The organism is Rheinheimera riviphila (assembly GCF_004005945.1).
GTDB classification, from domain to species: Bacteria; Pseudomonadota; Gammaproteobacteria; order Enterobacterales; family Alteromonadaceae; genus Pararheinheimera; species Pararheinheimera riviphila.
In genome coordinates, this window is the sequence record NZ_SACS01000002.1 from 115,343 (window position 1) to 173,013 (window position 57,671).

Genomic DNA, 57,671 nt, shown 5'->3' on the forward strand with positions numbered 1-57,671 from the left:
AGGGAAGTTTCAGGAAGCCATTGTCATCTTCGACCAAGCGCTCAACATCGCGCCAAGTAATACCGGCGCAGCATTAAACCTTATTCAATCATTGTTGCAGGTTCTTGAATCACAACAAAAAAATAAGTCGATAGCCATTTATCAACGCTGCCGGCAAACCTTTAAACTGATTGAACACGCCCATTTGCCTGAACGGCACCAGCAGCGTTACGTTGAACTACAAAATCAATATCAACAGTACCGGCAAGAACTGAAACAAAATAGTTAAGCTTTCGTCGCAGCCAACAACTGATTAATCTCGCCAAATAAAGTACTGGCACCAATCCGCATCAGTTCCGGTTTCGCCAGTTGACCGGTGATTTGCTCATACAGAGCAACAAGTTCCAGCGCTTGCGCCACAGTCCGCACGCCGCCAGAGGCTTTGAAACCAACCGGACGCCCTGCTGCCGCAATCACGGTCAGCATATTTCTGGCCGCTTCGTTGGTGATACCAATCGGCACTTTACCCGTAGACGACTTCACAAAATCGGCGCCAGACTCAATCACCAGTTCGGTCGCCTTAATAATTTGTTGTGGTGTGCTCAGTTCACCGGATTCAATAATGACTTTTAAACAGCTTGCACCACTGGCCTGGCGAACCTGCGCTAAAAACTGTTTCACTTGCTCCGAATGGCCAGCCAGTAGTTGCCGGTACGGCAGTACACAATCAATTTCATCGGCACCCAACGCTAGCGCGGATTGTATTTCACTGACAACCACATCGACAGCCGCATCACCAGCTGGAAAATTCACCACGGTCGCTAGTTTTGCTGGCCACGCTTGTTGGCTGATAAACAATTGGGTTTGTACTAAAAATTGCGGATACACGCAAAAAGCGGCTGGGCTGTGCGGCGCACTGGCTTGTTGCTGCAGCCACAAGTCCATCGCAGCAGCATGGTCATCGTCGGTTAAACGGGTCAGATCCAACAGTTTAATCAGCTGCTGTAATTTAAGTTGATTGGTCATTATCCTGGTCCTGTCGAAGTTCCGGCTCCCCCCGCATCGCCAACGGTATCGCCATTGGCCGGGATGTCCGGTTTATCAATTATTTTGTGGCTGGATTAAACCAGAAATTGGCCAGAAAATTAAGAGCCATGCTGCGATTAATCAGAGGCAGTTTGAGTTGCATACCCGTCATCCTTGAAGATTCGGGGTTGTTGCCTTCGCTCGCTCGCCCCAGTCACATAGGACAACTATGTTCCGGGCCGGGCTGGCGCTCCAGTCTCACGAGCTTGTCGCCTACCCGAATCTTCAATGATTTTGGGTATATCGGCTGCAGACGGTCTTATTCGCTCAGCACCAATAAGTGCTGATGCTGTAAAAACCAACTCCGCGCTGCTTTTGCTTGTGGATAAAAGCTGGTCAGCAATTGCCAAAATGCGGGGGAATGGTCCATATGCCGCCGATGCGCCAGTTCGTGTACCACCACGTAATCGGCAATCCAGGACGGTGCCAGCATCAGCCGCCAGTTAAAACTCACCACACCAGACACACTGCAGGTGCCCCATTTTTGTTTCCAGCTCTTAATTTCAACCGCCGTCACACTGACCGCCATCTGCTGCTGCCAAAAGGCGACGCGCTCGTTAAACCAGCTCTGCGCCTGCTGCTGATACCAAGTTTGCAGCAGTTGCACTGTCTTGGCTTGACGGTTTTCGGCTTTCACCCGTTTCGACAATTGCACCCACAGCTGCATGCCTTCGCGGCACACCGCATTGTGGCTATCCGGCACAATTTTTAACTGCAGTTGTTCATCCAGCAGTGGCAATTGTTGTAGCGCCAGATAATCAGGAACTGCAGCGACAGTCGCCTGTCGCTGCAAATGACTTTTAATCCATTGTTGTTTTAACGCTACAAATTGATCAATTTGCAGTTTATCAACATAGTCTGGCGCCAGCACCGCTAGTTGCCCCTGCCGAATTTGCAGCGACACACTCCGCCGACGACTGGAGCGTTTTAGCTGATAATGGATGGCACTGAACTGACAAATTTCCAACGGCAACTCACACTCACTGAGGTTTGGCGATAGGCGGCAGCTTAACTGAGCGGCGGGGCTTTGGGCAAGCCAGCGCTTCGCAAGGCGGAATAGTTAGTGCTATCATCGTGACATCCGGCAATCGCCACTTTCCACACGATTAGCACTTCTGGCAGGTTTAGTTCAACTATGAAAATCATCTCTTTTAACATTAATGGCTTGCGTGCCAGACCTCATCAACTGCAGGCGTTGGTCGAACAACATCAACCCGACTTTCTTGGATTGCAGGAAATCAAAGTCCATGACGACGAATTCCCGATGGCTGACGTGAAACCGCTGGGTTATCAGGTGTACCATTTTGGTCAAAAAGGCCATTACGGCGTGGCCATTTTAAGTAAAACACCGGCCGATTCGATGCTCTACGGTTTCCCAACCGATGCCGAAGATGCACAGCGCCGGATGTTAATCGGTCGCTGGACCCTGGCCGATGGTCGTAAATTTACCTTGCTGAACGGTTATTTCCCGCAAGGCGAAAGCCGTGACCACGAAATTAAATTTCCGGCAAAATTAAAGTTTTACGCCGACTTAATGACTTATCTTGAACAAAATCATCAGCCTGATGAACTGATCGCGGTGATTGGCGATATCAATATTTCGCCGTTAGATGTCGATATCGGCATTGGTGAACCCAACCGTAAACGTTGGTTAAAAGAAGGCAAATGTTCATTTTTACCGGAAGAGCGTGACATTCTGCAGCGGTTAAAAGATTGGGGTCTGATTGACACCTTCCGCGCTTTGCATCCGGATCGCACCGAGCGTTACAGCTGGTTTGATTATCGGTCTAAAGGTTTTGATGATAACCGCGGTCTGCGCATCGATGTGGTGATGGCTACCCAGCCTTTGGCCGAGTTGTGTATCGCTTCGGATGTTGATTACGAGCTGCGGGCGATGGAACGTCCGTCGGACCATGCGCCGGTTTGGTCTGAGTTTAAACTCTGAACATCCATACCTTAACTACAAAAATGGCCACATTTCGTGGCCATTTTTTATTAAAAACTGTGCTGAATGAGCGAGAGCGTGTTATCCATGAATCGGCCTAGCTATTGGTTACAGCCACTGCCGGATAAAAGTCTTATCCAATTGATTTACAGCCACATTCAGTACACCCGCTAAATCCTGATAACAAGGTTTGTTCGCGGCAACCGGCAGCGCCACACCGTTTTGTTTCAGCTTATCGCTGATCTCCAGATACCAGCGCAAAATAGCCGGTGGCAATGGCGACGCAGCCCGCGCACCTAACCAGTACCAGCCTTGCAACGGCAGTGATAACAGGAAAAACGCCGATGCCAGCGCTTGCGCCAGATAATTCTGCCCCAGCCATTGCAACTGCACCACCACTGACAAAATACTCAGTGCCGGCAACACCTGTTGGCCGAATCGGGTCATCCGAATCACTTTATTCTCTGGAAATACCGCATTGAGTTCATTCACTAATGGCCAGACTTTACTGTATTGCACCCCTTGTTGCAGGGTCGTCATTAAACTACTTTGCATTTTGAACCCCTCAGGCTGCCTGCAGCGACCACACCCTTTTACCATAGCATAGTTCTGATCCGGGCTCACGGCGCCTGTATCGTCCCAATCGTCAGTCAAGGCTCGCCTGCACAAAAACTGACCAGTCACTTTTTCATTCTAGCGGGGTATATCCGGTTATTTTGGCTATTTCCGTACCGGGAAACAACATTGTCAGCTGCGGAACAGATCCAATTTGGCATTTTTTAAGCTCTTCACCCAACATTTAGAAAAACAGGAAGTAACAAAAAATATGCCATTCCATATTTTCATTATATTTCATGAAGATAACAACTATAAACAGAGAAATACACAAAGTTACCCACAGAATCTGTGGACAACTTTTTTCAGATAAACTGCAGCTTCCAGCTAAATGCCGGTAATTTTGATAGCTACAAATAGCAACTTCATGACAATTTAATGTCGAAACCGATAAAATTCTATGTCACGGTTAAACTGCTTTTTCAGGAACACCGTTGCGCACTGTGCTGGCACGCTGTAACTCAGAAAATTTCTATGGAAAAAAACCAATTTTCTCCACCCAACAACGAAATAATTGGGTACTATCAAAGCACTGCATCATTAGCGACCCGCCGGAGATATATTGGTATGCCCGCCCCCTTTGGCAATTTGCATCTGGTCAACAGTCTGCCAGCACAGCAAGGGATATCTGTCCCTAGTCCGCTGAGCGGTTTGGTTTTTCCATTGCAACAGGCCAACGATGCGCTGGTCGCCGCAGGGCTCTGTGGTGAAGGCGTGCTGATCCAGCTCCAGAGTAACCGGTTGCTGGCACCTTTTGATGGGACCTGTCAGCGGCTGGATCAGGCCGGACAACATATTATTTTGCGCCAACACAATGGTTTGCGCTTGGATATCCACTTTCCACCGCAATGCATGGATCATCACGGCAAAGGTTTTGACTGGCAAATTCAGGAACAAGCCAAAATCAATAAAGGACAATGTCTGCTGCAATTTGATTTGGCGCTGTTCTCTAACTGGCTGGACGCCCCTTATTGCGTGATGACCCTGCCGCAACACACTAAATTTAACCGGATCTGGAGTCGCCCTTGTTACCATCAGGCGCTCGTCGACCCGCTGTTTTTAATCGAACTCAAAACTACCGAACCTGGTTAACCATCCTTCTGAAAAGTCACTGCTTATGATTAAAATTTACGGTATAAAAAACTGCGATACGATGAAAAAAGCCCGGCTGTTCTTAACTGAGCATCAGCTGGCACACCAGTTTGTTGACTATCGCGTCGATGGTCTGGACGCGGCATTGATAAACCATTTTTGCCAGCAGCTCGACTGGCAATTACTGCTAAACACCCGTGGCACCACCTTTCGCGCCTTGCCGGAGGATGCAAAAGCCAATCTTGATCAAGAAAAAGCCATCGCGCTGATGTTGGCGCAGCCTGCCATCATCAAAAGGCCGGTGCTGGACATCGACGGTCAGCTTCATCTTGGTTTTAGCCAGGATCAATATCAGCAGTTATTCAAGAGTCCCGTATGAGTCAGTTTACCACCAGCCACAATACCCATTCTGCCGCCACAAACACCGAATTTAGCCCGGTGGTTGCGTTGACGCAGCAACTTATTCGCCGCGCCTCGGTCACTCCAGCCGATGAAGGCTGCCAGCAACTGATGGCCGACCGGCTAGCCGCACTCGGTTTTCACATCGAATCGATGTTTTTCGAAGATACGTTAAATCTGTGGGCGCGCCGTGGTCAGGGTAAACCGTTGTTTTGCTTTGCCGGCCATACCGATGTGGTACCGACCGGTCCGGTTGAGCAATGGCATACCCCACCCTTTGAGCCGGCCATTATCGACGGCATGATGTATGGTCGCGGCACCGCCGATATGAAAGGCTCACTCGCCGCGATGATTATCGCCACCGAACGCTTTTTGGCGAAAAAACCCGAACTGACCGGTGATATCGCGTTTTTAATTACCTCTGATGAAGAAGGGCCATTTATTAATGGCACCAAAAGAGTGATTGAAGTACTGGAAGCGCGGCAGGAAAAAATCCGCTGGTGCCTGGTCGGCGAGCCATCCAGCACTGCCGAAGTCGGTGATGTGATTAAAAATGGCCGCCGTGGTTCGTTAACCGGTTATTTGACGGTCAAAGGCGTGCAAGGTCATGTGGCTTATCCACATTTGGTGGTCAACCCTATTCATAACGCCGCACCTGCTTTGGCTGCGCTGAGTCAGCAAGTGTGGGATCAGGGCAATGAATTTTTCCCGGCCACCAGCTTTCAGATTTCCAACATCCATGCCGGCACCGGCGCCACCAATGTGGTTCCAGGCGAGCTGACCTTAACCTTTAATTTCCGCTACAGCACCGAAGTGACGGCCGAGCAGTTACAACAACGGGTGCTGGCGATTTTGGATCAACATCAGCTGCAGTATCAGCTCGACTGGGTCCTGAACGGTCTGCCGTTTTTAACCGACAGTGGCTCGTTAGTGGCGGCGGCAGTGAAAGCGGTTGAGCAAAGTCGTGGTTTTACCCCATCGCTGGAAACCACCGGCGGCACCTCGGATGGTCGTTTTATCGCGCCAACCGGCGCTCAGGTACTGGAACTTGGCCCTTGTAATGGCACCATTCATAAGATTAATGAATGCGTGAAAGTGGCTGATTTAGAGCTGTTAACCGACATGTACGAGACCATTCTGGAACAGATGCTGACCTGATGGACCATTCCTTGCTGCTCACCGGCCGCGAGCCGCCAGATCTGGTTGAAATAGGTTCTTTGCAACTGGAGCGCCAAACCGCTGCCGCCTTTAAGCAAATGCAATATGCCGCAGCGCAGGACGGTTTTGATCTACAGCTGGTATCGGGTTATCGCAGTTTTGAACGGCAGGCGGCGATTTGGCGCGCCAAACTCAGTGGCATGCGGCCGGTATTTGATGCGCGGCAGCAAAAAATTGACCTGAACAGCTTGCAGGGTTTTGCCAAGCTGGAAGCGGTATTGCTGTATTCAGCCTTGCCTGGCGCCAGCCGTCATCATTGGGGCACCGATTTTGATTTGTTTGATGCTGCGGCGGTTGACCGCGACTATCAGATACAGTTGCTGGAACATGAGTATCAAGCTGGTGGCCCATTCGCGCCGATGTGCGAATGGCTCAAGGTGCATGCCATTGAATTTGGGTTCTTTTTGCCTTATCGCCAGTACCTCGGTGGCGTGGCGGCTGAACCCTGGCATTTAAGCTATTTGCCGTTGTCCGGGCCCTATTTGCAGCGTTTTACGCTCTCGATGCTGCAACAAGCTATCGACAATGCCGATTTACCCGAACAAAGCTTGATCGTGGCGCAGTTACCGGTCATCTTTGAGCGATATGTCACCACCATTTGTGATGCCCCTGCATGAGCCTGACTTTTATTCTGATTTTACTACTGGTGATTGGCATCGTGTTTGCCAATATCGCGTTACTGCGGCATGGCAGTAAACCGATGCCGCTGAAGGACAAAAAACCGCTGACACCAGACACAACTGCTGCGCCAGGCAAAACCCAGGCCGCCACCACCAGTGCGGTGCCATTAACGACCACCCCCTCAACGGAAGCCAATAAAAACACTGCTGAACAGTCAAAACCAGATACTCATACCGGCAGTAATGTCAGCAGTAATGGCGGCAGTGACAACGGCTCCGCTGGTGACTAATCAGAGAGCCCAACGAGCCGAGTGCTGAAAGGCTGATTTTGCAGAGCTAGTTTTCAGAGCTAGTTTTGCAAAATGTGTTTAATTAGCTCTCGTCACTATTGCGGTCAAAGCTGGAATAACCCCGGATAAACTTTTGTAGCTGGTCGCGTAGGTTTGGCGGTGTGCCTTTAATCACCAGAATGTCACGCTCAGCATCATATTGCACCCGATCACCTAATAACTTCTGTTCAAAGCTCAGACTCAGTCCGGCGCCAGCACCAGAGAATTTCACCAGCGTCTTTAACTCTTTCACATCCACCGGGAACTGCTCAGCCACCGGCATTGCACGCTCAGCGCAATAACGGGCAAAGGCGTTGTCGTCAGAGCTATCGACTGTCGCTGAAAGCTCGCTTAGCATCACATCCTGGCCTTGTTTGGCGCGCTCTTCGCAGTATTGATAGACTTGTTTGCGCACATCATGTTTTTCGGCCGCATCGTACTGACCTTCCGCCAGATATTCTTCGACCGAAGCCAACACCATTTTACTGCTGGCTTTGGGGTCAACCCCTTCTTCGCAGCCTAAAAAATCCAGGAAAAAGTCGGCGACTTTGCGCCCGGCACGGCCGCGGATAAAGCTGATGTATTTGCCTTGTTCACTGGCCATCTGATATTCGGTCAGGTCGATACGGGCCGCTAACTGCATCCTTGCGATATCCAGATGTTTGGCGCTGGTCAGTTGTAAATCTGAGGACACTGAAAAGTGTTCTTTACTGCCGAGCAGTGCAATCAGCAAATATTCGTTGGCCAGATAGCGGTAATGACACAACATAAAATAACCGGTTTCCGGGATCTGATGTTTAGTCAGCTCGACCACCAACTGACCGGTGGCGAGCTCGGCCAGACTGACAAAATTCAAATCCTGCGCTTGCCAGTTGGCGATAGCATCACAGAAATCCGGGCTCTTTGCGGGACTAAACGCGGCATAACCTTTGGCCGGTTTGCCATTGTAAGCAAGGTGCAATTGTTCAATCAGTTCGGCGACCTGTGCGCTAACTGGCACCAGCTCCTGTCGAAAATGGGCGGTTAATTGAGCAGATTCATTGGCTTCGATAAAGTTAATCGCCAGCAGATGCACGTCGACAGACATAAGTTTTCCTGTTTAAATGGATTTCTGTTAATATTCTACCTGTTTCATTCAGTTAATTTCAGAGTAATTCATGCCGATCCAATCCAAGTATTCCAACCAGCAAATCGAAACCCTCGTCAACATTCTGTTGGAAACTTTACGGCAGCAAAATGCCACTACAGAGTTAAGTTTGATGTGTCTGGGCAATACCATCAGCCATATCATCAAAACCAATGTCCCGGCTGCACAACAAGCAGAAGTCACCAAACACTTCAGTCAGGCGTTACAAGACGCTGTCAGCAGCAAGGCCCACTAAAACCTTATGGTGCTCGAGCAAAACCTGTCACTCGTCAATAAAATTGACCGGTTATTACGCTGGGGCCACTGGTTTACCTTCTTTAATGTGTTATTGGCATTGCTGGTTACTGGCAGCTATTTTCTGGCTGATCCGCTGCCAGCATCTGCCGTCGGCTGGAGTTATCTGCTGCTGAATTGGCTCGGCCACACCGCATTTTTGTGTTTCCTGTTTTTTATCATCACCATTTTCCCGGTCAGTCTGATTTTTCCTTATCAACGCCATGTCCGCGGTATAGCTGCGATTCTGGCGACTTGTGGTCTGGTCGCACTGATTTTTGACGCCTACGTCTATCACAGCCTGGGTTATCACGCCGGTAGTGCTTCTTACGAACAAACTTTGGATTTATTACGCCAGCAGGTGGTGACCAATTTGCGCAATTTTGTGCTGATCACCTCCGCAGTTGCCGTATTGCTGGTGACCATTCAACTGGTGATCAGTAATTATTGCTGGAAAAAGATTGCGCGCCTTAGTCACTCCGGGGTTGGCAAACCGGCGATGGTGTTGCTGCTAAGCTGCTTTATGTGCAGTCATTTATTGCATATCTGGGGTGACGCCAGCCAACATGACGACATCATCCGCCAGGATAATGTGTTACCACTAACGTATCCGGCCACCGCACGCACCATGCTGGTCAGATACAAATTGCTGGATCCGGCACAGTTATCGCAGCCCTTGTCCGAACAACGCAGCCCTGACTGGCTGCAGGCGAAATCAACCAAAGCCGCCAGCATTGAATTACAGTGCCCGGCGGCCGCGAACAGCCAGGCGGTCCATTTGTGGGTCGTAACCACAGCAGACGGCTCACTGGCGGCGCAACTGCCCAATGATGGCTGGCGGCGCTTGCCACAACATATGGCGCCGGTGTCACCGCAAAGTGCCATGCTGAATTTGTTATACGCCGATGTTGCCGCGCTTGATCTGCAGCTTCCGCCGGTCTGGCTCAGCCAGTTACCGGCCAGCTATTTTGGCATCAGTGCCTCTACCAGCTGGCAGCAACAACTGCCTTGGTTAACACAGCAGCCAGAAAACCGTTTGGCTGCAGTGCAACTACATTTACTCGACGATGCCAGTGCACTGCGTACCGCCTTACTGGCGTTGCCCGAAGCGCATCATCTGGTGGTGCAGCTAAACGCCGCTGCCGGCCAGTTTGCGTTGGGGCAAACTGCACTCTGGTATCGCTGGCCGGAATTGCACCAACAACGGATCAATGATGTGACCCAACATCTGGATCTACTGCCAACGATTCTGGCCGGTGCCGGTTGTATCAACCAACAACCCTGGATTGGCGATAATCTGCTGCGCCCGGTGACCCAAGCCAAACTAAATTTACTGAATAATCAGCTGTATAGCTTCCGTAAAGACAAGATGCTGGTGGTGAATGAAGATGGCAGTTATAGCGTTTGGTCGGCCGGAACTTTAGTCCGCCTGGAACAACGGCTGGATTTGCCAATGCTGACCGATGCGTTAAAACGCCTACCAGATGCTGACGAATAAAAGTCGCCTGCCTACTGCACTGTTTTATTCGGCTTTATTTTTAACCCCCGCCTGCCCTGCAATTCCAATTCAGCTAAATGAAATAAATTAGTAAAAACAATCGCTGGCGCGTTTTGCTCAAATTTCTCCAGATAAGCAATACTGGCCTGTGCAATCAACTGCGCCGCTAACCGGTCGTACTGACTATCGCCATCGTAAGATAAAGGTTCATCCAAATCGGCCAGCCCCACCTCCTGCTGCCGTCGCATAAACCAATTCATCAGAAACTCATACTGTTTAACGTCCAGGAAATCCCGACAATCCATACTCATTTATCATGCCCTTTTACTGCAGACTATTTACTTAGCATACGGCATCTAGTGCCGTTTGGAGCAATCAAACACATCACTTCCGATAATTTTCAGCGCCCGCTGTTGTTTCGCTTTTTTCGATGAGCATCGCCGTTTTATTCCGTTATATTTTTCAAATGAGAATAACTACTATTTACTGCATCAACCACGCAGGAGTATTCACCATGTTAAAAACCATCAGCTTCGCCATCATGCACTTCTGTGTTGCCTTTACTGTCGCCTACCTGTTGACCGGCGATTGGGTGGTCGGCGGCCTGTTAGCAGTCGTCGAACCGGCGGTGAATACAGTGGCTTATTTTTTCCATGAGAAATTCTGACAGCGCCGAAGTCTTCGTTGTGGATTAAGTTCCACACTTTCAGTAACGGTCTAAAGTTGCGGGACAAATCCCGCCACAGCACAGAGCAATATCACCGGTTGCAAAAAACAGTTACACTAGCGCCCTTTTCGCAGCATGCGCGCCAGTTCCGGCGCTCTTAGCAGGACTCCAAGGCGGCTATGGCCCTTAAAGCAACCATCTACAAAGCAGAACTCGCAATCGCCGATATGACCCGGCATTATTATCAGACCCACAGCCTGACGCTGGCGCAGCATCCATCGGAAACACTGGAGCGGATGATGCTACGGCTGGTGGCGTTTGCCTTATGTGCCGACGAACGGCTGCTATTTGGCAAAGGTATTTCTGAAGACAGCGAACCCGATCTGTGGCAACACAGCCTCGCTGGCGAGATTGAACTCTGGGTGGAACTGGGTTTGCCGGAAGACAAACTGATCCGCCGTGCCAGCCACCGCGCCAAACAGGGCATGATCCTGGCTTATGGCGGCACCGTGGTCGATAAATGGTGGGCCAATCAGCAAAAAGTCGCCAAAGAATTGGATAATCTGACCGTGGTCGCAATTAAGGCTGACGAATCACAAGCTTTAACTAAACTCTGTCAGCGCACCATGCAGTTACAATGCACCATCCAGGAAGGCCAAATGTGGTTTGCTGACAATGAACAGTCTGTTGTTATCAATCCTGTGTTATTAAAAGTCGCAACTAACCCACTATTTACGCTGGAGTAATTATGTTTTTAGGCCAATTAAATACCTTAGTTGTGAAGAAAAAAGTCGAATTTGGCGTCTATCTGGATGGTCTGCACTGGGGCGATATTTTACTGCCGCGCCGTTATGTACCACTCGATGCCGAAGTGGGCAGTTCTGTTAGTGTATTTTTGTACCTGGATTCCGAAGATCAGCTGATCGCGACCACCGAAAAACCATTGGTGATGGTCGGTCAAGTGGCGCAGCTTAAAGTCGTTGCTTCGACCAAAGTCGGCGCTTTCTTAAACTGGGGTCTGAAAAAAGACTTACTGGTACCCTTTTCCGAACAGCATTTACCGATGCAGCTGGATTATAGTTACTTAGTGTATTGTTATGTCGACCGCAGCAACCGCATTGTCGCGTCCAGTAAACTGGACAAATTTATTGGTAAAACCACCCCGTCTTACCAACCGGGTGATGAAGTGCACATTATGGTCACCGAGCCAACTGAACTGGGCTATAAAGCCGTGGTTGATCACCAGCATTGGGGCGTTTTGTATAAAGATCAGGTGTTTAAGCCACTACGCCGTGGTTACACCACCAAAGCCTTTATCAATAAAGTCCGTGCCGATGGTAAAATTGATTTGTTGTTGGAAAAACCTGGTTATCAGAAAACACTATCGATTGCCGATCAAATTCTGCAAAAACTGACCGCCGCCAACGGCGAATTGCCGTTGTCAGATAAAAGTGAACCCGAAGCCATTTACGCCGCTTTTGGCGTCAGCAAAAAAGTGTTTAAACAAGCCATTGGTGGCTTGATGAAAGATGGCAAAATCAGCATTGAACCGCAAAAAATTGTGCTCAAACAAAGCTGAGAGCAACGCTGTTGCTAAAGTAACTAAAGCCCCAATTGTGGGGCTTTTTGTTTTTCTCCGACAGGTAAATTGGGCTTACTTTAGCCACTCGACCGCTTCCCGCGCTGGCATCGGTTTGGCAAACCAATAACCCTGCCCGGCGTCACACCCCAATTCCGTTAACAACTTACGCTGTAAACTGGTTTCGATGCCTTCGGCGATCACCTTTAAATGGAGAGTTTTAGCCAGGGTAATAATGGTGTTCACCACCGGGTTTTCCTGGATCCTAGGCCGGATCCCGGCAATAAAAGTACGGTCAATTTTCAGCACATCCAATTGAAATTCATGCAGATAACTTAAACTGGAATAACCGGTGCCAAAATCATCCAGTAGCACTTTTACCCCGGCATCGCGTAAATTATTGATACTGATTTTCGCCTGACCGATTTTATCAATTAACGCCCGTTCAGTGATCTCTATCGCCAGATAACTGGCCGGTACCCCGAGCGTTCTCAGCAGTTCCAGCACTTTGTCGGCAAAATCAATTTCCGAAAAACTCCGACCGGAAATATTCACACTGACATAAAATTCGGTGGCGTAATCGAAACGCCAACGTTGAATTTGTTCAACTGCGGTTCGCACCACGTACAAATCAATCTGACTCATCAAACCCAGCTCTTCCGCCAGCGGAATGAAATCGTTGGGTGCAATAAAACCACGGGATGGGTGTTGCCAGCGGATCAACGCCTCAAAACCCGCGGTGTTTTCGGTGGCCAAATCGATAATAGGTTGATAATGCAAGATAAATTGCTGTTGTTGCAACGCAGTTTTTACTTCTTGTTCCAGCTGATAGTTTTTAGTGGTTTCTAAATCCATTTCGGTGCAAAACAACCGCCAGATGCCACGGCCATCTTGTTTCGCCTGATACATGGCGATATCGGCCTGCCGGATCAGTTCATCGGTATCAATATCTTCGGTCAGGCAATCGGCAAACGCGATACCGATACTGGTCGAAGTTTGCAGCCGATGTTGTTTTAGCTGCAACGGAATTTGTAATTTTTCAGCGATACGGTCGGCAACTTCGGTAATATCCGCCAGCGTTTTCACATCTTCCAGTAGCACCGCAAATTCATCGCCCCCCAATCGCGCCAGCGTATCGTTTTGCCGCAGACAGCTTTTCAGTGCATTACCCACGGCAATCAAAAACTCGTCCCCGACCTGATGACCCAAGGTATCATTGACCATTTTAAAGCGGTCGAGATCCAGGTACATCACCGCAACCACTTTATCCGGAAAACGTTTGCGGCGTTTAAAAGCATGGTTCACCCTATCGATAAACAAAATGCGGTTTGGCAGATTGGTCAGCGCATCGTGTAACGCCTGATGCAACAAGCGTTGCTGTACAAATACCCGCTCCAGCGCACTGGAAATATGGTGCGAGACGAAGGTCAGCAGCTCGAGATCTTTTTGATCATAAGCCACGCTGGCTTCATAACTTTGTACCACCACCACGCCCCGCACTGCATCGCCGGAGCGAAACGGCACCCCGAGCCAACTTTCCGGTGGCGAGCCATAAGCGGTAATTTCTTTAGTACGATCAAACTCTTCCAGCAACAATCGATCTGCCAGCAACGGTTTATCACTGCGAAAGACATAACCGGTCAGACTGTTGGATAAAATTTCTTTCGGGTAAATGGTTTCCGGACTGATGTGTTCAGTGGTGTCGGCAAAGTAGGGAAAATGCAGGATTTCTTCTTGATCGTCATACAAAGCAATGTAGAAATTCGGCGCATAAATCAGCGAGTTCACATTGTGGTGGATTTGCTGATAAAAGGCATGAAAATTGGTAGCGTCGTAACTCAGCGAAGCGATGTTAAACAAGGCTTTTTGTACCAGCTCGGCATATTCCAGTTTTTTAATCGATTGTTCCAGCTGCGCTAAATCTTGCAGTTTGCGCAAGCGGCTGCTGAGAATTGAGGCGACATGCTGCAGAATTTGCTGATGATGTTCATCAAAAAACCGAGCTTCCCATTGTTCACAATCGATCACTGCCAGCAACTGACCTTGATCCAGCACCGGCACCGCCAGTTCAGATAACCGCTCCGATACATCCAGCAGATAATGTGGCGAATGCCGGGTATCCGCAACCAATACCGGCGCTTTGGTACTGGCGCATAAGCCAACAATACCCTGACCGTATTTCAGCTGACCAATGCCCTGATGCTCCGGCACATCACGCGAACCCACAGCCGCAACACGTTGTAGCGTCTGTTGCTGCTCGTTACAGCTAAAAATCGCACAATCTTCAAAACCGAGCGCTGCAGCAATTTGCTGCGCGACAAAACGATAGATTTCCGCTTCAGTCATCAATTCGTTTAGTTGCAAAGCCAGTTTATTGATCAGATGTAAGATGGTGGTTTCACGTTGTAGCGCCAGATTTTGTTGCAGTAACACCAGACGTTGTTGTGACAACTGCAGATTATCGGCCTGCAGTTGTTGTACCTTTTCAGCCTCGGTTGCAGTTGGCGCTGAATTACCGTCCTGGATGCTGGTCATTGAAGCGGAATATCCGTTAACTTTTATAAAGTTATAACACAGTTCCGCCGCAATGGTAAACCGCCTCCCCTGCATCATTGAAGCTGCAGGGTTGTTGCCTTCGCTCTCTCGCCCCAGTCACATAGGACAACTATGCTCCTGGGGTCTCGCTCACTTGTCGCCTACCTGCAACGTCAATGATTTTGGGGATACCCTTCATCACTGAAGCTGCACGGTTGTTGCCAGGCCGTGGTGACCTTGCTCTCTCGCAATTCTGCCGCCTTAGTGATTTTGGGTAGAGACCCGGGCGCGATTGCCAGGTTTGGTCAGCACTATATGGACGGCGCTGGTGGCGCGCTCTAAAAATCCACCTTCACAATAACAAAGGTAGAAGTGCCAGAGCCGTACAAAGCGGTCGTCATAACCCAGTTGATGCACCGCATCGCGCGCCGCCATAAAGTTACTGCACCAGTCGGCCAGCGTTTTGGCGTAGTCAAAACCGATGTCCTGCACTTGGCGGATCACCAGATCGGTATGATTGGCAACCGCACTTGCCATGCGAACCATTGAAGGTAAACAGCCACCAGGGAAGATGAACTTTTTAATAAAATCGACTTCTTTGCGGTAAAACTCATAACGTTGATCGGCAATGGTAATGGCTTGTAATACCATCAAACCATCGTCTTTCAGCAGGCTGGCACACTTTTTAAAATAACCATCCAGGTATTCGTGACCCACCGCTTCAATCATCTCAATTGACACCAGTTTGTCGTACTGCCCGGTGAGTTCCCGGTAATCCTGGAACAATAAAGTAATTTTATGTTGCAGGCCGGCGGCGGCAATTTGCTCCGCGGCGTAGTCATGTTGTTCTTTTGAAATGGTGGTGGTGGTGACACGGCAGCCATAATTGCGCGCGGCGAAAATCGCCATGCTGCCCCAACCAGTACCAATTTCCACTAAATGGTCTTGCTCGGTCAGCTGTAACTTCTCGCAGATTTGCTTAAGTTTATACTGCTGCGCTTCAGCCAACGTGCTTTCTGGCGTCGGATAAACAGCACTGGAATACATCATGCTTTGATCCAGAAACAGCTGATACATGCTGTTGCCTAAATCATAATGCGCCGAAATATTTTTCTTCGATTGTGAAACTGTGTTGCGATTACGCCAGTTCAATAACTTCAGTGCCGGTTTGCTTAAACGCGCCAGACCAGATTCTAATGCATCCAACAAAGCGGCGTTACGGGCAAATATTTGCACCAGCCCGGTCAGATTGTCACAGCGCCAATGGCCATCGATATACGACTCACCAGCGCCGACTGACCCACCGAGCACCAGCTTCTGATAAAAAGCTGGATCAACCACCGTCAGTTGGACACGAAGTGCTGCTTTGCTATCGCCAAGTAGTTGTTTATCGTGATCTTCTACCAGTTCAATACAACCTTGCTGCAACTTCCCCAGATAATCCAGCATCAATTTGCGGCAAATTTTGTCGAGCGTTCCCAAATTCGCAAGTACCGATGGTTGCGCTAGTGAAAATGTCATAAAGCAGGATCCTCAGGCTTTTTGTGGCCATACAGTGGCAGTCCTTTGACCAGCAACTTCACCGCATGCCAATAAATACGAAACACCACTTGTACGCAGGGCCATGGCGTGTGGATCAACAGCTGTTTTAACGCGGACGCGGTCAAAGATTGACGTTCAAGCTTCAACCAGGCGCTAAATATCTTCTGCTGTTGCCGCCAGTTGGTGATGCTGAGTTGCAGTTCAGCGCCAGGCTGGCCAACATGCCACTGATACAGCATATCCAGCGGATTAAAAGGCGATACATGAAAGTTTTTTGGGTGGGTATATTCACTGACGGCGCTTTCCGACGCAGTGGCAACCGCCGTCACCGGCACCAGATAATAATGCCGCTCATTCCACGGCGTGTTGCTGACCTCCGCCAATAAAGATTGCAACTTTCCTTGTGCAAAGCAGTAATAAAGCGTCAGCGGGCTAAAATAGAGTCCCCAATTTGCCAGCGGCGACAACATAAACACCTGATCAACATCACTGATGCTAGCGCCGAGGCTGGCAACTTTATCCAATACCGCCTGCTGCAGATCAGCATCGCCGGCCAAATAATCGCGGCGCCGGTAACTAAAGGCACCGAACTTTTCATGTGTTAATAAAGGTCCATACTGGTCGAGACTATCGAGCTGCGATAAATCCAACCAGAAAAAACTGACGTTGTAGCCAAAACCATGGGACTTAGGCAAATACCGTTGATGCCCGACGTCACCTTGATACCAGGCATGTCCGGCTTGCATCAGAACTGTACCCCAAGCATCGCGGCGACATCGACGGCGCTTCTGACACCATCTTCATGAAAACCGTTGTACCAGTAAGCACCACAATAGAAGCTGCGATTCACCCCATTAATTTCGCCGCGCCGTTGTTGCGACAGCATCGTCTGATGGTTATAGACCGGATGGGCGTAGTGAAAAGTGCGCAGGATTTTTGTCGGATCCAGGTTCTGGCTGTCGTTCAGTGTCACCACAAAAGTCGGCGCGTCAGTTTCAGCAATCAGGCCCTGCAGAATATTCATATTGTAACTTAAGGTCGCCCGCTCGGTGCTACTGGCTCCTAATTGATAATTCCAGGCCGCCCATGCCGCTTTGCGCTTAGGTAAAATCTGGCTATCGGTATGCAGCACCACTTCGTTCATTTGATAGCCAATACCGCCTAACACTTGCTGCTCTGCCGGACTGGCATCGGCCAGCATCGATAGCGCCTGATCGCTGTGACAGGCAAAAATTACCTGGTCAAACAATTCGACGCTGCCGTCAGACAAGGTGATTTCAACATGGTCGGCAAAACGACGCACCGATTGCACCGGGCTCCTCAGCCGAATACCATCGTCGCCACAGTGTTCCAGCATTTTTTGCACATAACTGCGGGAACCACCTTGAATCACCGACCATTGTGGCCGATCGGTGATATTCAGCAAACCATGGTTTTTGAAAAATTGCAGGAAAAACCGCAGTGGGAAAGCCGGCATTTCCGCCAAACCCGCCGACCAAATGGCCGCGCCCATTGGCAATAAATAGTTGTCGCGAAGTTCGATGCCAAAGCGGTAACGACTTAAAAAGTCATCGATGGCTAAATCAAGATCTGGATGATCTGCCTCGAGTAGCTCTTTAGCCACCCGGTTAAACCGAACTATGTCTCTGAGCATCCGCCAAAACGATGGCCTGAATAGATTGCGTTTTTGGGCAAACAAGCTCCACAAGGTATTGCCATTATACTCCAGGTTCTGACTGGGCTTTTTCACCGAAAAGCTCATTTCGGTGTGCTGTGACGCCACACCAAGCTGCGCCAGGAACCGGTTGAACAGCGGGTAAGTCCAGTTATTAAAGACAATAAAACCAGTATCAATCGCATACTGTTGGCCTTCGACCGTCACATCCACCGTGGCAGTATGCCCGCCGAGATAATCATTCGCTTCAAACAAAGTGACCTGATGTTGTTGCCGCAACAAATACCAGCTGATCATGCCGGAGATCCCACCACCTACTACTGCAATCCGCATCGTTATTCCTTCGCCATCTGTTGTTTTACTTTGCCATCTGTTGTTTAACTTTGGATGTTAACCAGCCAATCACCGGTATGTGCTGGTAGACCATTTGGGTCAAATCGTAATAATCGCGATGCGCGATGATCAGGCCATCTTCGTGCCAGCGTAGTTCACTACAACCGTCGACCAGAATTTCGTTGCCATCGGCAATTGCCGGATGACGAATGCGCATTTGCCAGCTGACAAAACCGGTTTGCCCATTAGCTGCCATCTGCAGCGCTTGAAAATGACTCTGCGTTAGCCTGGCATAAGCATGCGCAAAATAATCATGGAGTGCCGGTAGGCCTTGAATGCGATGTACCGGATCGCTGAATAAGATATCCGGGTGATAAACCTGCTTCAGACTTCCGAGATTATTGGCATTTAAGCTGTTGTAAAAACATACAAAATCTTCAATACGGTTGATGCCTGGAACCTGCGCATATCCAACGACGGCGTTATTGGTCATCCGGTACTCCTGTGCCTGGTTTCTTTACTGCGTTAAACATCTCTAATGTGCGTAATCTGGCCTTGGCATGGTCGACCACCGGTTTGGCGTATTGCACGGACATCGGTAATGGATGGGGCCAGTGGATATGTTTATTGCCGATAGCGGCGAGTTCCGGCAAAAATTTGCGGATAAAATCACCATTAGGATCAAACCGTTCGCTTTGAGTCACCGGGTTAAAAATCCGGAAATACGGCGCAGCATCAGTACCGGTTGACGCCGCCCACTGCCAGCCACCATTATTCGCGGCAAAGTCGCCATCAATCAGCTTTGCCATAAAATAGGCTTCACCCCAACGCCAGTCGATTTGCAAATCTTTGACCAGAAAGCTTGCGACTATCATCCGCAGCCGGTTGTGCATCCAGCCGGTCTGATTCAGCTGGCGCATCGCCGCATCAACGATCGGATAGCCTGTTTCTCCATCACACCAGCGTTGAAACCATTGCGGGTTATTGCCCCACACCAGCGCTGCAGTATCTTTTTGAAAAGGCTGATGTTTAATCAGCTCTGGATAAGCCACCAGAATATGTTTGTAAAACTCGCGCCAAATCAGTTCACTGAGCCAGACCGCAGCACCTGATTGCTCGTGCCAGAAACTGTCTCCAGCTTCCAGCTGCAATCTGGCCATCGCTTGTTGCGCGGAAATCACCCCAATCGCCAGATAGGCCGATAAACCTGAGGTGCCGGGACGCGCCGGAAAATCCCGAGCCAGTTGATAATCCTGCACCCGCTCGCGGCAAAAACTCCGTAACATATTCAGCACTTCAGCTTCTGCCACCGGATAAGCCTTAGAGCTGTCATCACCGGCGTGCATCGCCTGCAACCCTTGGGGCAACTGCAGCTGAAATCCGCTTTGAAGTTTTGGTTTGGCAATACACTGCACACCCAATTCACGGAATTTACCGAGCCAGGTTTTCTTAAATGGAGTAAAAATCTTATACACATCACCGGTTTTACTGAGCACAGTACCTGGCGCAAACCGGCATTGATTGTCGATAAAGTGACAATCGACGCCAACGTCAGCTAAAGCACGGACCACCGCTTGATCACGGTGTTGTTCGCGCAATTCATATTCACGTTGCGCGAACAACGAAACAGCCCCCAGCTTACAGACTTGACCAAGCTGCTGTGCACAGTGGCGATAGTCGCTGCCTTCAATCAATAGCAACGGAATACCAAATTCGGCCAGTTCCTGCTGCATCTGCTGCAGACGCCGCCGCAGAAAATCTTGTTTGATCGGCGCCATTTGATGCAGATCCCAGGTATGTGGGGTTGCGATGTAAATCGCAACCACCGGCAAACCGGTTTGCTGCGCTTGATAAATCGCGGCGTTGTCAAAACAACGTAAATCGTTGCGTAGCCACGCCATTGCAAAAGGTAAAACAGATGGAGCCAAAGTCATGCCCGAAGCCCTAATTCAACTGGATAAGGTAATAAATAACGCTGCGCCGCCACGTACTGATGTGGGTGCAGACTTAAATGATGTTTCAGTAGTGTCAAAGGTGCCATCAACGGCGCATGTCCCAGCCGGTATTGATGGATTAAACTCAACAGTTCCTGTTTTGCCGTCGAACTTAACAGCTTTTTGAAAAAACCCTGTAAGTGCATCAACACATTGGCGTGTTGCTTGCGAGTTGCCGGCTGCTTTAGTGCCCGCATAAAGTCCAATAAATAACGTTCAGCTAAATCATCAGCTGCAAATAGTTTGGCATGGGCGACTAACCGCCCCAGCTCACGATAAGCCGTTGGATGATGCGCCATAATTAAAAACTTAAACTGGCTATGAAACTCCACCAGCTTGCCCACCGAAAAACCGCTGGCGATGAGCTGATGCCAGGCGCTTAACGCATACACCCGGGTGATAAAATTTTCTTTTAATTCAGCATCCAACAAACGACCATCTTCTTCGACGGGTAACCAAGGGTATTTTTGCATCAGCCGCTGGGTAAATAAGCCAGTGCCTACTTTACCCAGCAACTCGCCTTTCTCATTGACGAGTCGTACCCGCTCCATGCCGCAGCTGGGCGATTTGGCACAAACAATATAACCAGATAACTGCGCCAGCACCGGCAGCTTTTGATCGGTGAATTGATGCATTTTTTCCGTAAAATCAATGCTGCTGTCTTTACTATTGACTAAGCGAATGTCGCCACTATCGGTCTTTAGCAAGCGGATAGCTGGCCTTGGGATCGGCATGCCAATCGCCTGCTCCGGGCAAATCGGCAGGTAGCGGACAAAAGATGCCAGTACTGCACTGCAAAAAGGAGAATTTTTATGGCCGCCGTCATAACGGACTTTTTCGCCGAGCACACAAGCACTGATCCCAATATGGATTGTCATAGGGTTTACTAATTACGGTCGTGGATACAATGCTTTACAGTCTAACGGTTCAATTGGATCAGCAATGGATTAAATTTTTGCATGAAACTGGCAAAATATCGTAGAAGAAAAAGTGACATTGAACATTGAGTTTCTTTGTAGCTAGCAGGGCATCAGTAAATCACTTACAGCCTAAAAAACAAAAAAGGAGCGCCCCTGCAAGAAGGGAACTCCTTTTTATCACCAGTAACCAATGTTGATTACTAAGAATTATTTTTTCGCGGTACCGACTTCAACCCGGCTTTTTAACTTCTGGCCAGGCCGGAAAGTCACCACGCAGCGGGCTGAGATTGGAATATCTTCGCCAGTTTTTGGATTCCGACCCGGGCGCTGATTTTTGACGCGAAGGTCAAAATTACCAAAACCGGACAGTTTCACCTGGTCGCCAGCTTCCAAAGCCACTCGGATCTCTTCAAAAAAAGCTTCGACAATCATCTTCGCATCGCGTTTGCTGATGCCAAATTTGGTAAATAAACGTTCTGCTAAATCGGCTTTGGTAAGCGCCATTCTCAATCCCTCAACGTTGCGTTGAACTCTTCACCAAGCGTCTGAACTACTGAAGAAATGACTTGTTGGATGTCTTTATCTTCCAGCGTACGCGCCTTGTCCTGCAAGGTCAGTGCTATTGCCAGCGACTTCATTCCGTCAGCAATACCCTGTCCTGTATACACATCAAACAACTTTAGGTCAACTAGTTGATTTCCGCCAACTTTTCTAATAGTAGCAAGGATATCTGAAAAACGCACATCAGATTTCACAACAATTGCAAGATCACGGCGATTTGCCGGGTATTTTGAGACTTCCTGAGCTAAAACAATGTGTTTTGCGCCAAAGGCTGCCAGCTCAATTTCGAATAAATAAGCTTTTCCTTTAATACCCAGCTTACGCTCGGCTTCCGGATGCAGCGCACCGATAAAACCAACCGGCTGACCATTACGGGTAATGGCTGCTGTTTGGCCCGGATGTAAGGCGCTGTGCTCCCCTTTGGCAAAACCAAATTCACCGCTGGCAGAGGTCATAGCAATTAAAGCTTCGACGTCGCCTTTCACGTCGTAAAAGTCGACGTTGCGCTCAGCAATACTCCAATGTTCATTGGCAAAACTACCAATAATCACCCCGCCCAATACCGGCACTTGACGCACACCACCTTCAGCAGCTGCATCTGGAATAAACTTCAAACCATACTCAAACAAGCGGATGCGGGTTTGTTGACGGTTTTGGTTGTACTGTACGGCTTGCATCAAACCAGGCCACAGATTTAACCGCATCGCCGACATATCGGCCGAAATTGGGTTTGGCAGCACTAAAGCTTCTACCGCCGGGAACAACACTTGCTGCACTTTTGGGTCAACAAAGCTATAAGTAATCGCTTCCTGATAACCACGGCCCACCAGCACATCACGCAGGCTGTTGACCGAAATCTCGGCTTCAGCGTGGTCACGCATTTTTAAGCTAGCAACCGGTGCCACATTTGGAATATTGTTGTAACCATAAACCCGCGCCACTTCTTCAATCAGATCTTCCGAGATGCTGATATCAAAACGGTAAGTCGGTACGCTGACCTGCCAGCTGTCGTTTGCTGCAGTGACGGCAAAACCCAGGCGCTGGAAAATTTCGGTCACCGTTTCTGTGGCAATAAAAATACCCAGAATGCGGTCCAGCTTGGTACGCGTCAGGTTGATTTGGGCTGGTTTTGGCAGGTGTTCTGCTGATTTTGCTTCAACCACCGGGCCCGCTGCGCCACCCACAATCTCCAGCAGCAACTGGGTTGCCCGCTCTATCGCTTTGTGCTGCAGCTCTGGATCAACACCACGCTCGTAGCGGTGCGATGCATCAGTATGCAAACCATATTGACGGGCAATACCGGCCATTTCCACTTTGGAGAAAAAGGCACTTTCCAGGAAAATATCGGTGGTGTCTTTGGTCACACCGCTGTGCAAGCCGCCAAATACACCGGCCATCGCCAGCGCTTTGTGTTCATCCGCAATCAGCAAGGTGTTGCTTTGCAGTTTGACTTCTGACTCGTCCAGCAGCACCAACGTCTCGCCATCTTTGGCCTGACGTACCACAATACCACCTTCAATTTTATTCAAATCAAAGGCATGCATTGGATGACCTAATTCCAGCAACACAAAGTTGGTGACATCAACCACTGGGTCAATCGAACGAATGCCGCTGCGACGCAGCTTTTCCACCATCCACAGCGGCGTCACAGCACCGGTGTTAATGTTTTTAATGATCCGGCCCAAATACTTTGGACACTGTTTTGGTGCTTGCAACGTGATGGTTAACTGGTCGTTGATGCTGGCGGCAACTGGCTCGATAGCCGGAACCGTCACATCCAGTTGATTCAATACGCCTACTTCACGGGCCAGGCCAATCAAACCTAAACAGTCGGCGCGGTTTGGCGTTAAATCGACTTCAATCGCCTTGTCATCCAACTGCAAAAATACACGAATATCAACGCCCAAAGGTGCATCTTGTGGCAGTTCAATAATGCCTTCTGAACTTTCGGCCATGCCAAGTTCAGATAATGAACACAGCATGCCGTTTGATGGCTGGCCACGAAGCTTCGCTGCTTTAATTTTAAAATCGCCCGGCAGTACCGCGCCTACAGTCGCAACAGCAACTTTTAAGCCCTGGCGGCAGTTGGCAGCGCCACAGACGATGTCGAGCAACTCGCCCGTGCCAATATCAATTTTGGTCACTTGTAACTTGTCGGCTTCCGGATGACGGCCACATTCCACCACATGGCCAATGACCACACCGCTAAATTCGCCGGCAATGGCTTCAATACCGTCAACTTCTAAACCGGCCATCGAAATCTGTTCGGCCAGATCGTTGGTTGATAATTGCGGATTCACCCACTCACGTAACCAGGATTCACTGAATTTCATTTTTTCACTCCCCGCTTATTTAAATTGCTTCAAGAAACGCAGGTCGTTCTCGAAAAATGATCGTAAATCAGTCACGCCGTAACGCAGCATCGTCAGACGCTCAACGCCCATGCCAAAAGCAAAACCGCTGTACACTTCCGGATCAATACCGACTGAGCGTAAGACGTTCGGATGCACCATGCCGCAACCTAAAACTTCCAGCCACTTGCCGTTTTTGCCCATCACGTCCACTTCAGCTGAAGGCTCGGTAAATGGGAAAAACGACGGCCGGAAGCGGATCTGCAGATCTTCTTCAAAATAGTTATTCAGGAAATCGTGCAGAATGCCTTTCAGTTCAGTGAAGCTGACGTTTTTATCCACCATCAAACCTTCCACCTGGTGGAACATCGGCGTGTGCGTTTGATCGTAGTCATTACGGTAGACGCGACCTGGCGAAATGATCCGCAGCGGTGGTTGTTCGGTTTCCATCGTCCGGATCTGCACGCCGGAGGTTTGGGTACGCAGCATCAGCTTTGGATTAAAGTAGAACGTATCGTGATCGGCACGGGCCGGGTGATGCTCCGGAATATTCAGCGCATCAAAGTTGTGGAAATCATCTTCGATTTCCGGGCCGTGTTTAGTTTCAAAACCCAGTTCACCAAAAAAGCTTTCGATGCGACGGATGGTGCGGGTCACCGGGTGCAGGCCACCGGCGTCCAGCGTGCGGCCTGGTAAAGAAATATCAATCTGCTCAGAGGCCAGTTTTTGCAATAACACGGCTTGTTGCATGGTATCGCGGCGGGCGTTTAATGCATCCTGAACTTGTTGTTTTAATTCGTTAATTTGCTGACCAGCGACTTTACGGGTTTCAGCGTCCATCGCGCCAAGCGACTTTAACAGTTCAGTAATGCTACCTTTTTTACCGAAGTACTCGACGCGCACATCTTCCAGCGCTGGTACATCGGCCGCTGCAGCAACGGCAGCTAAGGCGTTTTCTAAAATGGCAGATAGGTTCATTGTTGTCCTCAGACCGGCCTAAAATGGATGACTTGATTCAACCGGCAATAATACACCAGAACGGTCTGCGGATCGCTGTTTATGCTGAGGTTTTTTCGGGGAATTTACGAAGTATATACCCAAAATCATTGAAGATTCGGGTAGGCGGCAACTGAACGAATCCCCAGGAGCTTAGCTGTTCTAAGTGACTGGGGTGAGTGAAAGCGGCCAACAACCCCGAATCTTCAAGGATGATGGGTATAAAGGCGTCAGCTGCCGCTTTGCGCCAGTACGTCTTTGACAAAAGGGATGGTCAGCTTACGCTGATGCACGATCGAGGCTTTGTCGAGTTTATCGAGGATCGCCACGAGCGCACGAATTTCGCGTTGCTGGCGATTGAGTAAAAACCGTGCCACTTCATCCGGTAATTCTATACCGCGCAGCCGGGCTTTTTGTTGCAGTAATTTTTGTTTGTCGTCATCGCTTAACAGCCGCAGCTGAAAAATGGTGCAGGCTTGTAAACGTGAGACTAAATCCGGCAGGGTAATACCAAGTTGCAGCGGCGCTTCGTCGGCGACAATCATAAGCCGTTTGCCCTGCTCTACCATCCGGTTATACAAATCAAACAGCGCCACCTGCCAATGGCTGTCACCGGCAATGGCCTGAATGTTATCGAGGCAAACCAGATCTAGCTGCTCCAAGCCATCGAATAAACGTGGGCTGTATTGGCGAAAATCATCCAGCGCCAGTAGCTGACTAGTTAAGCCTTGCTCTTGCGCCTGCACACAAGCTGCGTACAACAAATGGGATTTGCCGCTGCCGCTGGCACCAAACAAATACAGCGGCAGCTGCGGTTTACCAGGCGCCAGAAACTGTTCAATAAACTGCACCGCCGGGCTCTCTTTCGCACCGTAAAAGCTTTGCAGTGTTTCGTCATCCGGCAGAGTGACCGCCAGTGTGTATTGAGTTGGCTGCATCAGGGGCGGACAAACCTAAAATGGGTATGGCCAGCCGGGATCTGAACTTCAACCGGCACCGGTAGCTGCAATGCAGTTTGCGACGGATCCGTCGCCGTATCCGCTGTATTTGTTGCCTCAGAGCTAACTGTTGTTTCAGAGCCAACTGTTGTTTCAGAGCTAAGTGCAGCTTCAAGGGCTTGCTCAGCAGCGCTCAGCGCAGGCTCAGCCAGCTGGCCATCAGCGGCGGTCGTTTCTGCTGCTATCGTTTGCGGCGTTGTTAAATCTGTAACAATCACCGGTTGCAATTTCTTTTCAAGCGCCAACGCCTGATAAAAATCCACTTCGCTTGCGGCAAAGGTTAACCGAATGGTGGCGGTGCCGGGCTTAAACTCAACCAGCTGTTGCTGGCGTACTGTCAGCATCGAGCTAAAAACTTTCTGGACCTCAACTAAATCGGTTAAACCTGCGATCCCATCCAACGTCAACTGCACCGAACCATCGGCCACAGCACTTGCCTGAACGTTCACTGCATATTTAGCTGCTTGTGCTGCGGCCAATTGTTGGCTGAATTGTAATAACAAGGCGCTCGCATCGGCACCACTGAATTCCTGCTGTTGTAATGCAGCGTCGACCATCGTCTGGATCGTTAACCGGTATTGCAACTGACCGGTCATGTCCACTTGTTGCTCCAGCAAGAGATTAAACACCTGTGTCGCCTGATAACGTGGTGATGCCTGAGTTAATCCCGTCCAATCTCCAGACCATAAAGCCGTGGCATTCACCAACGCCAGCTCCGCTTCGTCATATTTTGGATACAGATAACTCAGGCCATACCTTTTCGCCTGCGCCGCCAGCGCATTTCGCAGTGGATGCTCGGCCAGCAAAACCAGCTGAGGTTGGTCTAAGGTTTTTTCGGTCAGCCAAATCAATACATCCGGACGGCGACTGCCCCAAATCGGGATCTGCAGTTGCTGCAACATGCTGCTAATTTTTTGCTGATCCAGACTGACTTGCAGCAGATTACGGCCATCACGCTGCACCATCTGGTACTGTTTGATGTAATCGCTACTGCTGCGAATGGCTGTTTTCACCGCCTGGTGGGTCAGAATTTGCTCCGAGCCAGTTAACTTCACCAGCACCGCTGATACCGCAGCTTGTTGCCACTGGCTCTGGCTTTGATTGGCATCCACTTCGGCCTGAAACAGATCGGTTAATTCTGCGCTGAAACTGTAACAAGACAGACTCAGTAAAAAACTAAAGCTCAGTGTTTTGCAAAGTAACGACCACAATCGGCGCATCGACAGTTTCCCTTAGCAAGCCAGAGTGGATAACAAAGAAGTTCCCAGACTGAGCAATTTAATACAAATGGCCACGACTATCATCAACCGGGTTGAAGGTTAGTGCCAGCCGCAGCAAGAAGTTATTTTACCTGATCAGAACAACAAAATGACCAGAATAATCCGTACTCTGGCAATTTTGCCGGATAGTCACTTTTTGGATCAGCGGGTACCTGATGTTCAGACAACGTGGTGCGCAGTCACAAAAATCCAGCTTCATCCAAAAAACAAGGCGCAACTCATTGAAGAATTGCGCCTTTGTAATGAACTCTGAAGTGATTCAACCGGGAAAAACCGGCTTACAGCTCCAGTTTAGCCTGACGGATCGCCGCCACAAAGACGTCGTAAATTGCATAAACAGTTGCCTGATCCAGCGCTTTGCCGTCTTTATCACGCCATTTAATGGCAGTGCCTTTGTCAGTTTTGCTCAGATGTAACTGATATTCGCCTTCAGCAATCGGCAGTACCGGTTGCTCTTCGCCACCCCAGATTGAACCCCAGAAACCAGCATCCGGTTTGGTGAAGTTGACGTAATAAACATAATCGGTACGGTTTAAGTCAGTCACCGTCAACGAAACCTGCTCGAACAACAATTCCAGCTGATTCCAGGTCACATCGATGGATTGCGTAGTTAACAACACGGCTTCATCTTTTTCATTGACGGCGCGGGTTAACAATACATCGGGCAGACTGGCTTTGGCCGCTCTGATTTTTTCCATCTCGACGGTCGCCAGATGATCAATCATCCGATTTAAAAAATGTACTTCTTCACGGCGCTGCGCAATCGCAGTAATCGGCTGTTCGGCTTGTGAATACTGATGTTGCAACATGGCAACCCGCAGTGCGGCAGTACGGCCATGAATTTTTGGTTCCAGTAACACCTGAAACTTACTCTGCTGCGTCAGTTCCTGCGATTCCCACAACCACCAACCCGTTTCTTCAAACTGACTGATCCAGTCGGTCTGCCAGTTGCTCTCACCAGCCGCGGTAACGACAATATTGTTCTGGGTGAAAAATTCATTCAAATTAGTGGTCAGGTACGGCATTAAATCGCCGGTGAACTCATTACGCTCAAAAAACACCCGCACTTCTTTGTCATCTTCTTCTACCCGGGCATTGGTTGAAACCGCCAGCACCTGCATCGGCGCTTTTAATTCAACCGCATCACCACGGGCACCCGCAGCAACGGCTGCCGGAATATCAAATTGACCAGGCTTTCTCGGCGCAATGAGCCCTTTTGGGATCGTCAGTTCGTTGATTTTTTTAATTTCTGTTGCGGTTGTTGGCTCTGGAGTTGTCCACAAAGAACAACCAGATAACAACAAAGTGGCCAATACTGAGCCGGAAATCCAATAATGCACCTAAAAACTCCTAAAGATTAATTTTGGCTTGTTGCAGCGCTTGTTCGATTACAACCTGATGGATTGGTTCCAGCCGGGTTAAAGGTAAACGGGCAAAATCTGACTGAATAAATCCCATCCGGCGTAATGCCCACTTGGTTGGAATTGGATTGCTTTCAATAAATAAGTCACGATGCAGCGCTTGTAACTGACTGTCAACGGTCACGGCGACCTCGCGGTTGCCGGCTAAAGCCGCCTGAATCATCGCAGTCATGCCTTGTGGGGCCACATTGGTTGTCACCGAAATAACACCGTGCCCACCTTTTAACACAAATTCTGCAGCAGTGGCATCATCACCGCTGAGTAAACTAAAACCTTTTTCACAGCACTGCTGTAGTTCAGCAAGTCGGGTCATTGAACCCGTGGCTTCTTTAATGCCAACGATGTTGTTGACGGCACTGAGTTCACCAACAGTCGCGGCCAGCAAATCAACGCCGGTGCGGCCAGGCACGTTATACAGTAAGACCGGTTTGGCAGCAGCGGCAGCGACCGCTTTAAAATGCGCAATCATGCCTTTTTGCGTTGGCTTGTTGTAATAAGGCGTGACCGTTAAAAAACCGTCGATGGCAAATTGGTTGAGTTGCAGGGTTTTTTCAACGGCTTCAGCGGTTGAATTGGAACCGTTACCGGCGAGCACCTGACAGCGCCCGGCCACTTGTTCAATCACCGCGGCCAACACTTCCAGCTGTTCCGAAAATGGAATGGTTGCTGCTTCACCAGTCGTACCCATAATGATCAGGCCGTCAGTGCCATGCGCTATCTGATACTCCACTAATTGCTTTAAACCGGCATAGTCCACCAGACCACTGTCGGTCATTGGGGTAATCAGGGCAACATAACTTCCTCTGAACATAACAACTGCTCCGTAATTTTCAGGCTGCCTATGGTAATGACGCGGCCTGACAAACACAAGCAACAGCGACAGCAGCTGATGAATTTTCAACGAACTATGGTAAACTCGGCGGCCTTTTTACAGCATTTTGGCATAAGGTTGTTCCCAAAGATGGCTCAACAATTGGTGGTTACGGCAATTGGTACCGATCGCACCGGTATCGTCAGTCAGCTGGCGCGTCTGGTCAGTGATTGCAACTGCAACATTGTTGATAGCCGCATGGCGATTTTTGGCAACGAATTTACCTTTATTATGTTGTTATCCGGCGATGCCGCCGCCATCAGCAAAATTGAATATTTATTGCCAAGTTCGGGTCTGGCGCTTGATCTGCTGACGATGACCAAACGTACCTCTGCCCACAAACCACAGCCGTTATCTAAACCTTATCAGCTGTCTTATACCGGCCCTGACAAAGTTGGCACTTTGGGGGCGATGTCCAGTTTGCTGGCGGATCATCAGGTGTATATTGGATCCTTGCGCTCAGAAACGGTAGTGAAAGATGGTATGCCATTGACCAATACCGTGATGACGGTGCAGTTGCCAGCCCAGGTTCAGCCACAACAGCTGCAGGCGCTGATTGACCGGCAGCTGGCTGACATGGCGCTGACCGGTAGCTTTGAACCCCAAGGTTAATGAACAACAGCGGTGTTTGAAGCCGCTGAACAAATTGTGAGTGAGTATTTAAACCGTCTTCAATATCATCCCGCTGGACCATCCAGCCACCCAAGGAGCTACCATGCACATGTTAACTGCAGGCGATACCGCCCCAAATTTTTCGCTGCTCAATCAAGACAATCAAACGGTAGTGCTCAGCGAATTGCTGAAAACCCAACAAGTGCTGGTGTATTTTTACCCAAAAGCCATGACCCCCGGCTGCACGGTGCAAGCCTGTGCCTTGCGTGATAGTCAGGCTGAACTCGCAGAAAAAGGCGTCACCGTGGTTGGCATCAGCACCGATCCGGTGAAAAGTCTGAACAAATTTGCGCTGCGCGATCAGCTGAATTTCACCTTATTGTCTGATCCAGAGCATCAAATTGCTGCGGCTTTTGGCGTCTGGGGCGAGAAAAAATTTATGGGTAAAGTGTATGATGGCATCCATCGCACCAGCTTTTTAATTGGCAGTGATGGCTTGATTAAGCAGGTTTATCAGGACTTTAAAACCAGCAACCACCATCAAGTCGTGCTAAAGTCACTGCCATAAACCGCCAGCAAGCGACGGTCTGTTTCGACTGGCGGCATCATCAGGAGCGTCGACCATGAAATTATATTATGCGCCAGCGGCTTGTTCCCTGGCTTCTCACATCGCCTTGCTTGAGGCTGGTCTGAAATTTACCGCGTTAAAAGTTGATTTACGCCGCAAAACCCTGGCCGATGGCAGTGATTACCGGCTGGTTAATGCGCAGGGTTATGTGCCCGCCCTGCAACTGAAAAATGGCGAAGTACTGACCGAAGGCCCCGCTATTTTGCAATATATTGCCGATCAGGCACCGGCCAGTAATCTGGCGCCAGCCAATGGCAGTTTTGCCCGCTATAAACTACAAAGCTGGCTGAATTTTATCGCGACTGAGCTGCATAAAAACTTTACCCCGTTATTTGATCCCACTGCCGCTGAAGCCACCAAAAGTGCCGCACAGCAAAAATTAGTGCAGCGTTTAACCCAGCTTGATCAGCAGCTCGCCGCATTGCAGTATCTGGTCGGCGACTATTTCACCATCGCCGATGCCTATCTGTTTACTGTGGCTGGCTGGGCCAAATTGGTGAAATTTGACCTGACCCCTTATCCGAATTTATTAAGTTATGTCGCGCGCTGCAATCAACGTCCTGCGGTGCAAGCCGCCCTGGCCGCTGAAGGCCTGTTACCTAAAGGAGCCTAACCTGATGACCCGATTTTTGTTATCACCAATGCTGATCGCCCTGGCATTGCCATTTGCTGTCGCTGCTGAACCAGCATTATTACAAACTGAAAAACACGCCCTGAACATTGAAACCGTCGCCAGAGGTTTGTCACATCCATGGGGACTGGCATTTTTACCGGATGGCCGGTTGTTGGTGACCGAACGGGATGGTCAGTTGCGGTATGTCACTGCGGGTAAATTAAGCGCGCCGATCAGCGGTCTGCCGCCGATTGCGGTGGGTGGTCAGGGCGGTTTACTTGACGTGCTGCTCGATAAAGATTTTGCTACTAACCAGAAGATTTATCTGAGCTATGCCGAGCCAGGTGCCGACAAAGCCAGCGCTGACACCAATAGCACCGCCGTATTGCAGGCGACACTTGCCGGCGACAGCATAAAAGACACCAAAGTACTGTTTAGCCAGCAGCCCAAAATTAACAGCAAATACCACTTTGGTGGCCGGTTGGTGCAACAGGCTGACGGTAACTTATTTGTGACTTTAGGCGATCGCGGTAGCCGGCGTGAAGACGTGCAGCCGTTATCAACGCACATTGGTAAAGTGGTCCGGATCACCAATACCGGCGCAGCAGCGGCCGGCAATCCTTTTGCCGCCAAAGCCGACGCCAAGCCTGAGTTATGGTCGTTTGGCCATCGCAATATTCAGGGCGCGACCCTGGATAATAGTGGCCGTCTCTGGACCCATGAACATGGCCCACAAGGCGGTGATGAAATCAATATCACCAAAGCCGGTCTGAACTACGGCTGGCCACTCATTACCTATGGCGAAGAATACGGTGGTGGTGTGATTGGTAAAACGGCGGCCGCTGGCCTCGAACAACCGCTGCATTATTGGGTGCCTTCGATTGCGCCAAGTGGCATGGAATTTTATCAAGGCGCGTTGTTCAGCGGCTGGAAACAGAGTTTATTAGTAGGCTCGCTGAAATTTGGCCAGTTGGTGCGGCTGGAAATCAAAGACGATAAAGTCAGTCACGAAGAGCGGATCCGGATCGGCAGCCGCATTCGTGATGTCAAAGTGCATCCGGATGGCAGTGTTTATCTACTGACCGACGAAGATAACGGCGCGATTTTACGCATCACCCCGATGAAATAACCTTGGATCAGCCGGCGTCACTGCCGGCTGAGTACTGTCATGTCTGCTAAGTTTTCCTTCGTTTTTAAATCACTGCTGAGTGTCACTGCGGCTGTTGCCTGTAGCCCTGTTTTTGCAGCTGGCTCAGACGCCGCAGCTGCCTCCGAACATGCTGCGAATATAGCTAAGAGCAAAGCTGAGATTGGCAATGCCGTTGAGACTAATATCGAGCGACTGGTCGTGACGGCCACCCAACAGCCTAAGCCATGGCTCAGTAGCAGCGCCGCCATTAACAGCCGCGATTTAACCGACGAAGCCCCGGCGCTGGATATCGCGTCTTTACTCCAGGGATTACCTGGCGTGCAGGCCGACCAACGCGCCAATTTTGCCCAGGATAGCCGGATCAGCCTGCGTGGTTTTGGCAGTCGCAGTAGTTTTGGCGTGCGTGGCATTGAAGTGTTACTGGATGGCCAGCCCTGGTCGACGGCCGATGGTCAAAGCCAGCCTGGCAGCATGCTGCTGGATCAACTGGGTTCGGTTGAAGTGTTGCGTGGCCCGTTTGCTGCATTGTATGGCAACTCCGCCGGCGGTGTGTTGGCGTTGCGAAGTAAACCGATAGCGCCGCCGTCGGTCAGCCTGACGCAGGTTTCAGGCAATCAGCTGCAACAACAGCAACTGCAAGCCAGCAGCGGTCAGACTGAACTTTCACTAAAGCAGCTCAAACATGACGGTTTCCGGCCTCACAACAGCGCAGAAAAACGTCAGGCCAGCCTGCGGCAAACGCACCTGTTCGCCGATTATCTGCAACTGAATTGGCGTTATGATTGGTCGGACGATCCACTGCTGCAAGACCCACTCGGGCTGACTTTTGCCGAATGGCAGCAAAACCCCAGCCAAACTGCGGCAGTCGCCACGCTGTTCAACAGCCAGAAAAATAGTGCACAGCGCCAACTGAGCATGCAGCTCGAGCCGTTGTCAGGCGACTGGCAACTCGGCGTCTGGCACGGGCAACGTGATATTCAGCAACTCCTGGCGTTTAGTGGTGATGCCATCAGTTCAGCCGGCGGTGTCGTCAATCTGAACCGACATTTTTTTGGCCTCAAAGGTCAGCGCCAATTTGAACTTGGCCGCTGGTGGCTGCAATATTCAGCGCAGTTTGAACAACATACCGATCAGCGTCAGGGTTATGTCAATCAACGGGGCAGTATTGGTGATTTGCGCCGCGATGAAAGTGGTCAGGTGCAAAGCAGCGAGCTTGGTGTTCGCAGTGAATATTTATCGGCTGATCGGTGGCGATTCAGTGCCGGGGTAAGATTGAGTCAGCTGAAGTTTGCCGTGACTGACTATTTTATCCGGCCGGGTAATCCGGACGATAGCGGCGAGAAATCCGATCAACATCCGTCATTCGCGCTTGGCGTCAGCTATCCGCTATTACCGGATTTGAGTTGGAGCCTGAATATGGGTCAGGGTTTTGAAACGCCAACGCTGACCGAAATGGCTTATCAAAGTAACGGTGGTGGCTTAAATCTGGCACTAAAAGCAGCGCGCAATCAGCAAATTGAAACCGGTGTTAAATATCAGACCGAAGCGACTCTAGCATCTTTGGATTTGTTTTATATCAAGAGCCGTGACGAACTGGTGGTGGATCAGTCCGTTGGCGGACGTACCAGCTATCGTAATGCGGCTAGCAGCAGCCGCCACGGTCTGGAACTTTTCTGGCAACAACAGTGGTCCGCACACTGGCAACATCGATTCAGCAGCACCCTACTCGATAGCAGTTTTGAAGTGCCAAACAATACCCACCGCTTGCTGCCTGGTGTCGCGCGGGTGCAACATGACTGGCTGCTGGAATATCGGCCATGGCAGGACGACCGCTGGTTACTACGTACGCAACTGAACTATCGTGGCAAACTCTGGGTCGATGATGCCAATAGTTTAAGTGCGCCTGCGGTGACTTTGCTGCAACTGGACAGCCGCTGGCAATTTGACTTGCAACACAGCCAGTGGCAATTTTGGTTAGGTCTGGAAAACGCGCTGGATAAAACCTATGCCGGCGCCGTGGTGGTGAATCAGGCCAATGGCCGTAGTTTTGAACCCGGCATACCGCGGCAATGGGTGGCTGGTATGCAACTGACTATCACACTGGATTAAGCACTGGATTAAGCACTTAGTTGGCGCTTAGTTGAGCATTGCACTGAGTACTCAACTTGGGTAGCACAAATCTGAACCTCCAAGATTTAATTAACTGTTTTATATCGGTATTTACTATTTTTTGGCGGTCCTGAAAATGTTAAGGATAACTTTTCTCATCAACAGCGGAATTGGTTATAATCGGCTAAGAGACCGTGTCGAGTGAAAAGGTAGCAGCGCCATGAGTGGACCAGGAAATCGCAGTAAACTGCCCGAGAATCCAACCTTAAAAGACATCAACTGGTACAAAAAACAAATCAACTGGGGCGAATTACCACCTTTTTATCATATGGTGGCGCAGTCACTGGGTGAGTCCGAAGGTCTGCTCACTCATGGTTTTGACAACGCCATCAAACGCATTATTGATAAACGGAACTGGAACCTGCAGTTGCTCAAAGGTTATGTCGACAATGCCAATATTATTCACTGTGAACACAAACCGCGGATTGCCCTCTATCAGGTTTTTACTGACCGTGGATTTGAACTTCATGCGCTGCCGTATGCCAAAGACACTGAAATCGATCAGTATGTGAAAGGCAACCGGTTGATGGAGTTTAAACTCTGGGATCCGATGTCCATGCGAATGGTGTTACGGATCAATCAGTTGCATAAATTTATCAGCTTTTATTTTGAACACGGCGACGATGCCGATTTTGCATTAATTTTGTATTCGCACAAGCTGGTCAATGCGGCGATTGAGTTTTTGCAAAAACATGTTCAGGTAATGAAGGTCGATGGTGTATCCATTCGTCAGTTTTTCGACCAACAGGAAAAGATCCTTGGTCAGGCGGATGCCGATGAACTTCAGCTTTCGGCGTTAAAAGCCGGGATAACAGAGTCAAAAAATAGATGAAGTTATGTGTAGTATGGGTCTGTAGTATTGGATTAAGTTTGTTGCTGTGTTGCCCTGCCGATGCAGCTACCCCGCTGCCCGATCTTGGCGGCAATGCGTTTGCCACCTTAACTCCGGAGAAAGAAAAACAAATTGGTGACGTGATGATGCGGCAAACCCGCGCCAGTTTGCCGATGGTGAATGATCCGTTGCTCGACGAATACCTGAACAATCTTGGCAACGGCATGGTCGCCAAAGCGGAAGGCGTGCGTTTTCCATTTCAGTTTTACTGGGTCAATGATAAAAATATCAATGCTTTTGCCACCCTGGGTGGCCATATAGTTTCGAATACCGGTACTTTGGCGGTCGCTGACAGTGAAAGTGAATTTGCTTCGGTGATGTCACACGAAATTGTCCACGTCACGCAGCGCCATATTGCCCGCTCGGTGGAAGCCCGTTCGCAATCGGCACCACTGACGTTAGCGTCATTATTGGGCTCGATTATTCTGGCGACAGTCAACCCCGAAGCCGGGATGGCCGGTATTATGGCGAGCCAGGGCATGGCGCAACAATCGGCGATTAACTTTACCCGCAGCAATGAACAGGAAGCCGACCGGATTGGGATCCAATTATTGGCCAATGCCGGGTTTGACCCTTATGCGATGCCGGAGTTTTTTAATAAACTCAGTGAAAGAACCAGATTCAGCAATACCCAACTGGCTTTTTTATACACGCACCCGTTATCACAAGCACGGATCAGCGATTCCCGGGTGCGGGCACAACAATTTCAACAACGGTTTGTGCCGGACAGCACCGATTTCCCGTTAATTCAGGCGCGGATCTGGGCGCGTTATCAGCTGGACAATGAAGGTGCAATTGCCCATTTCCAGAAAAAAATGGCAAGTCCTGGCGGTAATACCAAAGCCAATCATTATGGACTGGCGTTGGCGTTGTACGATAAAAAAGATTATGCCGCAGCCGAACAATTGCTGAGTAAACTGCGCAGTGAAGATGACAAAAATCTGTTTTATCTTGATGCGATGACCGATGTGTATATCAGTACCAATCGGGTCGACAAAGCGCTGGAAATGCTGGAACAACAATATTTATTGCGGCCGAATAATCAAATCATCACCCTCAATTACGCCAATGCGGCGATGCAGGGAAAATCCTACCGGCTGGCACTGCACTTGCTGCGCAATCTGTTGTATTACAAAAACGACAATTTTTTAGCCTACGAAATGTTAGTGGATGCCTACAAAGGTCTGAATGATATGGCGCGTTATTATGAAGCGCGCTCCGATTTGTATTATCAGCTGGCCAATTATCCAAAAGCGATTGATGACATTAACGTGGCATTGAATCAGTTGACCCAGGATGACCAACTGGAAAGCCGGCGCCTGGAAGCGAAGAAAAAACAACTGCAGACCGAATTTAGCAGACTTAAAAAACTTAACTGAGGACAAGGCCAATGTTGACGATCTATCACAACAATCGCTGCTCAAAAAGCCGCGAAGTTCTGGCGTTACTCGAGCAGCTCGGCAAACCTTTTCAGGTGGTTCATTACCTGAATGAGCCACTGAATGAATCCGCACTGCGCCAGCTGTTGGCGCGACTGCAATTAAGTCCGCGTCAGTTACTGCGGGATAAAGAAGACGAATATCATACACTTGGCCTTTCTGATCTCAGCCTGTCGGATGACTTAATTATTCAGGCGATGCTGGAGCAACCAAAATTGATGGAACGCCCAGTGGTGGTGATGGGAAATAAAGCGGTCATTGCCCGTCCGGCAAACCGGTTGTTGGAACTATTTTGAGAGATGCTGTGTTGAAAGAAGATCTGTTGCGCGAAGCTGTTCTAAAAAATAACACTGTGCTTATTTTGTATTTTTCCCGCCACGGATCCGTGGCTGCGCTCGCAGAAAAAATTGCTGTTGGCGTGGTGGCCGCTGGCGCAACTGCGATGATCCGCACTGTACCTAACTTGAACCCTGACTTTAACAGTGACTATCCAGCGCTGCATCCACTGATCGAAAAAGATGAACTGATCCAGGCCGATGCACTGGCGTTAGGCAGTCCAGTCCGGTTTGGCCTGATGGCCGCCGAAATGAAAGCATTCTGGGACAATACCAGCGATCTCTGGCTCAAAGGTCAGTTGATTGATAAACCAGCCGGTGTGTTTACCTCGTCCAGTTCGATGCATGGCGGGAATGAAGCCACGCTGTTGGGGATGATGTTGCCGCTGTTGCATCACGGCATGGTATTGCTGGGGATCCCCTACGAAGAACCCGCTTTGCATCAGACACAAACCGGTGGCACCCCTTATGGCCCGACACATGTCAGCGGCAGCATTGCCACGACCCTGCTGTCGGCGCACGAACAACAACTGGCGATTTCCTTTGGAAAACGTCTCGCAACGATTGCCGGAAAGTTATCATGAGTTTGTTAATTGCAGCAGAAGTGCCAATGGCACCAAAAACCCGTCGTTTTTTATTACTGGGCCAGCTTGGCTTTGGTTTGTTATTTCTGCTAATGCCGTTGTCGGTGTTGTGGCTGAACCCACCAAAGCTCGGCAGCCAATGGGTGTTGTTAGCGCTGTTGTGGGGGCCGTTATGGTTTCCGCTGGTCGGCATCATTCGTGGCAAAGCTTATACCTTCGCCTGGGCCAATTTTATTGTGATGATTTATTTTGTGCACAGTCTGACCAATCTGTGGGTTAGCAGCAATATTGCGCTACTGCTCGCCCTGATTGAACTGCTGGCCAGTTGCCTGATGTTTGCCGGCTGTACTTATTACGCCAAATTCCGTGGTCAGGAACTGGGATTGAAAATTCCAAAGTTAAAAGACGATCCGGTGCGGCAATCCTGATCCGCCGCTAGTTGGCTGCTGGTGTTTCAGCAGTCGCTGCAGGCATCGTTGGCTGATACTGCTGTAATAACTGCTGGATATAACCGCTTTGTTGCAGTTGCTCAAACGACTGCAACAGCGCGGGTCGCAGCGGCGAGTCGAGACTAATGGCACAAAAAATTGCCGGCGGTTTTGTCCATAGCGGGTCAAAACTTAACGCTACCTCAAATTTGCGTTTGGACATCACATATCCCAACGATAAATCCACCGCCATCACTGCATCCAGCCGCCCTTGTGCTAGCCGGGTCAGGTTGCTTTCCAGCGAGTGCGCGTCATCACGGATCAGCAGGCGTTCGGCAAATGCTTGTTCGAGCTCGGGATAAACAAAACCCCGAATGGTGCCGATCCTTTGGTGATACATATCGCTTAACTGCGCTACAGGTTTACTGTCACTGCGCCGGACCACTAGCTGCGATGAATGAAATAACGGCCCAACCCAAGCCAAATCCTGCGGTCGGCTCACCCAATCCGGACTTAAAAAACAACCGACATCGGCCTGATTACTGATCAGCCAGCCTTCAACCCTGGCTCTTGGCACATCTAAATACAGCACCGGCATTTGATTCAGTTGACCGATTTTATCAATCAGACTTTTGCTGATCCCGCCCATCAGTTTGCCTTCAGGGGAAAACATGGCATAAGGCACCGGGTTGGTTTCACTGACCACAGCACGCAAAACCGGCGCCGTCGCAGCAGCTGTCGCGCTTGTTTGCGCCGATGCACCGGTCATCAAACACAGGCATGCCAGCACCAGCAACACGGGAAAACTTTGCTGTTGTTCCCGATAAAGACAAGGATAAACCTGCGGAAAAATACCGTTTACTGATGTCACATTTACCCGATCCCTGCACTTCTCGTGGATCAATTCTGTCATCCGCAGCGGCCTATAACATTCAAAGTTGACAACAACAGCGCTCAGCATCGAATGAACGTTGTGCCTTAACCATAGCAAAGTTTTTACCTGCAGTCGCAATACATCATGCACAAAGCCTCAGCTCAGGAACTATAGCAATCCAATGTCGGCTTACTCGCGTATAACGGCAGAGTTTGCTGATGATGCGAGGGGGAATTTTGACAGAAGTAGCGTTATTTCCATTAAGTCAGGTAGTACTGCCAGGTGGGCGGATGAAACTACGGGTGTTTGAACCGCGTTATATCCGACTGGTGCGGGAAGCTTGTGCGGGTGGTCGGCCTTTTGTCAGTGCGCTGCTAAATCCTTATGTCGCACAAACACATCCGGATCGGATTTTTCCGCTGGCGACTTTGGTCCAGATCACTGACTTTACCCAGTTAGATGACGGGCTGCTTGGCATCACCATTGAGGGGTTGCAAAGAGTTGAACTGGCTGACCGCTGGCAGGAAACTGATGGCTTGCATGTCGCCAACGGTATTGTGTTGCCCGACTGGCAGGAAACGCCGTTTTTACCGTCCCATCAACAGCTCACCCAGGAACTCAAAACGGTGTTTGCGCAAAACCCGCAACTGGAAAGCATGTACCCCAAGCCGCATTGGCAAGATGCAACCTGGCTGGCGCAGCGCTGGATTGAAATTCTGACCATGCCGCCGCCACTAAAATATCAGCTAATGGCAGCAGACAATGCCACACCAGCGCTGGATGCACTCTGTAGCTGGTTACAACAGCAGGACAGCGAATGAATTTTCTGTCCTTGCTAATTAATCCCAAGATATTTATGAACTTGCACGCTTAACCGCCAGTTGTGTGCCATACAGGCTTCGATTGCTAGCTGAGTGGCTTTGGCTTTTTGACTGATCGGCTGCAGGTAAATCAGCTTGTTTTGACAATCCAGCCCAATCAGTAACTGTTCCAGCTCCTGCACATGTTTCTCCATCGCCACCGGATGTTTAATTTCGTTGGCGCGTTCCAGGCAGCTACGCAGCACTTCGTAACCGCCTTTCATATTGACCTTCGGCGACACAGTGACCCAGGTCTGCAGCGGCGCTAAAATTTCAAAAGTACCGGAAGTTTCGATTTGCGTGCTAAAACCCTGTTGATGCAACAGCTCACACAACGGGTTTAAATCATACATGCAAGGCTCGCCACCGGTGATCACCACATGTTTAGCGCGATAAGCACGCTGCTGAAACAGCGCCAGAATGGCCTGGGCATCGGCTTGGGCCCAGTGATCCGAATCGGCTTTTTTTTGCGTGGTATCGCCGAGTTGGATCAGTAAATCGGGCTGGATGTCCCAGGTGTGTTTAGTATCACACCAGGAACAACCGACCGGACAGCCCTGTAAACGCAGGAAGATTGCCGGCGTGCCGGTGTAGTTGCCTTCACCCTGAATGGTTTCAAATATTTCGTTAACTTTATACACGCTGAGTTGATTTCCTTTAGATGCGGCTAATTTTAAAGTACAATGCGCGCCCTTCTTTGGGTGCATTATAACGGGAGCGCACAGCATGCCGCAAAAAGTTGTTGTTATTTATTCGGGTGGCATGGATTCATTCACTGTGCTGCATAATGCGATCCGCGCTGGCCACGATGTGTATGCCTTGTCGTTTAATTATGGTCAGCGCCATGTCAAAGAGCTGGTTTGTGCACAGAACGTCTGTCAGGAACTGGGCATTCATCACAAGATCGTTGATATTTCAGCCATTAACCAATTAATTGGTGGCTCGTCATTAACTGACGATATTGAAGTACCAGAAGGTCATTACGCCGCTGATAATATGAAATCCACTGTAGTGCCAAACCGCAATATGATATTGCTGAGCCTTGCCGTTGGCTATGCCGTGTCGCTGGATGCGCAAGCGGTATATTACGGCGCGCATTCCGGCGATCACTTTATTTACCCGGATTGCCGGCCGGAATTTGTGCAGAAGATGAATGATGTCTGTCAGATCGCCAACTATGAACCGGTCGATATCATCAGCCCTTACCTGCAACAAACCAAAATTGAAATCCTCAAAGACGGTCTGGCGATGGGGCTGGATTACGGTAAAACCTGGACTTGCTACAACGGCCGCGAACAAGCCTGTGGTAAATGTGGTTCTTGTCAGGAACGGTTGGAAGCTTTTACCTTAAACAACACCCTTGATCCACTGCCATACGAGCAGCAATAACAGCGGCTGTTCGTGCTTTTATCAAAAAAATATGATTGAAAACAAGCTATTGCGGCGCAAACCGGCGCAATAGCTGATACAGCGCTTGCGTCGCGCTACTTGTGTCATCGCGCCGGCTCGCCAGATACATCTGCCGCTTTAATCCGCTATCTCCCAAGGGCCGGGTCACAATCAAGCCCTGACTGACAAAAGGCTCCGCCAACCAGGCCGGTAATACTGCAATCCCCTCACCTGCCGCCACCAATTGCAAAATCTGACTCGCCTGGCCAACTTGCCGTTGTTGGCCCTGAAACTGATTTTTCTTCAAAAAATAGCGGAATAAATCCTGCCGCTCGGGCGGGATCGGATAGGACAACAGCTTTTCAGTTTGTAAATCTTCCGGCTGGATGATGGTTTTCGCCGCGAGTGGGTGTTCAGGATAAATATAGGCCAGCAATTCCAGCTCAAAGAGCGGCTGAAAACTGACCTGCCCTTCCAGTCGCACGTCGGTGGTTAACACCAAATCTAACTCGTCTTTGAGTAAAGCTTCCACCGCGTGGTGCTCAATGTCGGTATCCAGCGACAACGTCACGTCCGGCCATTGCTGGCGGAACGCTTTTACGGCCGGCAGTAACCAGTGAAAACAGGCATGGCATTCCACCGTCAGGCGTAGCGTTTGCGCCGCGAACTCACCGTTTTTCAATTGCGCGGCGGCGATATCGACCAGAGGCAAAATCTGCGCCGCCAGTTCCAGTAGTATTTTTCCCTGACTGCTAAATTGCACCGGCTGGGTTTTGCGGATAAACAAACTGGCGCCTAACTGCTGTTCAGCATCTTTGAGCTGATGCGACAACGCCGACTGCGTCAGAAATAACCGGCTGGCCGCGGCCTGTAACGAGCCGGTTTGTTGCAACGACTGCAAAGTCCGCAACAGTTTTAAATCAATCATGATGAATTGTCTTCATTGAAACCGGAGTGGTTTTCCAAAGGTCTGCGAGCAGCATAACCCGACAATATAGACATTTCAACATCTAGACGTCCATATTGAGAATTAGTATAAGCGGGTAGGGTGTAACAGCGAGAATTAACTTAGGGATCTGCCAAGTCTCATGTTAACAGTGAGGTTAGAGTTAATTGTTAAATTAGTTAACAATTAACTCTAACCCGACAATTTACATTTGGAGTGTTTAGCGAACCGGTAAATCGAACTTGGCAAACATCCGGTCGATTTCTTCCTGGTTGCGCAATAAATTGGCTTTTTCAACCACATCCTTGGTCAGATGCGGCGCAAAACGTTCAATGAAGTCATACATATAGGTACGCAGGAACGAGCCTTTGCGAAAGCCAATCTTAGTGGTGGATGCTGCAAATAAATGGCTGGCATCAATCGAGACTAAATCTTTATCCAGCTCCTGATCCATCGCCATCGACGCAATCACGCCAACGCCCAGCCCTAACCGGACATAAGTTTTAATCACGTCGGCATCGGTGGCGGTAAACACAATTTTCGGCTCCAGCCCTTTTTCGCCAAAAGCACGGTCAAGTTCAGAGCGACCAGTAAAACCAAACACATAAGTGACGATTGGGTGTTTGGCGACATCTTCAATTTCAATCCGATGCGCCAGTTGCGCCAGCGGATGGTCGTTACGGACAATCACACTGCGGTTCCAGTGGTAACAAGGCAACATCACTAAATCACTGAATAAATGCATCGCTTCGGTGGCGATGGCGAAATCCGCTTCGCCGCGGGAAGCTGCTTCAGAAATCTGCTGTGGCGTGCCCTGATGCATGTGCAATGACACTTTCGGGAATTTTTTCATAAAACCGCCAATCACCTGTGGCAGCGCATAACGGGCCTGAGTGTGGGTGGTGGCGATATTGAGTTTACCTTGATCAGGTAAGGTATGTTCTTTAGCGACTGCTTTGATACTTTCTACTTTGGCCAGAATTTGCTGAGCAATTTCAATTACATCACGACCAGCCGGTGTCACATGGGTTAAATGTTTACCACTGCGGCCAAACACCTGAATGCCCAACTCATCTTCCAGCATCCGCACTTGTTTACTAATGCCCGGCTGCGAGGTATACAAGCTCTCCGCTGTGGCGGATACGTTAAGATTGTGATTCAGTACTTCGACAATATAACGCAACTGTTGTAATTTCATGTGTCAGCCTTCCGTTATTGACATATGATTAGGCATATGTGCAGATGCTCTGATTATTCCAGCCAAATCAAAATTTGGCCGTCGCTATAACCAATAGTAGCTAAAAATTGTAAAAATCAGTAGCACTTTTTCACCGCAACCTCGCATTCTCCGTCAGAAGGAAAACCAAGATCGTGGAACATCCGGAAATAGATTTTGCCACCGTACTGGCCTCCGCCGTACACGATATGAAAAACTCCTTGTGTATGCTGATCCAGTCGATGGATTTGCTGCAACAGGACTTAGCGCCATTATCAGAAAACGCCAGCACGGAGCTGGCTCGGATCCATTACGAAGCTTCACGGCTGAATACCAATCTGATGCAACTGCTGTCGTTGTACCGGATCGAAAAAGATCAGCTACCACTGCACCTTGATGAATATTTTGTCGAGGACTTGCTGGAAGAAGTGGTGATCAAAAATGAAATGTACAGTCAGCAAAAGCAAATTGCCGTGCAGGTTGAAACTGAACATCACTTAAGCTGGTTTTTCGACAATGATTTGGTCAGCAATCTAATTAACGATATGTTCGTCAATGCGTTGCGTTATAGCTCGGGCAAATTGCTGCTGAAGGCCAGTATCGAAGACGCTCAGCTATGCCTCGAATTGCATGACGATGGCGTCGGTTTTCCGGATTTTATGCTGGAAAACAATGACAACAGCATGACTCATTTTAATCTGGCAGCCGGACGCACTGGTTTAGGCCTGTTTTTTGCACACTTAATTGCCAAAGCCCACCGTAATCAAGGTCGCCACGGCCGCATTGAACTGAGTAATGGCGGTCGTTACGGTGGTGGCGTCTTTCGGTTGTGGTTGCCGTAACTCACTGGCAGAACATTGGTAATTTTGCCAATTTCTGTTTAAGATGCTTGAGATATACCTAGTCAGAGGTTCCGATGGTTTTAACCATAATCATAGTTCTGGTGATTGCACTGGTGGTGTTCGCCGTCATCACGAACGCGATGCAGCAACATAAAGACAGGTTAGCCACGCTAAAGCGGGCTGAGTTCTCCAAGTTGCGTAGTATGCTGGAAGATACCGAAGAAATCCTGCTGAACGCTGCCAATGTGCCGTTGACATCAGGCATTAGCCAAATGCTGTTAAAACGTATCGTCTATACCCTCAAAGCGATGGTCGAATTGGAACCGGGCTCACGCGATCTAAAAAGCCGATTGGCTGACACTGAAAAACGTCTGACTGAAATGCCGCCAGGCCAAGGCAGCATCTCTGAAAACATCAGTTTGCCAGACAATGACAAACAAATTATCGGCATGATCCAGGGTATTAAAAAGCTGCGCACCATTTTGCGCGCCGAACATGCCCGTGGCAATATTGAAACACAGCTGGTGGTGCAGGAAGACCGACGCCTGGAAAATTTGCAGTTGCGGATTAATGTGGAAAGTCAGATTAAACGTGGTAATCAGGCCCGCAATGGCCAGATGCTGGGCTCAGCACGGCAGTGTTACGAAAAAGCCTTAATCACCTTATCGAATGCTTCACATGCCGACGAATATGTAGTGGCAAAACGCAACGAAATGAATTCGATTCTGGCGGAAATTGCGGAAGAGCTCAAAGAAGGCAATTTACGGGACCGGCAGAAAAAAGCCGAAGCGGAAAACAATGACTTGGACGTGTTGTTTGCCCCCAAACGCAAATGGTAGGGCTGAAATCCTCTGGTTACCCTGGTATGCCCCTATCTTAGTCAATCAAATAACGATTAAATTTTTGCATATAAAACAATGATAAAGGCCACCGAAGTGGCCTTTTTTCATAACAAGTGAAAGCTGAGATTAAGCTTCCGCTTTACTTTCCTGCCACTTGCCATCTTTAAACCACAATGACCAGCCAGAAGCTTTGCCATCTTTTTCTGACATCACATACTGCTGTTTAGTCTTGCGACTCCAACGCACAACCGTTGGGTTCCCCGCTGGATCTTGCGCCGGTGCTGCTGTCAGATATAAAAACTTCGGCACTAACCGGTCTTTAAAGCGTTGCAGTTCAGCCACTAACGGCGCGCGGGTTTCACGCGAACGTGGGAAAGTAGAAGCGGCCAGGAATAAACCAGCTGCACCATCCCGCAGCACAAAATAAGCCTCAGACTTTTCACACTTCAGCTCAGGCAAATGTACCGGATCTTCTTTTGGTGGCGCTGCTTCGCCGCTACGCAGCAATTTACGGGTATTTTTACAGTCACTGTTGGTACAGCCAAAATACTTGCCAAAGCGGCCGGATTTTAACTGCATATCAGAACCGCATTTTTCGCATTCAATCAGCGGACCGTCGTAACCTTTAATTTTAAAGGCCCCACTTTCCACCAGATAACCGTCACAGCCCGGGTTATTACCACAGACATACAACTTGCGTTGCTCGTCGAGCAGGTACGAATCCATCGCAGTACCACACTTCGTACAGCGCTTTTTCTGGCGCAGTACTTCGGTTTCCAGCTCATCATCATCCGCCACTAACACCGCTTCGTCGCCTGGCGTTAAATTCATGGTGGTGGTGCAACGTTCTTTCGGCGGCAGGTTATAGCCTGAGCAGCCTAAAAACACCCCGGTACTGGCGGTACGAATCCCCATTTTCCGGCCGCAGGTCGCACAATCGATATCCGTTAACACAAACTGATTGGTACGCATACCACCTTGCTCAACGTCAGCTTCGGCTGTTTTGAGCTGGTTGGAGAAATCACCGTAAAAACTATCTAATACCGTGCGCCAGGACAATTCGCCATGGGCGATATCATCGAGCTTCAGTTCCATATTGGCAGTGAAGTCGAAGTTCATCAGATCGCTGAAATTTTCAACTAAACGGTCGGTGACAATTTCGCCCATTTTTTCAGCGTAAAAACGTTTGTTGTCGACCTTCACATAACCACGTTCCTGAATAGTCGAAATAATGGCGGCATACGTAGAAGGCCGGCCAATACCACGTTTTTCTAGCTCTTTGACCAGACTGGCTTCGCTAAAACGCGCTGCAGGTTTGGTAAAGTGCTGTGCCGGCAACAACTGCTGTAACGACAGTACTTCACCAACTTTCACGTCCGGCAGTTCTTTTTCTTCTTCGTCTTTGCGTTTTTGCGCCGGTTGCACTCGCGTCCAGCCATCAAAACGCAGCACACGGCCTTTAGCTTTGAGTTCAAAATCACCAGCCTGTACTGTGATGTTCGTCACATCGTACAAAGCGTTTGGCATCTGACAGGCCAAAAACTGGCGCCAAATCAGCTCGTACAGTTTTTTAGCGTCGGCTTCCATATCACCAAGTGCGGTGGCCTGCACATTAACATCCGATGGACGGATGGCTTCGTGCGCTTCTTGCGCGTTGGCTTTGCTGCCGTAAGTCAGCGGCTGCTCTGGCAGATACTGACTGCCAAACTGTTGTTCAATAAATTCGCGCACTGCGGTGACCGCATCAACCGACAAGTTGGTTGAATCGGTACGCATATAGGTGATGTAACCCGCTTCGTACAAACGCTGCGCCAACATCATGGTTTTCTTCACGCCATACCCTAAGCGCGTGCTTGCCGCCTGCTGTAAGGTTGAGGTGATAAAAGGCGCTTGTGGTTTGCTGCTGGACGGTTTGTCTTCACGATCGGTGACTTTGTATGCAGCATGCTGTAATAACGCGACAGCGGCTGCGGTATCGGCCTGATTGACCGGCCGGAAGGCTTTACCTTGCTGACGGACCACTTCGAGATTCAGTGCAACGGTATTGGCAGTGGCGGTTTGGGCATCCACTGTCCAGTATTCTTCCGGTACAAAGGCTTTGATTTCGCGTTCGCGTTCCACCACTAAGCGTACCGCGACCGACTGCACCCGACCTGCGGACAAACCACGGGCGACTTTTTTCCACAACAGCGGTGACACCATGAAACCCACCACCCGGTCTAAAAAGCGACGGGCTTGTTGGGCGTTAACGCGGTCAACATTCACAACACCAGGTTCAACAAAGGCGTTTTTGATGGCGTTTTGGGTGATTTCGTTAAACACCACCCGTTTGAATTTTTGATCGTCGCCGCCAATGATCTGCTGGAGATGCCATGCGATGGCTTCCCCTTCACGGTCTAAGTCTGTTGCCAGATAAACGGTGTCAGCTTTTTCTGCCAGCGCTTTGAGTTCTTTAACGACTTTTTCTTTGCCAGGCAGAATTTCATAACGGGCTTTCCAGCCATTGGCCGGGTCAATACCCATCCGGTCAACCAGCGCCAGATACTCTTTTTGCGCTTTTTCAAGCTTCACTTCGCTGGTTTTACTCTTGTCTTTATTGCTGCTGGTAGGCAGGTCACGGATGTGTCCAACGCTACTTTTTACAATAAAATCATTGCCCAAATACTTATTAATCGTTTTAGCTTTTGCCGGTGATTCGACTATTACCAGTGATTTCGCCATCGTTGTTCCGAGATCCCTAAACTTATGTGGCCATTCTACATGTCTTTTTAACGTATATCCGCAAACTGAAGTTGTGACAAGTGAATAAACTCATTATTATCGTGAAAGCCCGCTATTTACGGGGCATTCTGGTGATTTAATCACCGAAAAAAATGAAGCAATCTATCAACGGCCGCAATAAAAACAATAACAGTGCCCCTTCCCAACTGAAGGAATAAAGCAAAAATGAAGTATTTCGAAGCAAACTTTGACGGTCTGGTTGGGCCGACGCACAACTATGCCGGTTTATCCGTCGGCAATGTGGCGTCACTCAACAATGCCAAAAATAGTTCAAACCCAAAACAAGCCGCTTTGCAGGGCTTGCAGAAAATGAAAGCCTTGTCCGATCTTGGCATGGTGCAGGGTGTGTTAGCACCACAAGAACGACCGGACGTCTACACTTTACGTCGGTTAGGTTTTACCGGATCCGACGCCGATGTGATTGCTAAAGCGGCAAAACAAGCCCCTTCGGTATTCCGGGCGGTTTGTTCAGCATCCAGCATGTGGACAGCCAACGCGGCGACTATCTCACCAAGTAAAGATACCCTGGATGGTAAAATTCACTTCACGCCAGCGAATCTCACCAACAAATTCCACCGCTCGTTAGAACCTGAAACCACCGGCCGGATTTTGCAGGCGATGTTTAATGATGAGCAACATTTTGCCCACCATAAACACTTGCCGGACAACGACCATTTTGGTGATGAAGGCGCAGCGAACCACACCAGGCTTTGCAGCGACTACGGTGCCAAAGGCGTGGAATTGTTTGTATTTGGCCGTTACGCCTTTGACTACAACAAACCAGCGCCACGTAACTTCCCGGCCCGTCATACCTTTGAGGCTTGTGAAGCGGTGTCGCGTTTGCATGGTTTATCCGATGACAAAGTGGTCTACATCCAGCAAAGCCCGGAAGTGATTGATCAGGGCGTGTTTCACAATGACGTGATAGCTGTCGGTAACCAAAACGTATTGTTTTATCATCAGCAGGCGTTTGTCGACAGCGCACTGAAACTAGATGAAGTACGACGCAAGTTTGGCGATGCCAGCGAGCTGCACCTGATTGAAGTTTTTGATCATGAAGTGACAGTGCAGCAAGCGATTCAGACCTACCTGTTTAATACCCAGGTGATCACGCTACCATCCGGCGAGATGGCAATTCTTGCGCCGACCGAATGCCGTGACCATCCGCAAGTATCGGCTTACCTCGATCAGTTGACAGGCCGTGGTACGCCTATTCGCCAGGTCCACTATTACGATGTAAAACAAAGCATGCGTAATGGCGGCGGCCCGGCTTGTTTAAGGCTGCGCGTAGCGATGAGTGAGCAAGAGCATAAAGCGGTCAACCAAAACGTTCTGCTTAATGATGCGCTGTTTAACCGGCTGAACCTCTGGGTCAACACCCACTATCGCGACCAGATTTCCGAAGCCGATTTAGCTGATCCACAGCTGTTAAATGAATCGCGTACGGCACTGGATGAATTGACGCAGATTTTGAAATTGGGTGCGGTTTATCAGTTCCAGCGGTAGGATATTGTGTTCGCAAATATGATAAAACCTGCTTAATTGCAGGTTTTTTTTGCAGCTGTCTCGATGAATGGTCACCTTATCGACAAGCTATTTTCAGCCAAATACCTGTCCATATGCCAGGCGTCATTTCGCAACTAAAGCCAGGATTTGGGTGAACGGAACCCAATCACATTACAAAAAAAACTCCGCATATAGCGGAGTTTTTATCACTCATTCTGAACCTACACTCAGTCCGTTGTGGCACAGCTTGCTGGACCACCGACATAGATTTTGTCATCTTCGACAGCTCTGCCAATCCCAAACGGGCTTGGCGGCGGTGCATTGCTTTCAGTCGTAGTCTCAGAACCAAGTATCTGAAGTAATACCTCACGGCTTGAAACATTCTCAGTGCCAGAGGCAATGCCTGATACTGTCATTTCAACAATTACCCATGTAGCATATTCACGTGGATACACTAAGTTAACTTGTGCAATACCATCGGCATCCGCCGTAACTGTTCTAGCAACGGTTGCAACATTACCAGGGGTTAGTTGCTTATCTAAGTTAAAATCTTCGCCAAAATCTAATACACCATCTCTATCAACATCTTCTGATAGGCACGTAATTGAATCAATGGACTCCCAGTTTACAAATGCACCAACTAAAGGTCGTTTCAAATGTCTGCCTTTACGGTATTTGGTCGATGTAATTGCGACATTCAGTTGCTGGTTAGGTATCGGATTTCCGGTTGCGTCTGTAACAATAATTGCATAGGGGACTGAATATAAATTCGGTTCAATTTTTGCAACTACATCACCACTACCAAAACGAAAGAATAAAGTTCTGCGACCGACAGCAACGCCGGTATCGCCTTTGACATTAGCATTCGAAACCAGTGTCGCGTTGACGCGTAAACCTTGTGGCAAGGTTGGTGTTCCAGAACCACCTGAATTTGCATCAGCTGTAAATTCTGTCGTTGCAACCCCTTGGGAGTTGGTGAGCCCTGTTGATGGACTTAACTGACCACCCGCAGAATTCGATAGCGAAAATGCCACTAACTGATTTTTGATTGGATTGTCTTTATCATCCCGCAACACTGCTTGCACTGTTGCTTTTTCACCTGCGCCTAACTGTGCCGGGAATACCTGGACTTCAATGCCTTTTGTCACACTTGGTGTCGTCGCAATGTACTCAACCAGTTTACTCGAGCTGATATTGGCGCCACTTGCCGTTGACGAAGCACCAATATTAGTAAAACCAGCAAAAGCAGATCGGACAAATACCTGCGCTACACCAGCATCATCTGTTGCTTTAGTCGCTACAACTTTATCCGCCAAAGTTTCCGCTGTCGGCGCAATTACCCCACGGGTCGTCGTGAACAGCACATCATTACCAACCAATGGAGAGTTATTGCGTAACCATTTTACAGAGACTGGCGCTGCAGTGTTTAGTGGAATTTCCTGCGTGGTGTTTGAGCCAGATGATTCAAATGCAAAAGCGTCCGGATCAATAGCCACACTGAATGTAGTTGTAACACCAAGTGCTGTTGCGGTTATTAGATCTGTACCACCGTTAACAGCAGTATATGTAACTACAGCTCTGCCCGTCGAAGGGTCTGTCACAGGAGAAGTAATGTTAAAATTATTCTTCAGGCTTGATGAGAGTTGTATTACGGTGTTTTGAATGCCTTTACCGGTTGAATCCAGCAATGAAATCGTGAACTGCCCACTTCCTGCCAAAACAACGGCGTTCGGACCAACGATACTGATGTTTGTTCCGACAACTTTAATATCGACCTGAGATGTTTTGTTTTCGCCACCGGCAGTTGCAGTGGTTTTAATTGTTCGCAGGTTAAAATTCGTTTTTGACGACAGATTGGCTTTTGCGACTCCATCATTGCCGGTCATTTCGGAAACAACTTCAAGTTCAGAATCATTGTCAGCCGAGAACTGTACCTTGACGTTTTTCATCAGGATATTGTTTCTGTCCCGAACCAATGCTGACAATTCGACGCGATCCGTACTGCCTGCGCCTAACTGTAACTTATCTGCATAAAGCAAAATTGACCCCACCGGAGTGGTATCAACGACGCCGCCATCACCTTTGGAACTAAACGCTTTTGTGCCACGGAACTGACTATCTTCAGACAATGCTGCAGTAATGACACCAGCACCACTTTTAGTACTTGCTACCAAACCAATTGTCGCCACACCACTGGCATTGGTTACCGCAGTTCCCGCATCATTGTTGAATGTCGCCAGACTTGGATTATCAATTGTAAATTGGATTAGTTTGCCAGACTGTGCAACACCTGAAGCCGAAGTAAGTGTCGCCTTGACCGTCAGAGGCGTATTTTTGCCCACTTCTGTTGCGGCGGAACCATCTGCGGCAAGTGTTTCAACTGAAATAACAAATGCGCCGCCAGCAGCACTATCCCCCGCCGAAGTAAAAGCGATTTTTACCGGCGTGCCACCATCGATGGAAGCTGAAATTTCACCGGCACCACTTTTGGTGCCTGCCAGCAAGCCAATTTCAGCAGTGCCGTCGGCAAGAGTCTGAGCAGTCCCTGCACCATTATTGAAGGAAGCGAGTGCGGTATCATTGATGGTAAAGGTGACCAGTTTATTGGCTGCTGAGCCGTTGGTCGCTTTGACAGTTGCTTTGAGTTTTAATGGGTTTGCTTTGCTGACCCCTGTTGAGGGAACACCGCTGGCATCAGTTAAGGCCAGACCAATACTATAACTGGGCGTTGTTGGAGTACCGCTTTCGCCTAATGTACCACCACCACCACAAGCGACTACTGCACTCATCAAAAACGCAACGAGAAGTTGCCGGATGTTTCGCATGAAAACTCTCCCTAGCTGATTCTTATATTTAGATTTTGTTAATTCTGCATCTTAGCTGAATAAATTCAAATTCGTCAGCGCTAAATTAACGATTTAGTACAAATTTTTCTTTTACCACAAAAACTGGTAGGCTAACCGCCTCTAATCCTTGTTATAACCTACTCGCCAGATGACTACAAATACAAAATACTCACTCACCAGCAAGATATTAATCGCGATGGCGCTCGGCATTTTAGTCGGTGCGTTTTTTAAATGGATCATTGGAAATGAAGCAGATAAAGAAATAGCTTTGCTTGGTTTCTCTTTTGGGGTCAAAGCATTTTTTGTCGACGGCATCTTTCATGTTGGCGGTCAGATTTTTGTCGCCAGCTTAAAAATGCTCGTTGTCCCTTTAGTCTTGGTTTCACTGGTCTGTGGCACCAGTTCATTAAAAGACATCAGCACCCTTGGCCGCATCGGCTCTAAAGCCATGGGGATGTTTATTCTGACTACGGCCATGGCGATTGCCCTGGCGATCTTTTTTGCGGTATTGGTCAGTCCGGGTTCCGGCGTCAATATGCAATTGGCGACAGCTTTTGATCCGGGTGAAGTTAAATCGGTGGCACAAGTCTTCATTGATATGTTCCCAAGTAACCCGATTGATGCAATGGCGAAAGGCGAAATGCTGCAAATTATTATTTTTGCTGTGCTTTTTGGTATTGCAATCACCATGAGCGGTGCTGCCGGGGAACGGATCCGTTTGTTCTTTGAAGACATGAACGTGATCGTGATGCAGCTGGTTGAGCTGGTGATGAAAGTTTCGCCTTACGGCGTGTTTTTCCTGATGGCAAAACTGTTTACCACTTTAGAACTGGCAGATATGGCCAATCTAGGTAAGTATTTTGGTGTGGTGTTATTTGTGCTGTTCTTCCACGGTGTGGTGGTTTATGGCTCATTTTTGTTCTTTGTCGGCCGTTTAAACCCAATTATCTTCTTCAGCAAAATGCGCGAAACGGCATTGTTTGCATTTAGTACATCCAGCAGCAATGCCACTGTCGCCAGCAATTTGGCCACAACCACCCACAAACTGGGTGTCGATAACAAGGTTGCTTCTTTTACCATCCCGCTTGGTGCCACCATTAATATGGACGGTACGGCCATTATGCAGGGTGTTGCGACGGTGTTTATTGCCCAAGTCTACAACATTGATTTAGATACCTCAGATTATCTGATGGTGGTATTGACGGCCACACTGGCGTCTATCGGTACTGCCGGTGTGCCTGGGGTTGGTTTGGTGATGCTGGCGATGGTGCTGGAACAAGTCGGACTGCCGGTGGAAGGTATTGCGCTGATCCTGGGTGTCGACCGTTTACTGGATATGACCAGAACTGCGGTGAATATTACCGGTGATGCGATGATTTCCTGCCTGGTGGCAAAACAGGAAAAATGTTTTGACGCCGAGGTGTATAACGACCCGAAGGCGGGCGAACACCTGTAAACCCACTGACTTAAAGCGTTGGATGTGCCCGGCAGATCCAACGCTTTTTTTATTGTGGTGCCTTTCGTCTGCAAAGCATAACAACCAGCAAGTACATAGACTTACCTCACTTTAACCACGCACCATTCTGCTCTTGCGGCTTACTATTTTCGGCTCACCACGTTCGGCAAAATCGCTGTTTCAAGTTAAATTGCAGGTTCAGCCCATTGGATCAACCAGGCTTTTTCCAGCAGACGACTGGTGGCAAACTTGCGCCTGGCAAAACCAATTCCGGTAAGATCACGAATAGCCACCAGCGCGATGCTGGCAGCCGGAAACAAAGTTCGCAACTCGGTTTCGAACACCGCAAAGGGCGGACCTTGTTTTTCTTGTTCGGGATATTCCAGACTAATCAGTAACATCGTCGCTGCAGGGAATAAAGTCTGCAATTGAGTGGCGTACTGCAATCGCATCGCCGCAGGTAACGCAATCATCGCTGCCCGATCATAAATCAGCTGGCAATGTTGGACTGCAATGGCGGGTAACTGAAAAAAGTCACCTTGCCACAATTGATACCTGGCGGCTTGCCATACCTGAAATGCCTCGGCAGCATGTTGCGTCGCTATCAGCCCTGACTCTGTGAAAAAGTCGCGACAAGCAATGGCTGACAGCTCAGCGCCAATCACCTGACAATGTTGCGCTAACCAGCGTAAATCCGGACTTTTTCCGCATAAAGGTACAAATATCCGATCAGCTACCGGCAAAACACAAAAATGCGCACGCAACAACGGATGTGCATCTTCGAGCTGGAACCCCAGTTGATCCTGTTGCCACACCTGATGCCAAAACTCTGCTTCCATCTTAGCGCCAAATAATCATACGTTGGGCTTGCTGCCATACGCTTTGCAGCATCGTCGCTGCTGATAAACCGACTTTTTCCGCCAGACCTTTTTTCAACTGATACTTCACTTGATACACCTGACGTTTCGGTAGCTGGGTCAGTAAATATTCATCACTGGTAGCAAGCTCATCCACCAATTTTAAGTCAAGAGCTTGATAACCAAACCAATGTTCACCAGTAGCGACTTGGTTGATATCCAACACCGCCCGATGTTTTTGCACAAAGTCTTTAAATAACAGATGGGTTTCTTCTAGTTCATGTTGAAACTTCTGCCGACCTTTGTCGGTATTTTCGCCAAACACCGTTACGGTGCGTTTAAATTCACCAGCGGTAAACTGCTCGACATCAACATGGTTCTTTTTCAATAACTTATGAAAGTTGGGTAACTGGGCAACCACGCCAATTGAACCCAAAATAGCAAAAGGCGCCGCGATAATTTTATCGGCGATACAGGCCATCATATAACCACCGCTGGCGGCGACTTTATCGACAGCGACGGTCAGCGGAATTTGATGCTGCTTGAGTCGGGCCAGTTGCGATGCGGCGAGGCCATAACCATGCACCACCCCACCACCACTTTCCAGCCGTACCAGCACCTCGTCGTCCTTTGTTGCAACGGCAATCAGCGCGGTCATTTCTTCGCGTAGTGCCGCAACTTCATGCGCATCCATACTGCCGTTAAAATCAACCACAAATAACTTAGGCAGGTTTTGCTCAGGCGTTTTTTGCTGTTTTTTCCACTGTTTAAAGGCTTTTTTATCCAGCATTTCCTGCTGTAAATCTTCAACCAAATCATGGTGTTCTTTTGACAAGTCATCAAAAGACAATTCACCCTTATGACTTTTTGGCTTCACAGCTGCCAGCACGATCATCGCGATAACGGCACCGATGGCGATGACTATAGTCAGCGCTTTGGCTAAAAACATTGCATATTCAATTAAGTAGTTCACATGGGATCCTTGAGTTTTCACGTCTTCAGGCATTGTAACGTTGTTTAATCAAATACAACATATTTCCGCACCCTACCATTTCAAAAGTCAGGCATGACTCATAATACAGACATAAAAAAACCCGGCGAACCGGGTTTTTAGTTTTAAATCAGTGATAAATCTGATTAAGGTTTGATCACCGCAGAGTTAAATACGGTTAAACCAGCACCGCTTGACAAGAAGAATGTAGCGGTCTGACGCTGCATTTCGGTCGTAGCGGCTATGCTCGATACCGGATACAGAATTGACGTGTGGTCACCTTCAGTAAAGCGGGTGATCGCAGCACGGGTGATTGCATAACTACCTGCTTTTGCAGGAATAGTAGCAACACCTAACAAGCGTGCTAAAGGTTCAGTACCCGCCAGTGGCATATTTACAGCCTGATTCGGGATCACCTGATCAGACTTGAAAGTACTGCCGTTGCCAACAACTTCCATCACATGCACCGGGGTATTTGACGCCACTAATGCAGCTGCATAGTTATTTGGATCACCGGCGTCCGTCACCGTTTGCGCGGCAAAAGCAAACTGAGTGATGGTGCCACTGATCGCAGCCAGCGTTGCCGTTTGGCCTTTAGCTGTTAAATCCGCCAGATAAGCATCCGCGAAAGTTGCTGCACAGCCAACATAAGTTGCTGGTGTCACACAAACGCCTTTGCCATCAACGAAGGTTTTGAAACCAGCAGCCAAAGTTGACGAGCCTAACATCACACTGGCTTTAATCAGACCACCAAACTGTGGCGATTCCAGCAGGAAGTTGGCCACAGCGCCGCCAGGCATTGCCAGCGAGGTTGATTTGATTTTATACAAAGCATCGGCTGTGGCATTGCCTGTGGTGGAGTTAGCCAGACCAACCATACTGGTACCGGTAATGGCACCCAGCGAATGACCAAGGAACTGGACGTTTTGCGTATTCAGTAAGCCAGGCACGTTGTTGAAGTTCATCCCCAACCGCAGGCCTAACATATCCGCAATACTTTGACGCAGGTTGTCACGCGTCACCAGCAAATCACCGAGGTTCATATAAACAGTGGCATTACCGGTAATAGGCGAGCCATTTTTCGAGCAGTTGGTGCCCGAAGCGTTGATTTCATCTTTACCATCGCCGTTTACGTCAAAACCACGGCTGCCATGTAACGGATGGTCAATCGCAATGGTGGCAAAACCTTGTGACGATAAAGTGCCGGTAACTGCCAGCATGTTTTCTTTACAAGAGGTAATACCGTGCTGCAGGATCACGACCGGCCAACCACCAGCTGGTTTTACCAGACCCAGCGCTTCATTTGGCACTGTCATTTGTACTGCCAATGACTTCATTGAATTGGCTTTTGGAATGACGTTAAATTTGGTCAAATGGCGTTGTTTATCAATACCATAATCGCGTAATGCGCCACCGCTTAACCCTTTACAAATGGCATTGTTCTGCATTTGTGCCGGGCTGGTGATCCCAGCTTCTAACGCTGTAACCTGA

The 57,671-nt window shown here is 49.2% G+C and carries 56 protein-coding genes (2 of these 56 running past the window's edge); 28 read left to right on the forward strand and 28 right to left on the reverse strand.

Going from position 1 to position 57,671, the window contains the following annotated elements; all coding sequences use genetic code 11:
• Positions 1-268 carry the 3' end of a tetratricopeptide repeat-containing response regulator gene (locus EOE67_RS02885; protein WP_127697548.1) on the forward strand. Its footprint begins 1,370 nt before the window's first position, so only the last 268 of its 1,638 coding nucleotides appear in the window; its start codon lies off the left edge, out of view; it ends in the stop codon at positions 266-268.
• Here the strand turns inward: EOE67_RS02885 and deoC are convergent.
• Positions 265-1,005, reverse strand: a complete 741-nt coding sequence (deoC, locus tag EOE67_RS02890) for a deoxyribose-phosphate aldolase (protein ID WP_127697549.1) — start codon at positions 1,003-1,005, stop codon at positions 265-267. The genes EOE67_RS02885 and deoC overlap by 4 nt on opposite strands.
• A gap of 319 nt (positions 1,006-1,324) precedes the next feature.
• Positions 1,325-2,038: a M48 family metallopeptidase gene (locus EOE67_RS02895; RefSeq protein WP_127697550.1), complete on the reverse strand. Its 714-nt coding sequence runs from the start codon at positions 2,036-2,038 to the stop codon at positions 1,325-1,327.
• A gap of 162 nt (positions 2,039-2,200) precedes the next feature.
• Between EOE67_RS02895 and xthA the strand changes: the two genes are divergently transcribed.
• Positions 2,201-3,010 carry an exodeoxyribonuclease III gene (gene xthA, locus EOE67_RS02900; protein WP_127697551.1) on the forward strand — a complete coding sequence of 270 codons (810 nt, stop codon included), beginning with the start codon at positions 2,201-2,203 and terminating at the stop codon, positions 3,008-3,010.
• Positions 3,011-3,118: 108 nt separating this feature from the next.
• On the opposite strand, the gene yfbV is transcribed toward xthA, so the two are convergent.
• Positions 3,119-3,565 (reverse strand): terminus macrodomain insulation protein YfbV, encoded by a 447-nt coding sequence (gene yfbV, locus EOE67_RS02905; protein WP_127697552.1) that lies wholly within the window; start codon positions 3,563-3,565, stop codon positions 3,119-3,121.
• 627 nt (positions 3,566-4,192) lie between these two features.
• On the opposite strand from yfbV, the gene EOE67_RS02910 reads away from it, so the two are divergent.
• Genes EOE67_RS02910 through EOE67_RS02930 form a run of 5 tightly spaced genes read left to right on the forward strand, consistent with a single transcriptional unit; the run spans position 4,193 to position 7,244 of the window.
• Positions 4,193-4,717: a PTS glucose transporter subunit IIA gene (locus EOE67_RS02910; RefSeq protein ID WP_164852200.1), complete on the forward strand. Its 525-nt coding sequence runs from the start codon at positions 4,193-4,195 to the stop codon at positions 4,715-4,717.
• A 25-nt stretch (positions 4,718-4,742) separates the two neighbouring features.
• A complete protein-coding gene (locus EOE67_RS02915) occupies positions 4,743-5,096 on the forward strand; it encodes an ArsC family reductase (RefSeq protein WP_127697554.1) in 354 nt (117 codons plus the stop codon).
• Entirely contained in the window at positions 5,093-6,274 is a 1,182-nt protein-coding gene (dapE, locus tag EOE67_RS02920) for a succinyl-diaminopimelate desuccinylase (protein WP_127697555.1), read from the forward strand. The genes EOE67_RS02915 and dapE overlap by 4 nt, the downstream gene beginning before the upstream one ends.
• Positions 6,274-6,951, forward strand: a complete 678-nt coding sequence (locus EOE67_RS02925; protein WP_127697556.1) for a M15 family metallopeptidase — start codon at positions 6,274-6,276, stop codon at positions 6,949-6,951. Before dapE ends, EOE67_RS02925 begins: the two co-directional genes overlap by 1 nt.
• Positions 6,948-7,244, forward strand: a complete 297-nt coding sequence (locus EOE67_RS02930; RefSeq protein ID WP_127697557.1) for a DUF2897 family protein — start codon at positions 6,948-6,950, stop codon at positions 7,242-7,244. Before EOE67_RS02925 ends, EOE67_RS02930 begins: the two co-directional genes overlap by 4 nt.
• A gap of 82 nt (positions 7,245-7,326) precedes the next feature.
• On the opposite strand, the gene yejK is transcribed toward EOE67_RS02930, so the two are convergent.
• Positions 7,327-8,370 (reverse strand): nucleoid-associated protein YejK, encoded by a 1,044-nt coding sequence (yejK, locus tag EOE67_RS02935; protein WP_127697558.1) that lies wholly within the window; start codon positions 8,368-8,370, stop codon positions 7,327-7,329.
• 70 nt (positions 8,371-8,440) lie between these two features.
• On the opposite strand from yejK, the gene EOE67_RS02940 reads away from it, so the two are divergent.
• Both EOE67_RS02940 and EOE67_RS02945 read left to right on the forward strand, forming a co-directional pair.
• The gene (locus EOE67_RS02940; RefSeq protein ID WP_127697559.1) at positions 8,441-8,665 is read left to right on the forward strand and encodes a YejL family protein; all 225 of its coding nucleotides are present in this window, start codon (positions 8,441-8,443) and stop codon (positions 8,663-8,665) included.
• A gap of 6 nt (positions 8,666-8,671) precedes the next feature.
• Entirely contained in the window at positions 8,672-10,201 is a 1,530-nt protein-coding gene (locus EOE67_RS02945; protein WP_127697560.1) for a DUF3413 domain-containing protein, read from the forward strand.
• An 11-nt stretch (positions 10,202-10,212) separates the two neighbouring features.
• On the opposite strand, the gene EOE67_RS02950 is transcribed toward EOE67_RS02945, so the two are convergent.
• The gene (locus EOE67_RS02950; protein WP_240652694.1) at positions 10,213-10,512 is read right to left on the reverse strand and encodes a hypothetical protein; all 300 of its coding nucleotides are present in this window, start codon (positions 10,510-10,512) and stop codon (positions 10,213-10,215) included.
• Positions 10,513-10,715: 203 nt separating this feature from the next.
• Here EOE67_RS02950 and EOE67_RS02955 point away from each other — a divergent pair, with 203 nt between their 5' ends.
• From EOE67_RS02955 to EOE67_RS02965, 3 genes are all read left to right on the forward strand, one after another.
• Positions 10,716-10,868: a DUF2061 domain-containing protein gene (locus EOE67_RS02955; RefSeq protein ID WP_127697561.1), complete on the forward strand. Its 153-nt coding sequence runs from the start codon at positions 10,716-10,718 to the stop codon at positions 10,866-10,868.
• Between the two features lie 179 nt (positions 10,869-11,047).
• On the forward strand, positions 11,048-11,614 hold the full coding sequence (locus EOE67_RS02960) for a YaeQ family protein (RefSeq protein ID WP_127697562.1): 567 nt from the start codon (positions 11,048-11,050) through the stop codon (positions 11,612-11,614).
• A 2-nt stretch (positions 11,615-11,616) separates the two neighbouring features.
• Positions 11,617-12,447 carry a CvfB family protein gene (locus EOE67_RS02965; RefSeq protein WP_240652695.1) on the forward strand — a complete coding sequence of 277 codons (831 nt, stop codon included), beginning with the start codon at positions 11,617-11,619 and terminating at the stop codon, positions 12,445-12,447.
• Between the two features lie 75 nt (positions 12,448-12,522).
• On the opposite strand, the gene EOE67_RS02970 is transcribed toward EOE67_RS02965, so the two are convergent.
• The 14 genes from EOE67_RS02970 to dapA form a co-directional block, all read right to left on the reverse strand.
• Positions 12,523-14,982, reverse strand: a complete 2,460-nt coding sequence (locus EOE67_RS02970) for an EAL domain-containing protein (RefSeq protein ID WP_164852201.1) — start codon at positions 14,980-14,982, stop codon at positions 12,523-12,525.
• A gap of 261 nt (positions 14,983-15,243) precedes the next feature.
• Entirely contained in the window at positions 15,244-16,503 is a 1,260-nt protein-coding gene (locus EOE67_RS02975; RefSeq protein WP_127697565.1) for an SAM-dependent methyltransferase, read from the reverse strand.
• Positions 16,500-17,270, reverse strand: a complete 771-nt coding sequence (locus tag EOE67_RS02980) for a DUF1365 domain-containing protein (RefSeq protein WP_127697566.1) — start codon at positions 17,268-17,270, stop codon at positions 16,500-16,502. Before EOE67_RS02980 ends, EOE67_RS02975 begins: the two co-directional genes overlap by 4 nt.
• Complete coding sequence (locus tag EOE67_RS02985) at positions 17,270-18,532, reverse strand: NAD(P)/FAD-dependent oxidoreductase (protein WP_127697567.1); 1,263 nt, start codon at positions 18,530-18,532, stop codon at positions 17,270-17,272. The genes EOE67_RS02980 and EOE67_RS02985 overlap by 1 nt, the downstream gene beginning before the upstream one ends.
• Before the next feature lie 25 nt (positions 18,533-18,557).
• Entirely contained in the window at positions 18,558-19,025 is a 468-nt protein-coding gene (locus EOE67_RS02990; protein WP_127697568.1) for a nuclear transport factor 2 family protein, read from the reverse strand.
• Positions 19,015-20,466: a deoxyribodipyrimidine photo-lyase gene (gene phrB, locus EOE67_RS02995; protein ID WP_127697569.1), complete on the reverse strand. Its 1,452-nt coding sequence runs from the start codon at positions 20,464-20,466 to the stop codon at positions 19,015-19,017. The genes EOE67_RS02990 and phrB overlap by 11 nt, the downstream gene beginning before the upstream one ends.
• Positions 20,463-21,404: a YbgA family protein gene (locus EOE67_RS03000; protein ID WP_127697570.1), complete on the reverse strand. Its 942-nt coding sequence runs from the start codon at positions 21,402-21,404 to the stop codon at positions 20,463-20,465. Before EOE67_RS03000 ends, phrB begins: the two co-directional genes overlap by 4 nt.
• A 249-nt stretch (positions 21,405-21,653) precedes the next feature.
• On the reverse strand, positions 21,654-21,950 hold the full coding sequence (ihfA, locus tag EOE67_RS03005) for an integration host factor subunit alpha (RefSeq protein WP_068063602.1): 297 nt from the start codon (positions 21,948-21,950) through the stop codon (positions 21,654-21,656).
• Positions 21,951-21,952: 2 nt separating this feature from the next.
• A complete protein-coding gene (pheT, locus tag EOE67_RS03010; RefSeq protein ID WP_127697571.1) occupies positions 21,953-24,340 on the reverse strand; it encodes a phenylalanine--tRNA ligase subunit beta in 2,388 nt (795 codons plus the stop codon).
• A gap of 15 nt (positions 24,341-24,355) precedes the next feature.
• Positions 24,356-25,336, reverse strand: a complete 981-nt coding sequence (gene pheS / locus EOE67_RS03015) for a phenylalanine--tRNA ligase subunit alpha (protein WP_068063606.1) — start codon at positions 25,334-25,336, stop codon at positions 24,356-24,358.
• Between the two features lie 248 nt (positions 25,337-25,584).
• On the reverse strand, positions 25,585-26,292 hold the full coding sequence (gene hda, locus EOE67_RS03020) for a DnaA inactivator Hda (protein WP_127697572.1): 708 nt from the start codon (positions 26,290-26,292) through the stop codon (positions 25,585-25,587).
• Entirely contained in the window at positions 26,292-27,572 is a 1,281-nt protein-coding gene (locus EOE67_RS03025) for a DUF2066 domain-containing protein (protein ID WP_127697573.1), read from the reverse strand. The genes hda and EOE67_RS03025 overlap by 1 nt, the downstream gene beginning before the upstream one ends.
• A gap of 338 nt (positions 27,573-27,910) precedes the next feature.
• Entirely contained in the window at positions 27,911-28,972 is a 1,062-nt protein-coding gene (gene bamC / locus EOE67_RS03030) for an outer membrane protein assembly factor BamC (protein WP_127697574.1), read from the reverse strand.
• Between the two features lie 10 nt (positions 28,973-28,982).
• Positions 28,983-29,864, reverse strand: a complete 882-nt coding sequence (gene dapA, locus EOE67_RS03035; RefSeq protein ID WP_127697575.1) for a 4-hydroxy-tetrahydrodipicolinate synthase — start codon at positions 29,862-29,864, stop codon at positions 28,983-28,985.
• A 150-nt stretch (positions 29,865-30,014) separates the two neighbouring features.
• On the opposite strand from dapA, the gene EOE67_RS03040 reads away from it, so the two are divergent.
• The 10 genes from EOE67_RS03040 to EOE67_RS03085 all read left to right on the forward strand — a co-directional run bounded on the left by EOE67_RS03040 (position 30,015) and on the right by EOE67_RS03085 (position 38,774).
• Entirely contained in the window at positions 30,015-30,536 is a 522-nt protein-coding gene (locus EOE67_RS03040) for a glycine cleavage system transcriptional repressor (RefSeq protein WP_127697576.1), read from the forward strand.
• Between the two features lie 103 nt (positions 30,537-30,639).
• Entirely contained in the window at positions 30,640-31,104 is a 465-nt protein-coding gene (gene bcp, locus EOE67_RS03045) for a thioredoxin-dependent thiol peroxidase (protein ID WP_127697577.1), read from the forward strand.
• A 55-nt stretch (positions 31,105-31,159) separates the two neighbouring features.
• Complete coding sequence (gstA, locus tag EOE67_RS03050; RefSeq protein WP_127697578.1) at positions 31,160-31,777, forward strand: glutathione transferase GstA; 618 nt, start codon at positions 31,160-31,162, stop codon at positions 31,775-31,777.
• A 4-nt stretch (positions 31,778-31,781) separates the two neighbouring features.
• On the forward strand, positions 31,782-32,906 hold the full coding sequence (locus EOE67_RS03055; protein ID WP_206099416.1) for a PQQ-dependent sugar dehydrogenase: 1,125 nt from the start codon (positions 31,782-31,784) through the stop codon (positions 32,904-32,906).
• Positions 32,907-32,945: 39 nt separating this feature from the next.
• Positions 32,946-35,036, forward strand: coding sequence for a TonB-dependent receptor family protein (locus tag EOE67_RS03060; RefSeq protein ID WP_127697579.1), 2,091 nt, complete (start codon positions 32,946-32,948; stop codon positions 35,034-35,036).
• A 220-nt stretch (positions 35,037-35,256) separates the two neighbouring features.
• Positions 35,257-35,928, forward strand: coding sequence for a hypothetical protein (locus EOE67_RS03065; RefSeq protein WP_127697580.1), 672 nt, complete (start codon positions 35,257-35,259; stop codon positions 35,926-35,928).
• Positions 35,925-37,367: a beta-barrel assembly-enhancing protease gene (bepA, locus tag EOE67_RS03070; RefSeq protein ID WP_127697581.1), complete on the forward strand. Its 1,443-nt coding sequence runs from the start codon at positions 35,925-35,927 to the stop codon at positions 37,365-37,367. Before EOE67_RS03065 ends, bepA begins: the two co-directional genes overlap by 4 nt.
• Positions 37,368-37,378: 11 nt before the next feature.
• On the forward strand, positions 37,379-37,723 hold the full coding sequence (gene arsC / locus EOE67_RS03075) for an arsenate reductase (glutaredoxin) (protein WP_127697582.1): 345 nt from the start codon (positions 37,379-37,381) through the stop codon (positions 37,721-37,723).
• Between the two features lie 8 nt (positions 37,724-37,731).
• Positions 37,732-38,346: an NAD(P)H:quinone oxidoreductase gene (wrbA, locus tag EOE67_RS03080; RefSeq protein ID WP_240652696.1), complete on the forward strand. Its 615-nt coding sequence runs from the start codon at positions 37,732-37,734 to the stop codon at positions 38,344-38,346.
• Positions 38,343-38,774, forward strand: a complete 432-nt coding sequence (locus tag EOE67_RS03085) for a DUF2069 domain-containing protein (protein ID WP_240652697.1) — start codon at positions 38,343-38,345, stop codon at positions 38,772-38,774. Before wrbA ends, EOE67_RS03085 begins: the two co-directional genes overlap by 4 nt.
• 7 nt (positions 38,775-38,781) lie before the next feature.
• Here EOE67_RS03085 and EOE67_RS03090 read toward each other — a convergent pair whose 3' ends face one another.
• Positions 38,782-39,645, reverse strand: a complete 864-nt coding sequence (locus tag EOE67_RS03090; protein WP_164852202.1) for a substrate-binding periplasmic protein — start codon at positions 39,643-39,645, stop codon at positions 38,782-38,784.
• A gap of 239 nt (positions 39,646-39,884) precedes the next feature.
• Between EOE67_RS03090 and EOE67_RS03095 the strand changes: the two genes are divergently transcribed.
• Positions 39,885-40,469, forward strand: coding sequence for an LON peptidase substrate-binding domain-containing protein (locus tag EOE67_RS03095; RefSeq protein WP_127697584.1), 585 nt, complete (start codon positions 39,885-39,887; stop codon positions 40,467-40,469).
• 14 nt (positions 40,470-40,483) lie between these two features.
• Here the strand turns inward: EOE67_RS03095 and queE are convergent, their stop codons facing one another.
• Positions 40,484-41,149, reverse strand: coding sequence for a 7-carboxy-7-deazaguanine synthase QueE (gene queE, locus EOE67_RS03100; protein WP_127697585.1), 666 nt, complete (start codon positions 41,147-41,149; stop codon positions 40,484-40,486).
• 85 nt (positions 41,150-41,234) lie between these two features.
• Here queE and queC point away from each other — a divergent pair, with 85 nt between their 5' ends.
• The gene (gene queC / locus EOE67_RS03105; RefSeq protein WP_127697586.1) at positions 41,235-41,897 is read left to right on the forward strand and encodes a 7-cyano-7-deazaguanine synthase QueC; all 663 of its coding nucleotides are present in this window, start codon (positions 41,235-41,237) and stop codon (positions 41,895-41,897) included.
• A 46-nt stretch (positions 41,898-41,943) separates the two neighbouring features.
• Here the strand turns inward: queC and EOE67_RS03110 are convergent, their stop codons facing one another.
• Both EOE67_RS03110 and cysB read right to left on the reverse strand, forming a co-directional pair.
• Entirely contained in the window at positions 41,944-42,825 is an 882-nt protein-coding gene (locus tag EOE67_RS03110; RefSeq protein WP_127697587.1) for a LysR substrate-binding domain-containing protein, read from the reverse strand.
• Between the two features lie 238 nt (positions 42,826-43,063).
• Complete coding sequence (gene cysB / locus EOE67_RS03115) at positions 43,064-44,041, reverse strand: HTH-type transcriptional regulator CysB (protein ID WP_127697588.1); 978 nt, start codon at positions 44,039-44,041, stop codon at positions 43,064-43,066.
• A gap of 173 nt (positions 44,042-44,214) precedes the next feature.
• Between cysB and EOE67_RS03120 the strand changes: the two genes are divergently transcribed.
• Positions 44,215-44,901: a sensor histidine kinase gene (locus EOE67_RS03120; protein WP_240652698.1), complete on the forward strand. Its 687-nt coding sequence runs from the start codon at positions 44,215-44,217 to the stop codon at positions 44,899-44,901.
• Positions 44,902-44,975: 74 nt separating this feature from the next.
• Positions 44,976-45,740, forward strand: coding sequence for a hypothetical protein (locus tag EOE67_RS03125; RefSeq protein WP_127697589.1), 765 nt, complete (start codon positions 44,976-44,978; stop codon positions 45,738-45,740).
• A 129-nt stretch (positions 45,741-45,869) separates the two neighbouring features.
• On the opposite strand, the gene topA is transcribed toward EOE67_RS03125, so the two are convergent.
• Positions 45,870-48,464 (reverse strand): type I DNA topoisomerase, encoded by a 2,595-nt coding sequence (gene topA / locus EOE67_RS03130; RefSeq protein WP_127697590.1) that lies wholly within the window; start codon positions 48,462-48,464, stop codon positions 45,870-45,872.
• 225 nt (positions 48,465-48,689) lie between these two features.
• Here topA and astB point away from each other — a divergent pair, with 225 nt between their 5' ends.
• Positions 48,690-50,030, forward strand: coding sequence for an N-succinylarginine dihydrolase (gene astB, locus EOE67_RS03135; RefSeq protein WP_127697591.1), 1,341 nt, complete (start codon positions 48,690-48,692; stop codon positions 50,028-50,030).
• Positions 50,031-50,257: 227 nt separating this feature from the next.
• On the opposite strand, the gene EOE67_RS03140 is transcribed toward astB, so the two are convergent.
• Positions 50,258-52,855 carry an Ig-like domain-containing protein gene (locus tag EOE67_RS03140; RefSeq protein WP_127697592.1) on the reverse strand — a complete coding sequence of 866 codons (2,598 nt, stop codon included), beginning with the start codon at positions 52,853-52,855 and terminating at the stop codon, positions 50,258-50,260.
• A gap of 217 nt (positions 52,856-53,072) precedes the next feature.
• Between EOE67_RS03140 and EOE67_RS03145 the strand changes: the two genes are divergently transcribed.
• Positions 53,073-54,332 (forward strand): dicarboxylate/amino acid:cation symporter, encoded by a 1,260-nt coding sequence (locus EOE67_RS03145; protein ID WP_240652699.1) that lies wholly within the window; start codon positions 53,073-53,075, stop codon positions 54,330-54,332.
• A 185-nt stretch (positions 54,333-54,517) separates the two neighbouring features.
• On the opposite strand, the gene EOE67_RS03150 is transcribed toward EOE67_RS03145, so the two are convergent.
• The 3 genes from EOE67_RS03150 to EOE67_RS03160 form a co-directional block, all read right to left on the reverse strand.
• Positions 54,518-55,171 (reverse strand): class I SAM-dependent methyltransferase, encoded by a 654-nt coding sequence (locus tag EOE67_RS03150; protein WP_127697594.1) that lies wholly within the window; start codon positions 55,169-55,171, stop codon positions 54,518-54,520.
• A gap of 1 nt (position 55,172) precedes the next feature.
• Entirely contained in the window at positions 55,173-56,162 is a 990-nt protein-coding gene (gene sohB, locus EOE67_RS03155; protein ID WP_127697595.1) for a protease SohB, read from the reverse strand.
• Between the two features lie 164 nt (positions 56,163-56,326).
• A protein-coding gene (locus tag EOE67_RS03160; protein ID WP_127697596.1) for a VolA/Pla-1 family phospholipase crosses the window boundary here: on the reverse strand, positions 56,327-57,671 show its 3' portion. It continues 1,070 nt past the right edge of the window; the window shows 1,345 of its 2,415 coding nt (coding positions 1,071-2,415); its start codon lies beyond the right edge, outside the window — the gene reads right to left on this strand; it ends in the stop codon at positions 56,327-56,329.

Excerpts from the sequence above, each read along its gene's own strand:
- deoC (WP_127697549.1), bottom strand. The coding sequence starts at position 1,005 with ATGACCAATCAACTTAAATTACAGCAGCTGATTAAACTGTTGGATCTG.
- xthA (WP_127697551.1), top strand. The coding sequence starts at position 2,201 with ATGAAAATCATCTCTTTTAACATTAATGGCTTGCGTGCCAGACCTCAT.
- yfbV (WP_127697552.1), bottom strand. The coding sequence starts at position 3,565 with ATGCAAAGTAGTTTAATGACGACCCTGCAACAAGGGGTGCAATACAGT.
- EOE67_RS02910 (WP_164852200.1), top strand. The coding sequence starts at position 4,193 with ATGCCCGCCCCCTTTGGCAATTTGCATCTGGTCAACAGTCTGCCAGCA.
- EOE67_RS02915 (WP_127697554.1), top strand. The coding sequence starts at position 4,743 with ATGATTAAAATTTACGGTATAAAAAACTGCGATACGATGAAAAAAGCC.
- dapE (WP_127697555.1), top strand. The coding sequence starts at position 5,093 with ATGAGTCAGTTTACCACCAGCCACAATACCCATTCTGCCGCCACAAAC.
- EOE67_RS02925 (WP_127697556.1), top strand. The coding sequence starts at position 6,274 with ATGGACCATTCCTTGCTGCTCACCGGCCGCGAGCCGCCAGATCTGGTT.
- EOE67_RS02930 (WP_127697557.1), top strand. The coding sequence starts at position 6,948 with ATGAGCCTGACTTTTATTCTGATTTTACTACTGGTGATTGGCATCGTG.
- yejK (WP_127697558.1), bottom strand. The coding sequence starts at position 8,370 with ATGTCTGTCGACGTGCATCTGCTGGCGATTAACTTTATCGAAGCCAAT.
- EOE67_RS02940 (WP_127697559.1), top strand. The coding sequence starts at position 8,441 with ATGCCGATCCAATCCAAGTATTCCAACCAGCAAATCGAAACCCTCGTC.
- EOE67_RS02945 (WP_127697560.1), top strand. The coding sequence starts at position 8,672 with ATGGTGCTCGAGCAAAACCTGTCACTCGTCAATAAAATTGACCGGTTA.
- EOE67_RS02950 (WP_240652694.1), bottom strand. The coding sequence starts at position 10,512 with ATGAGTATGGATTGTCGGGATTTCCTGGACGTTAAACAGTATGAGTTT.
- EOE67_RS02955 (WP_127697561.1), top strand. The coding sequence starts at position 10,716 with ATGTTAAAAACCATCAGCTTCGCCATCATGCACTTCTGTGTTGCCTTT.
- EOE67_RS02960 (WP_127697562.1), top strand. The coding sequence starts at position 11,048 with ATGGCCCTTAAAGCAACCATCTACAAAGCAGAACTCGCAATCGCCGAT.
- EOE67_RS02965 (WP_240652695.1), top strand. The coding sequence starts at position 11,617 with ATGTTTTTAGGCCAATTAAATACCTTAGTTGTGAAGAAAAAAGTCGAA.
- EOE67_RS02970 (WP_164852201.1), bottom strand. The coding sequence starts at position 14,982 with ATGACCAGCATCCAGGACGGTAATTCAGCGCCAACTGCAACCGAGGCT.
- EOE67_RS02975 (WP_127697565.1), bottom strand. The coding sequence starts at position 16,503 with ATGACATTTTCACTAGCGCAACCATCGGTACTTGCGAATTTGGGAACG.
- EOE67_RS02980 (WP_127697566.1), bottom strand. The coding sequence starts at position 17,270 with ATGCAAGCCGGACATGCCTGGTATCAAGGTGACGTCGGGCATCAACGG.
- EOE67_RS02985 (WP_127697567.1), bottom strand. The coding sequence starts at position 18,532 with ATGCGGATTGCAGTAGTAGGTGGTGGGATCTCCGGCATGATCAGCTGG.
- EOE67_RS02990 (WP_127697568.1), bottom strand. The coding sequence starts at position 19,025 with ATGACCAATAACGCCGTCGTTGGATATGCGCAGGTTCCAGGCATCAAC.
- phrB (WP_127697569.1), bottom strand. The coding sequence starts at position 20,466 with ATGACTTTGGCTCCATCTGTTTTACCTTTTGCAATGGCGTGGCTACGC.
- EOE67_RS03000 (WP_127697570.1), bottom strand. The coding sequence starts at position 21,404 with ATGACAATCCATATTGGGATCAGTGCTTGTGTGCTCGGCGAAAAAGTC.
- ihfA (WP_068063602.1), bottom strand. The coding sequence starts at position 21,950 with ATGGCGCTTACCAAAGCCGATTTAGCAGAACGTTTATTTACCAAATTT.
- pheT (WP_127697571.1), bottom strand. The coding sequence starts at position 24,340 with ATGAAATTCAGTGAATCCTGGTTACGTGAGTGGGTGAATCCGCAATTA.
- pheS (WP_068063606.1), bottom strand. The coding sequence starts at position 25,336 with ATGAACCTATCTGCCATTTTAGAAAACGCCTTAGCTGCCGTTGCTGCA.
- hda (WP_127697572.1), bottom strand. The coding sequence starts at position 26,292 with ATGCAGCCAACTCAATACACACTGGCGGTCACTCTGCCGGATGACGAA.
- EOE67_RS03025 (WP_127697573.1), bottom strand. The coding sequence starts at position 27,572 with ATGCGCCGATTGTGGTCGTTACTTTGCAAAACACTGAGCTTTAGTTTT.
- dapA (WP_127697575.1), bottom strand. The coding sequence starts at position 29,864 with ATGTTCAGAGGAAGTTATGTTGCCCTGATTACCCCAATGACCGACAGT.
- EOE67_RS03040 (WP_127697576.1), top strand. The coding sequence starts at position 30,015 with ATGGCTCAACAATTGGTGGTTACGGCAATTGGTACCGATCGCACCGGT.
- bcp (WP_127697577.1), top strand. The coding sequence starts at position 30,640 with ATGCACATGTTAACTGCAGGCGATACCGCCCCAAATTTTTCGCTGCTC.
- gstA (WP_127697578.1), top strand. The coding sequence starts at position 31,160 with ATGAAATTATATTATGCGCCAGCGGCTTGTTCCCTGGCTTCTCACATC.
- EOE67_RS03055 (WP_206099416.1), top strand. The coding sequence starts at position 31,782 with ATGACCCGATTTTTGTTATCACCAATGCTGATCGCCCTGGCATTGCCA.
- EOE67_RS03060 (WP_127697579.1), top strand. The coding sequence starts at position 32,946 with ATGTCTGCTAAGTTTTCCTTCGTTTTTAAATCACTGCTGAGTGTCACT.
- EOE67_RS03065 (WP_127697580.1), top strand. The coding sequence starts at position 35,257 with ATGAGTGGACCAGGAAATCGCAGTAAACTGCCCGAGAATCCAACCTTA.
- bepA (WP_127697581.1), top strand. The coding sequence starts at position 35,925 with ATGAAGTTATGTGTAGTATGGGTCTGTAGTATTGGATTAAGTTTGTTG.
- arsC (WP_127697582.1), top strand. The coding sequence starts at position 37,379 with ATGTTGACGATCTATCACAACAATCGCTGCTCAAAAAGCCGCGAAGTT.
- EOE67_RS03085 (WP_240652697.1), top strand. The coding sequence starts at position 38,343 with ATGAGTTTGTTAATTGCAGCAGAAGTGCCAATGGCACCAAAAACCCGT.
- queC (WP_127697586.1), top strand. The coding sequence starts at position 41,235 with ATGCCGCAAAAAGTTGTTGTTATTTATTCGGGTGGCATGGATTCATTC.
- EOE67_RS03110 (WP_127697587.1), bottom strand. The coding sequence starts at position 42,825 with ATGATTGATTTAAAACTGTTGCGGACTTTGCAGTCGTTGCAACAAACC.
- cysB (WP_127697588.1), bottom strand. The coding sequence starts at position 44,041 with ATGAAATTACAACAGTTGCGTTATATTGTCGAAGTACTGAATCACAAT.
- EOE67_RS03125 (WP_127697589.1), top strand. The coding sequence starts at position 44,976 with ATGGTTTTAACCATAATCATAGTTCTGGTGATTGCACTGGTGGTGTTC.
- topA (WP_127697590.1), bottom strand. The coding sequence starts at position 48,464 with ATGGCGAAATCACTGGTAATAGTCGAATCACCGGCAAAAGCTAAAACG.
- astB (WP_127697591.1), top strand. The coding sequence starts at position 48,690 with ATGAAGTATTTCGAAGCAAACTTTGACGGTCTGGTTGGGCCGACGCAC.
- EOE67_RS03140 (WP_127697592.1), bottom strand. The coding sequence starts at position 52,855 with ATGCGAAACATCCGGCAACTTCTCGTTGCGTTTTTGATGAGTGCAGTA.
- EOE67_RS03145 (WP_240652699.1), top strand. The coding sequence starts at position 53,073 with ATGGCGCTCGGCATTTTAGTCGGTGCGTTTTTTAAATGGATCATTGGA.
- EOE67_RS03150 (WP_127697594.1), bottom strand. The coding sequence starts at position 55,171 with ATGGAAGCAGAGTTTTGGCATCAGGTGTGGCAACAGGATCAACTGGGG.